Origin of the sequence: Paraburkholderia sp. BL17N1 (assembly GCF_003634175.1) — a bacterium.
GTDB lineage: Bacteria > Pseudomonadota > Gammaproteobacteria > Burkholderiales > Burkholderiaceae > Paraburkholderia.
In genome coordinates this window covers 171,200-228,870 of record NZ_RBIW01000001.1, presented here as the reverse complement: position 1 = coordinate 228,870, position 57,671 = coordinate 171,200, and the positions used below count along the sequence as shown (strand labels likewise).

The following is a 57,671-nucleotide window of genomic DNA, read 5'->3' as shown; positions in this document are numbered from 1 at the left end:
ACGTGAAGGCGGACGGCGTCTACATGGGGCAGATGGCTGTCACGGGCGGCACGATCACGCTGCCGCGCAATGCGACGTCCATCGAGGTTGGCCTGCACTACGACTCGCAGATCACTGCGCTGACGCCGAATGTATCGGGCGGCCTCGGCACGTCGCAGGGCAACCAGCAGCGTACCGGCGCCGTCATCCTCCGCGTGCTCGAGTCGATCCGCGCCGTCGTCAACGGCCAGCCGATCGCGTTTCGCCAGTTCGGCAGCGACGTGCTCGATCAGGCGCCCGAGCCATTCACCGGCGACAAGGATATTTCCGATTTCGGCTGGGACGACTCGTCCGAAATCACCATCGTTCAGGATCAGCCGTACAAGTGGCACGTGCTCGCGCTGATCCGTCAATTCACCGTCAACAACGGCTAGGCCATGATCCGACTCGCCACACACGACGACATGCCATCGCTTCTGCGCATGGCTCGCGCATTAGTCGCAGAGGGGCGCTTTGCGTCGTTCGGATTCGTCGAGCAGAAGGTGTTCACGCTTTTCACTGCGCTGATCGACGGTGCCGGCGCGATCTTCGTGAATGAGCGCAACGGCGAGCTCGTCGGAGCGATGGCGTGCGGCAAATCGCAGGATTGGTTCTCAGATCTTCCGCTGACATACGACTACGGCGTTTTCGTGTGGCCAGAGCACCGCGGCACTTTCGCCGGATTCTCGCTCATGCGCGCCTACGTGGAATGGGCGAACAGTCTCGGCCCGCGCGTGAACGTGAATATCGGTGTGACGTCAGGTATCGACGAGGAGCGCACGGTCGCGCTTTATAGATTGCTCGGCCTGAATCGGGTCGGCACGGCGCTTTCGAATCAGGGGTGACACATGGCATGGCTCGCACTCGTTGCGCAGGCTGGCGGGGCGGTGGTGAATGCACAGGGGGCGAAGCAGCAGGCGACTGCGCAGGCCCAGCAACTCACCATGCAGGCCAATCAGGACGATCAGACGGCCGATATGACTCAGTCGGCCGGGTATCAGGCCGCGCGCCGGATTCGCACGCAGGGCGCGTCAAACATTGGCGCGGCGAATGCATCGCTGGCCGCATCTGGCGTTGACGTCAGTCAAGGCACTGCGAACGACATTCGCGAGCGGATCACGCAGAACACCGAACAGGACGCGCTTAACACCATCCTCAACGCCGATTCTCGCGCATCGAACCAGCGAACGCAGGCGTTCTATGAACGGCAGGGCGCGGCCGACGCCGTCAAGGCTGGTCAGATGGGTGTCGCCAGGTCGGCGCTCGGTGCGCTCGGCGGGGCCAGCAAGGCAAGCGGCTGGAAGACGGCAGCGGGCTCTGGCAGTAGCAGCGCAGATACCTCCTTCAATAACCCTTCTGACTACGGTTAAAACATGGCGCGTATCCCACTCGGCAATCAGGGCGACACGATCAGCCAACCCGCGCAGCAGGTGCAGACCAGTTCCGCAGACTTCGGCGGCCTGTCTGCGCAGGCGAAACAGGGCGTTGGCGCGCAGATTGAGCAGATCGGCGACACGCTTGCCCAGCAACAGGCAAAGGTCAACGACGATCTGCAGCGCACGGCGGCCGCAACCGCGTACCAGCAGCATGCGACCAACATGCAATTGGCGATGCACGACGCCGGCGCGAAGCTGCAAAGCGGTGAACTGGATCAGACTGGTTATCAGGCCGCGATTCAGGACGCGCAGAAGCAGTCGTACGACTCGACTATTGGTGCGCTGCCCGATAACCACTACAAGAACGTCGCGAATATCCAGTCGCAGGGTGTAACTCGCACGGTTCAACTCGGCACTCAGGAAGCGCTGACGAAGAACTCGCAGCAGCAGATTGCAGCGAATGCCAATTCTCTGCTCGACACGGCAGGCAAGAGCATTGCCGTTGCGCCGTCCACGATCGATTCGACGGTCGCGAGCACGAGATCAGCGTATCTCAGCGCCGCAGCCGCCGCCGGCATCCCGAAACCTACCGCGGACAAGGTGGCGCAGGACTGGGCAGACAGTCAGTATGCATCGCATGCTGAGTCCGCTGTGATCGCTGCTCGGGCGAATGGCGATCTCCCCGCGCTTCAGAAGCTGCAGACTGACCTGACGTCGCCGGATGGCTTCTACGCTGGCAAGCTCGACGCCAACGCGCGCAATCGCGTTCTCTCGACGGCTGTGTCGCAAAGTCTCGCGATGCAGAACCAGTCGGATGCTGCCGCGCAGGCGCGCGAGACGCAGGCCGCCGGTGCGTTCAATCAAGGCCTCGATTTGATGAATCAGGGCAAGCAGTTCAGCCCGGCATACATCAAGCAGCTCACCGACGCGACGACGAGCACGACGCTGGCCAACCAGACTCAGGAACTAATCGCCGGCGCGGCGAAGAATGCCGGATTCTCGACTCTGCCGATCCCGCAGATGCGCGCCGCGATTCAGGCTGATCAGCAGGCCGCCAATACGCCTGGCGTCGGCACTGATCCGGCGATCGCGGCGGCCGTGAAGCAGCGGCAGCAGATCTACACGGCGAGCGTCGAGGCGTATCAGAAAGACCCATGGAACGCCGCGCTCGACCGCGGCGTGATTCAGGCCATGCCGCAGATCGACACTTCGAGCATCCCGGCACTGACCGCGTCGCTCGCTGCGCGCGGCAAGGCGGCCGGCATCGTCGATCAGGCCGCTGGCCGTCAGGTTTCGTTGTTGACTCCGGATGAAGCGCAGAACGTGCTCAAGACCGTGACCGCGTTGCCTGTCGATGCGCAGGCCCAGATGCTGAACGGCATTGGCGGTGCATTCGGACAAGGTCCGCGCATCAACGATCTGGCGAAGCAGTGGGAAGAAAAGAACCCGGCCGTCGCGCTCGCGCTGAAAGCTGGCGCTGCTGGCGGCAACGGCCAGCCGCTGACAACGATCACCGGCCAGCCGGTCGGTGCGTTCATTCTCTCCGGCCAGCAGGCGATCACGGACAAGACGGTGAAGGTCGATGCTGCCGAAGGGACCGGTATGCACGCGAAGATCGCGACCGCGATCGATGGCGCGATGCCTCCCGATCAGGCCGCAGACGCCAAGGAAAGCGCCTATTACATCGCGATTGGCAGTGCCGCGCGCAATGGACGCACGATGCCGAACGACACGGACCTGCAGAACGGTATCGCTGCGGCTACCGGCGGTATCTCGACAACGGGCGGCACGCGCTACAACGGCAATCCGAATCGCGTCGCAATGCCGTATGGCTGGAAAGAAAGCGATTTTCAGTCGAGCGTCAAGAACGCCGACGCCAGCAACATCGAGAACATGGTCGGCGGCAAGCCGATCGACACGGTCTATGCCAACGGCAAGCCGATCCCGGTCAACGACTTCATGGCGAAATTCCCGAGCTATCAGCTTGTGCGCGTCGGCGTGCGCGGCACATACGCGGTTGCGACCGGCTCGAAGTTCGTTCAGGACTCGACTGGTGCTCCCGTAACAGTTCACCTTTCGCTGGGGCAGAAGGCAAAAGCACCGGCATCCGCGGCGGGCACGCAATCGCCTGACCAGATAAATAACCCGTTCTGAGGCCGATATGCCGATTGATGACCTCTACGCGGAATCGACGAGCCAATATCTGGCCGGCTCGAATCAGGTAAATGTGCCGGCGCCGCAGACTGCGCCGTCGACGTCGATCAGTTCGATTGCGCGCGCGGTGGGCCGCGGCTTCGGCCAAGGCGCGCTTCAGTTCGGCGGCGGCTTGTCCGACACGGTCGCCGGCGCGTCGCAGATCTTCGTCGATCCTGACACGCTCGCGCTCAACCCGAATGCGCAGGCCGATGCGGACAAGCAGATCAACGACGCAATCGCGAAGCAGCGAGCCGGTCATCTGTTCGAGTCGCAGATTGGAATATCTGCCTATGACCTTGCCGACACACTAAAGCCGGACCCGACGAACACGACCGCAACGGATCAGATCGTGCAGGGCGCCGTGGGCGGACTCACCCAACTGGTGCCGTCGACGCTTCTATTCGGCCCAGTCGGCGGCGCGGTTGCCGGTGGCGCATCGATCGGCATGGCGCGATCTGAAGACCTGAAGCGTCAAGGTGTCGATGTCGGCACGCGGACTGCAGTCGGCGCCGTCGAGGGTGCGCTGAGCGGCGTCGGGGCCGTGCTGCCGGTTGCGGGTTCAACTATCGCGCGAACGGCTGGCTTGGTGGCTGTCGGCGGTCCCGGCATGAATATCGCGCAGGGTGTCGCCGAGAAGGCCATTCTGCGCAACGCGAACTATGACCACCTGGCCGATCAGATTGACCCGCTCGACCCGACGAGCCTTGCTGCGTCGACGCTGGTCGCCGGCGTATTTGCTGGCGCGCACGCGGTCGGTACTGCACGCGCCGCTAAGGCCGGCGCTACGGCAGAAGCGTCCGCCGCCGCGCCCAAGGCCGCGCCTGTCGATGTGCCACTCACAGATTTGCCGGTCGATACCCGCAAGGCTTTGCGGTACAACGCGCCGCAACTCGACGCATACGCAACGCAGGCCGCGCAGGCTGCGGGCGTGCCGCCCGAAATGCTGCTGTTCATCAAGAACAAGGGCGAGCAGTCGAATAGCAATCAGGTGAGCCCGGCGGGCGCGAAAGGCGTCATGCAGTTCACCGACCCAACATTCGCCAAATTCGGCAAGGGCGATCCGACCGACCCGGTCAATTCGATTGATGCCGCAGCCGCCTATGCGAAGGATCTGCTGCAGCGTTACGACGGCGACGTGCGCGCGGCGATCACTGAATACAACGGCGGCGTGAAGCAGGCTGAAGCCGTGCACGCCGGCGGCGCGCCGACCGACCCGGAGACGATCAAGTATCTGCGCAAGTACGACCGGTTCGCGGCCACGCAGCAGATCAACAGCGTGAAATTCAATGCGACGCCCGATCAGGTCGATGCGGCGCTCGTGTCGCACGGTCAGAATATGGTTGACGACGCAAACATTTTGCCGGAAACGGACGTCGCAGGCATGGCCGCGCATCAGGATGCGTTCGAGCTGGCGGCGAACCAGATGAGCGGCGGATCGTTTCCCAGCGTCGCTGACGGTATCCCGGCAGATGCAACGAGCCGCGTAGCGTATCAGGCATTCGAGCGCGACATAGCGACGGCTGCCGCGCCAGCCCGCGCATCGGAAATCGGGGGCGTCGTATCTGTTTCGCCAGAAACCATGCCGGGACATGAAAATACCTTGGAGCCGGTATCGGCGGTTTTGCGTAGCGATAGCGGAACTCAGTTCGAAATGAATCGAGATTTCCGCGGTAAATACAAGATGTCCGTCGATGGCGAAGATGCTGGATCGGTCTCCTATGTCAGGTCGCCACTTGATGAGTGGCGCGTAACAGGAGTCGATGTCAAGCCAAAATTCAGACGTCAGGGAATTGCAAGCGCGGCGTACGATTTCTTGGAACAGCATGTCATTGGTGAGAAATTTGCGCGCACCGGATCTCAAAGCGAGGACGGCGCGGCCTTTCGATCTGGGCGCGCCGCAAAAGAGGAGTCGCGCCATCAGGCTGAGCAGTTGCGCACAGTCGCAGAGGCATCTCGCCTTGCGCCTGACTCTCAGCCTGGTCATGTGGGAGCAAGCGGACAAGGCGGTGAAACTTCGAAAGTGAGCCCGGTCGAGTCCAACGTGCGCGAAGCGGCGCAGCAGGCTCCCGATACGCCGGTTCATCTGGATTCATCCGACCCGGCCGTGGGCGAGCATAACGGCACGCTCGCGTCAGCGCTTGAGATTATCGACAACGAGCACGCCGCTACCGTGGACGATGCAAAGCTGTTCAGCGTCGCGGCCAACTGCTTCATTGCAACGGGGTTCTGAAATGCATGACAAATGCGCAAATGCAGTGCAGCAGGTACGCGAGGCCGCCGGTCGCAAGCCGCTGACCAAGGCCGAACTTGACCACATCGAAGATCGCGTGCGCGCGGGCATGCGCTCTGTTGCGAACAAAGACATCGACTCATGGCGCGGCATGTCCGTCAACGAACGCGTTGCCGCCGGGGCTGAATGGGCGTCGAAGCAACTGTTGCAGGAGGCAGAACTCGCCAAGCAGCGCAAGCTGCTGCAGGTGTCGAAGCAGCTTGAAACGCAAAACCGGATCGAGGACGCGCTATACGCTGAGCCCGAAAAGGCTCACTCAAAAAATGCACGTCAGAAGGTCGTAAAACACGACATCGAGCAGGCGTATGTCATGTCCGGCGCGATCAAGGCTGATTACATGCGCCAGACGATGGGCGCCATTGACGCGATGAAGGAAGGTCAGAATTTCCTTGCTCGAGCGTTCGACGTCGACAACCCCGCGATGGAGCGCGACATCATTCGCGAGATCTACAAGAAGGCCGACGGCTCGACAGGCAACGACGTCGCGAAAGCGGCAGCCGAGCAGATCAGCAAGACCAACGAGGCAATGCGCAAGCGCTTCAACGCGTCCGGCGGCAACGTCGGCGACGTGGGCTATGGATACGTGCCAATCCGTCACAGTCAGGCCAAGGTGCTAGGCAATGGCTCGGACGTGCAGCGGCGCGCGTGGGCTGACTTCGTATTGCCACTGCTCGACCGTTCGAAGTATCTGAACGAGAATGGCGACGTGATGACTGACAGCGAGGTGCGCCAGATGTTGACCGGCGAGGCGCGTGGGCCGTGGCAGGAAGCGAACATTGCCGCGAAGGGAAAAGACGTCAAGAAACGTGCGCCGGGCATCTGGGACGAAATCGCTGGGACGTCGCCGCGCGAGATCACGACCGTGCGCGGCGCGGTCGGCGCGCGCGCGAACGCCAACTCAGAGCATCGATTCCTGCACTTCGTCGACGCCGATGCGCACATGGATTACAACCGCGCCTATGGCGAAGGTTCACTGCTGAATGCACTGAACGACCACGTAACCGGCATGGCCAAGAATATCGCGCTCGTCGAGCGCTATGGCCCTAACCCGACGCGCAACATCATGGCGCAGATCGATCGCACATCGGAGCACGACGGCACACCGGTGCGCATCCTCGAAAAGGGGCCGACGTCGATCGGTGCCTATTGGGACTATGTCAACGGCAACACCAACACGCCGATCGATCCGACCCTCGCGAAGCGATTCCAGACTGTCCGGACGACAGTCGGCGCGATCAAGCTGCAGGGCACTCTGCTCGCCGCGCTAGGTGACGTTGGCACGATGTTCGTGACCGCGAACTATAACAAGGTGCCGTTCTTCCGCACGTTGGGCACCGCGGCGCGTCTGCTGGCGCCGGGCTCGAAGGATCTGCGGTCGTGGCTGTCGTCGCAAGGCCTGATCGCCGAAAACCTCGAGCATGGCATGACGCGATGGGGGCAAGACAATCTCGCTACGGACTGGGCGAAAAACCTGTCGGCGTCGACTATGAAGTTCGGCGGCGTGACTGGCTGGACGGATGCATTGCGCACCGGCTTCCAGGCCAACATGATGCGCGGCCTTGCCGAAATATCGAAAACGCCATGGGCAGAACTGACCGAATGGGATCGACGCGCGCTGACGCGCGGCGGCATCACGAACGGCGATTGGGATGTGGTCAACACGGCCGAGCCGAGCCAGTATGGCGGCAATCATTACCTGACACCAGATTCCATCTACGGAACCGGGCACGCTGACGCCTCGAACATCGCGCCGAAGCTGCTCGGCATGATCCGCGAAGAAGGCGAGTTCGCCGTGCTGAATCCGGACTTGACCACGAAGGTGATCGCGTCGGGTAACTCGGGAACGTGGAAGGGCGAGCTGCAGAAGACGTTCATGCAGTTCAAGAGCTTCCCGATTGCGATGATCACGCGGCACTGGGGTAGGTTGTCCGAAATGCGGCGATCCGGCGATTACAAGGTCGATGGCGCGCCGGCGCTTGCTAACCCGCTGGCATACGGTACTGCGCTGATCGTCAGCACGACGCTGATCGGCGCCATCACGACCGAGATCAAGAATCTGTTGGCCGGAAAAGATCCTGAGTCGGTAGGCGGCGACCTGAAACACGCCGCTTCGTTCTGGACGCGCGCATTCACGACCGGCGGCGGCGCGGGTTTCGCGGGCGACATGCTCAATGCTGCTCTCACTAGCAGCGACTATGGATCTCTGCTGTCGAGCCTGGTCGGCGGCCCGGTGCTATCGACGATATTCCAGCCGGTACACGCGCTGGCCGAGAATGCGGCCGACGCATCCGAGGGCAAAGACACGCATATTGGCGCCGATCTGGTGAAGGTGGCAAAGTCCAATCTCCCGTTGGTGAATTTGTGGTATTGGAAAACGGTCATGAACCGCCTGATCTGGGACAATCTCGCGGAGAATGTTTCGCCGGGCGTGACGCAACGGAACATCAACAAGTCGAACAGAGAGTTCGGCAACGATTACTGGTGGCAGCCTGGATCGACGTCGCCGCAGCGCGCGCCGAATCTCGCAACCGCAGTGGGGGCGCAATAATGCGACAGGATCAGATTGAACGTCTCAAGGATCTAGAGGAGAGCTTGATTGACGTCTACCTCGACGAAGCCGATCCAGCTAACTGGCCTGGGGTCGGGACTGCCGGTGAGCACATGACCAAAGAAGAGAGAGGAGACCGATACTGGTGCAAGAAGAATGCCGCTGCAACAGTCATGCTCGCCACCGAGACCCGCAAGTTGATCGCCAACGATAAGGCCGCGCTCGGTCGCGACCCGTACGGTGAGCCTGAAATGGATCGGCGGATCCAGGACGCAGAGAAGCGGGCGGCCGATCTGGTCAAAAAGGTTCAGGACGGCACGTCGCGAGCGGGCTTCCTGAAGCGTGCGACCGGTGGAGCGTAAGACATCTTTCCTCGCGTTCTATTTAATCTGGGCGGACCGCATGCGCTGGACCGTCCCGGATGTGCACATCATTGCGTGCCACTGGCTGGAGAGCCGCGGCGATCTCGCAGTGCTGCGCTGCTTCCGCGGCTTCGGTAAATCAACGATCCTCGCGGTCTACAACGCATGGCGTTACTACGAAGATCCGGCCTATCGGATACTTCACCAGTCCGAAGCCGACGGCACCGCCTACAAGACGAGCCGGGACACACAGAACGTCATCCGCCGGCACCCGCTGACGTCGGGGCTGCTGCCGCCCAATCAGGGAACGGTTGAGCAATGGTGGGTGATAGGCGCGACCGACCACCGGAACGCCAGCATGTACGCCAAGGGCATTCTGTCGAACGTGACGAGCGCTCGCGCGGACGAATGCCAGAACGATGACGTCGAGGTGCCGCGCAATATCCAGACGCCTGAGGCTCGCGAGAAGCTGCGCTATCGCCTGGGTGAGCAGACACACATTCTGGTGCCGGGCGGGCGCAAGCTATACATCGGGACGCCGCACACGCACGATTCGCTGTACGACGAAATGGAGAGGCTTGGCGCCGATTGCCTGACGATCCGCATGTTTGAGAGCGAGCACCGGATCGATAGCGCGACTGACGATCGTTATCAGCTACCGTTTCATCCAGAGTACGTGTTTTCCGGCATTGGCAAGCCCGCGCGACTTCTGACTGAAGGCGTCGATTACTTCGTCGAGGAAGGCAACCGCGTCTGGTTTGCGCATCCACCCGGCGCGTTGATCGACTTCTATGCAGGCTGCGCGTGGCCGGACCGGTTCTCGCGCGCCGAACTGGAGAAGCGGCGGCGCGAGACGCGCACGATCAACGAGTGGGACAGCCAGTACCAGCTTCATTCGAAGCCGGTCACGGAGTCGCGCCTGGACCCGGAAAAGCTCCGGCCGTACGACGTGCAGCCCGTCGTCGAACGCGCGAACCGCGAAATGCGCATGATGCTCGGAGCGGCGCGCATCGTCAGCGCGCGCGCCTACTGGGACTGCGCGACCGGCAAAGCAGGTAGCGATGACTCAGCCGTGTCGCTGATCCTTGACGATGCCGCAGGCAATTATTACTGGCACGTCGCGCAAGCCATGCTTGGAGAGTACGCAGTATTCGCCGACAACAACGCAAGCATCGTCGGCGGCCAGGTGATGCAGATATGCGACCTGATCGAGCGATACTCGATTCCACAGATCTACGTTGAAACGAACGGTGTTGGCACGTTCGCGCCGCAGTTGCTGCGCAAGGCGATCAGCCAACGAAAACTAAATTGCGGCGTTCTCGAGCGTACGGCGACCGTCAACAAGAATGAAAAGATCCTCGGCGGACTCGAAGGCCCATTGCGCTCCGGGATTCTCTGGGCGCACGTCGACGTGCTCGACGGCCCGGTCTGGGACCAGATGAAGCAGTTCAACCCACTGATAAAGACGCAGCCAGACGACTTTATTGATTCTGGCGCGTCCGCGATCCTCGAAACCCCAGTGCGGATAGGCAAGTTGGTCGGGAATTCGACCGGCGACTCGTCGCACGATTGGCGTCCATCAACGGGCGTTCATGAGGTGACGCTCGAAATGTAGCGCCGTGACCGGCGGCGCTCCACACAGAGAGGCCGCCGCGTGACAGTCCCAGTCCAGATTCCGATCATTTCGTACCAGGGGAATGGCGTAACGACGCTCTTTTCCTTTCCGTTTACCATCATCGAAAGCGCGGACCTGAAGACGTTGCTCAATGGAGATCTTCAGGCGATCGGTTCTCAGATCTCATTGAACGGTATCGGCGCACCGGGCGGCGGTTCTGTGGCCTTCGCGGCTCCGCCGGCTCTCGGCAGCAAGATCATCATCTATCGCGACGTCTCGATCGAGCGCGACACTGACTATCAGGACAACGGCGATCTGCTGGCCGCCACGGTCAACGCAGACTTCGACAGAATCTGGATGGCGCTGCAAGACATGAGCAGCGCCGGCGCGCGCGCGATTCAATATCCAGTCACGGAATACACGCTTGATGGGACATTGCCGCCGGCGGCCGATCGTGCCGGGATGCTGCTCGGATTTGACGCTAGTGGTTATCAGGAAATGGTGCCGCCGTCCGCGTCGATCGGCGCCGGCGACATGCGCTTCGAAAAAGGCTCGGACGGAAACCCGGGATTCAAGGCTGGGACCGACTTCACGCCGGACGTATCGACCTCCCTCACGCTGTCGCGCGCGCCGATCAACGCGGCAAATTGCTGGGTGTATTGGGACGCGTCGCCGCAACTCGACTTTTCGCTGAGCGGCACAACTCTGACGTTTCCTACGCCGATCCCGACCGGGATTTCGCGTGTATATGTGCGCACCGGTACGACGCTATCGATTGGCAAGCCTGCGCAGAATAGCGTCGGCGACGATGAACTGATCTGGGGCGCGAGCCTTCGCAGGACCGTTCCCACGATTGCCAAACTGCGGGCTAACACCGACCCGCGTTTCCAGTCCTTTTCCGTCAACGGCTACTACGCCGCATTCGACGGACCCGGCGGCGACTACGATGTAGATCCCTCAGACACGACAAGCCTGGACAATGGCGGGTCGATCATCGTCGACGCACTAGGCCGGCGTGTCAAACTGAAGGGGCCGCCTGATTGGTACGTCGAGCAGTTCGGCGCTAAGGGCGACGGAGCGACTGACGATACGGCTGCGATCCAGGCTGCAATAAATGCGCTTCCCGCGCGTGGCGGTTATGTCCGGTTCATGGGCAAGCAGTATGCTGTCAGCAACACTATCCACGTCGGCGACGGCAACGGCGGCACGGTCAAGTCGACGAAGAACGGCATCAAGCTGATCGGACAGGGCGCTGGCTTCGGCGGTGCATCGCCACCGCCCACCAACATCCAGTTGCTCGCCAAGGCGCCGACTGGCACGCCTTATGTGGACGTGTTGATCAATTTCGCTGGTGCGATCACGAACAGCTACCTGCAGGACATGACCGTCTACTGCAATCTGCAGGCAAACGTGGCCGTGAAGTACACGGCCGCGTGCGGCATCCAGATGCGCAATGTGGTTATGTCGCAATACGTAGCGATCGGCCTGTGGCTGCAGGGCGGCGATGCGCCGACCGGCAACTACAACATCAACAATGAATTCCACAATATCCTCGGCGCGTCTACGCACGACGGTCACCGGGCCTTCTTCGTCGATGGAAACTACGCCGCGATCAACGATACGTGGCTCACCTCGTTCTACAACTGCCGCTTCGACACCACGAGCGCATCCGGCTCGTACTCAGGCTATTTCCGGTTCTCGGATTCGATGTCGTTCCATCGCTGTCACTTCGTCGGCGATTACCCGGCAGTGGGCGGCTCGAAAGGGATCATGTTCGACGCGGTTGGCAACAACCAGTATCCAGGTGGTCACGTTTTCCACGATTGCTCGATCATCAGCACGGACGTGAACGAGAACGACACCGACAAGATCGGGATCATGAGCTTCATCAACTACGGCGTCGATGATCACGAAACGCTGCCGGCTCATACGAGCCTGAAGGGCTTCACGATTCATGGCACGCCGTTCAACGGGTGGGGGACCTGAGCATGGATGCCCAGCATAAGGCCCGATGGCTCGACACGAACATCAACGTGCAATCGCTGTTCTTCGCCCTGGTCGCCGCTGTCGGTGGAGCGGTGGTCATGTGGTACACGCTCGTCGGCCGCGTATCCACGCTCGAGGAGCACGACAAGCAGCAGGAACTGCACTTCACGCAGATTGAGCGGTCGCTCGATCAGCAGCGCACGGACGTGAAAGAGCAGCTTCGCGGCATCGGTCAGGACGTCAAGGACACGAATAACAAGATCGACGCTCTGACCCAGCAGTTAATCCTGAGCAGCGCCGGCAACCGGCCAGACACAAAGAGGTGGGCACGATGAAGATTACCCTCGCAGACAACTGGCGCCAGCTCCACAAGCGCGGCACCGTGATCGCAGCCGGCGCCTTCGCGGCTGTCACTGCGTTCGGCCCGTCGCTGATCGATGCGTGGAACGCGGTGCCTCCGGATCTGAAGTCCGCACTTCCGCAAGGCACCGCGCGCTACGTCTCGACGGCTGCATTCGTGCTCATGATCTTCGTGCGCTATACGGCAATCAGGCGTGATCCGAAGGGCGGCGACGATGGCCCGCATTGATGCGCAGGCGGCCGGCGGCGCGAATCGCGTGGCCTTCCTCGACATGATCGCGTTCAGCGAGATAGGTGCGCAACTGCTTGCGCTGAGCGATGACGGCTACAACGTTTTGGTCGGCAGCACGCCGGCCAAACCGCTGCTGTTCAAAGGTTATGCGGATCATCCGAACGTGCTGAACGCCGCGCTGCATTCGACGGCGGCCGGGCGCTACCAGATCCTGTATCGCTGGTGGCGCATCTATAAGGCGCAAATGTTCCTGCGCGACTTCTCGCCGATCTCGCAGGATCGGTATGCGCTCCAGCAACTAAAGGAGCATGGTGCGCTTCCCTATATCGACTCGGGCCGTTTTGAACTCGCCGTGTCGAAGTGCGCCAACGTGTGGGCCAGCCTTCCCGGCGCCGGATATGGCCAGCACGAAAACCAACTGGCGCATTTGCAGGCCGCTTATCAGGGCGCCGGCGGAGAGGTAACGACGTGATCGCAATCATCGCTTCAATCTGGCCGTATCTCCTGAGTGGCGCTGTTGCACTCGGCGGCATCGTCTTCGGCATGTTCCGCCACCAGCAGGCCAAGACTGCTACCGCGCAGGCCGATGCCGTCAAGGCGCAGGCAGGGCAGCAGGTGGCCGCGCAACAGGTCGCAGAGACGCAGGCCAACGCCGATGCGCAGAAGGCCGGCAGTGACGCTGCGGCGGCGCGCACCGACATCGACGACAAGGTCGCCGCTCAACCCGCCGACGAGGTGCGAAATGAACTTCAGGATTGGACTCGCAAGTAGTGCGCTTTTTGCCCTGGCCGCCTGCCAGACGTGCCCGACCGTGACAACGCCGCCCCCAGAGGTAATCACGAAGACGCGCGTTGTAGATACGGCATGCGACTGGGTGAAGCCGATCTATCTTGACAAGACCGACGTCCTGTCGGATGCGACCGCGAAAGCGATCCTCGCGCACGATCAGGCCGGCGCCAAAAACTGCAACTGGAAACCACTGAAGTAGGAGAGCGGCCGGTGCTGATCTCCGGCATTGGGGTCCCGCCATTGGCCCTACATTTTGCGTCTGGTAAGCCCATCGGCCCGGTCGACGCATCAGCCTGCGCATTCGCTCTAAATCGATTCTACAAGGAATTGCCATGAAAAGACTTCTCACCGCCGCGCTGCTCGCGCTCTCGTCGTCGGTCTTCGCCGCGACGCTCAATCCGATCCAGTTGCTGAACCCGGCCGGCTCGACCGCTGGGCAGGCGATCGTCTCGACCGGCGCAAGCACACCGCCCGCATGGTCGAAGGTCGCCGCAACCGCGCTCGCCGCGCAGGCCGCAAACACTGTAGTCGCGAACGTTACAGCTTCGAGCGCTTCGCCGACCGCTGTGGCTATGCCGAGCTGCAGCACGACGACGAGCGCGCTTCAGTACACGAGCGGGACCGGGTTCACCTGTCTCGCGACGAGTGCCAATACGGTCGGGTCAACATATACGGGCAACCTGACCTTCAACTACGTCGGCGCTACGAACACCAGGGGGCTGATCTGGACCAACACAGGCGTGAATCGTTGGTCGATGACAAATGACGGCACGGCGGAAAGCGGCTCCAACACCGGCAGCAACTTTGCTCTCAACTCGTTTAGCGATGCGGGTAGCTTCATCAACAGCCCCCTGGTAGTGAATCGGGCGAGCGGGGCGGTGAGTTTCTCTGGCCTCATTACGCCGAACTCAGCGATCGGCGTCAAGGGCACCGCGACCAACGACAGCGCTCAGGCGGGAAGCATTGGAGAGTTCGTATCTTCCGCTGTCGGCGCCACCGGTTTGACCGCTGGTACACCGGCCAATCTGACGTCGATCTCGCTGACAGCGGGGGATTGGGACGTGACTGGCAGTGCTCGATTTTCTCCGGCCGGGACGACGACGGTATCGACGATCTCCGTAGCTGTAAATACGACATCGGCAACTCTTGGCGGTCCCGGCACCACCACCACGCTAAACTCGTCTCTCACCACAGGTCAGCCGCAGATTCTGAATGCGCCTACTCTTCGATTGAGCATCGCGTCCACCACCACCATCTTCCTAGTCGTGAATTCTGGTTTTGCAGTGTCTACTCTGACCTCTGATGGCATCATCCGCGCGCGCCGGGTGCGCTAATCGGAAACACCGGGTAATCACTTTGTTACAATCGGCCCGGGTTCCTTACCGGGTCGCATCGTGTTCAAAATAATCAGAGAGGCGGCGAGGTCAAACCGTGCCGCAGTGGTCTACATGGCGTGCGTCTGCGCGCTGTTTTCCCTCCATCTGTTCACCGGCATGGCTGACAACGGCGACTTCAGCCGGACGTACGGCTTCCTGATCGCGAAGCCGCTCGGGTGGGCGGTTGACGTGCCGGCCGGCGACAGCCCGGATTGGCCGCGCCGGTTCTTCAGCATGTGGCGCGACCGCTGGATTCTGTATCCGGGTCTGTCGAACGTCACGCATCTGTTCTCGTTCTCGACCGAGAAAATCTGTTTCGCATTTCAGGTAGCCTTTTCCGCGATCGTGACCGGTACGCCGCACGTCTATTCGGTCATCGTCGGCTCGCTGCCGGGGCGCCTGGCCTATCTGGCAGGCTTCTTCTGGCTGTTCGTCCTGCTGCGTCGCCACGGCTCCGCGCGCCTTGCATGGGCCTATCTGATCTGCGTCACGCCGGTCATCCTGTGCGCGAACTTCGCCTCATTCCTGAATTCCTTCTATGAGGAACAGGTCGGCATCATCCTGTTTCCGGCGCTGGCCGGGCTGCTGTATCTGGTCGCGGTGACCCGGCGCATGCGATATGGCGCGGCGGCGTTCCTGCTGGTTTGGTTCATCGCGCTTTCGAAGACGGCCTATTTCCCGTTACCGATCGTGGCCGCACCGTTCATTTTCCCGGCGTTTCGCGGCAAGGTGGCGACTTGGAAACTCGGCGCTGCGGTGTTGGTTGCCGCGATGCTGGCATTCCTGCCGGCCAAGTTCGGCGAGTTCAAGGGCGTCAACCAGTTCCACACCCTGTATTACGGCGCGCTGAAGGTGATGAAGGATGACGGGGGTATCGATGTGGCTACCATTGGCGGCAAGCCTGTCCTGACCGACTGTGTTTTCGTGAGCGGCTTTACTGAGAAGGGGATTGAGTGCGTGGCGCGCGCGCACGCGACGTATATGGACACGGCTCGCCTTGTCGCCGCTCACCCGAAGATCGCGCTGCACATGATCGATTATGCATTCGAGCGCGGCAATACGGTTCTGATCGACAACATCGGTCTCAACATGGAATCCGGACCGGCGTTCTCGACGCTGCCGCCCTTCACGTTGTGGAACCGGATATACAGCCACCACGGCAATATCCTGTCGCTGTTGCTCGCTGCGGTATCGATGATCGCGCTCAGGAGGCTAGGGCCGTTGGCGCGGGTTGGCCTGTTCTTCGTCGCATGGGGCGCGGTTCAATACCTAATGGCACTTGGGGATGGCTTCCACGAGTTGCAGAAGCACCTGATCGGCGGTAACTACTCGGCGTCGCTCGCGCTGGTGTTGCTCACCGTGACGATGCTAGAAGCCGCCTGGAGGGGCGTGCGCAATCATTCGAAGGATGACGATAAAGCCGACGCCGAGCAGCGCAAAGAATACGCCGGTGCGAATTGATGGTTTCTTGGAAGTAGGTGTCATGGCAGGCGCCCCGTTTTTTGCGGGATTATAGCCGCGCTACGATGCCAGTTCAAAAACCTGCTCAGGACCGACCTTCAACGCCATTTGTCACAAACGCGTCACGTCGATTCGTGAAAGCCTTTACTGGCTGGTCCCCCTGACAGGAATCGAACCTGTATCTAGCGCTTAGGAGGCACTTGTTCTATCCATTGAACTACAGGGAGATGGATATCTGCAATGGGACGACTGAGCCCTTGCTGCTACTGGCTGCGGCCTCATCCCGTGGGCGTTTCCGGCCTTTTCTGCTTCTTCCTAAATGAAGCGCCGTGACAGCCCGCGAAGCCAGTTTACAGCAGTCTTTGCTACCGTTTCGCTACTGCGTGACCCTGTAGCCACGAAACGAGGCTTGGCATTGCAACAGTTCGGAACGAGGTAAAACATGGCTTCAGTCCTGCCAGTCGGCAGTTGTTGGCGTGCTCAAGTACGCCAGCGAGGGCAGAGTATAACAAAATGCGATTAAATCTAGAGACGCCGCAATAGCCCGGACGCGGCGAGCGAGGTCGAGACCGGTGCTCACGGAACAGGGCGGCCACTTCTTCAGATCTAGCCCCGACAAAGCCGTCCCACAAAGCAAACGGCCCAGCAGTCAACGCCTGCTGGGCCGCACGAACCTCCAACGCCTGCAACGAACCAAAACAGTAAAAAGGCGTGCCGGCAATCCGACAAATCCGCCTCAGAACTCCACGACGGCGAACTCAGCCTTGCCCACGTCGCACAGCGGGCATCGCCAGTCTTCGGGAATCGCGGCGAAGCGCGTGCCCGGTGCGATGCCTTCTTCGGGCAGGCCTTCTTCCTCGTTGTAGATCCAGCCGCAAATCAGACAGACCCAGCTCTTATATTCAGTCACTTCAATTACTTCGCTCACGACGCACTCTTCTCTAGTTCAATGCAAAACCCGCTCAGTCTGCCCCTTTTTTGGGCACGGCGGCGACCCGCAATATTACCGGAATTCGTCAATCCGGCAGAAAACTCCCGATGCGGCAACGCCACAGAGCGCCCGCGTCACGGCCGTACACGCTTGACGAACCCGGTCATACACAGCGTGTATGCTCTGATCCGCAGCTGATCTTTTGGACCGGCGCGCCGGCGCGCTTGACATGAACTGCGACGATCGGCCTCAGGCCACTCAGGCCACTCAGGACACTCAGGCCAATCGAGGCGCCGTCGTCGCCGGCATATCCCGCGCGTGACTCTCGTTTCCCAAAAAGGAGAAAAACGATGTTCAAGCACAAATGGTTGGTCGGTGCGGCATTGGCCGGATTGCTCGCGGTATCCGCCGCGGCGCAGGCCGCCAGCGTGTCGTTCGTGCAGCCGGCGGACGGCGCGACCGTCAGCAATCCCGTCCACGTGGTGTTCGGCGTCGACGGCATGAAGATCGCGCCGGCCGGCACGATGACGGAAGGCACGGGCCATCATCATCTGCTGGTGGACGGCAAGCCGCTGCCCAAGGGCGAGGTCATTCCCGCGAACGACAAGTCGCTGCACTTCGGCAAGGGCCAGACCGAAACCGATCTGACGTTGCCGCCGGGCGACCACACGCTGACGCTGCAGTTCGGCGACGGCGCCCATCGGTCGTACGGTCCGGAAATGAGCAAGACCATCACGGTGCATGTGAAGTAAGCCGCTGCACCGGACAGCCGGGCGCGTGCCGACGTGCTCCGGCTTCTGGACCCTGCGCACCGGGCTTGTTCGCGGTCCGCAAGCCGGCCATTCGATCTATCTCTTCCGGCATACGGGCACCCGCTCGCGCGCCCGGTACAATGGGCAGTTCCGACCCATCGCTGTCTTCTCCAATTCTCCATGTCGCTTTACACCATTACCGGGGCCCAACTGGCGTTCGGTCACGTCGCGTTGCTCGATCACGCGGATTTCTCTCTCGAAGCGGGCGAACGCGTCGGCCTGATCGGCCGCAACGGCGCGGGCAAGTCGTCGCTGCTGAAGATCGTCGCCGACCTGAGCAAACCTGACGACGGCCTCGTCACGCGTCAGCAGGGCCTGACTTCGGTCTACGTGCCGCAGGAGCCGGAGTTCGATACCGACGACACAGTGTTCGACGCGGTCGCCGCCGGCCTCACGCACGCCCGCGCGCTGCTGGACGAATACGACGCGGTCGCCAACCAGCTTGCCGACGAGCCGGAAGGCGCGGAGCACGATGCGCTCATGTCGCGCATGAACACGCTGCAATCGTCGCTTGATCATTCGGACGCCTGGAACTGGAGCACGCGCGTGGCAACCACGCTGCAACAGATCGGCCTGAACGGCGAGGCACGGGTGGGCTCGCTGTCGGGCGGCATGCAAAAGCGCGTGGCGCTGGCGCGCGCGCTGGTCGTACAGCCCGACGTGCTGCTGCTCGACGAGCCGACCAATCACCTCGACTTCGACGGCATCCGCTGGCTCGAGGACCTGCTGGTCTCGCTGCGCGCGGGCCTGCTCTTCATTACCCACGATCGCGCGTTTCTCGATCGCGTCGCCACGCGCATCGTCGAACTGGATCGCGGGCGTCTGCTCTCGTATCCGGGCAATTTCTCGGCATACCAAACGCGCAAGGCGCAACAGCTCGAAATCGAGCAAGTGGAAGCTGCCAAGTTCGACAAGCTGCTCGCGCAGGAAGAAGTGTGGATCCGCAAGGGCGTCGAGGCGCGCCGCACGCGCAGCGTCGGCCGGATCGCGCGGCTTGTGGAGATGCGCAACGAGCGCGCGGAACGCCGCAACGTGCTGGGCAACGTCAAGCTCGATGTCGGTGAGGGCGAGAAGTCCGGCAAGATCGTCGCCGAATTGACCGACGTGACCAAGCGCTACGGTGCGCGCACGGTGGTCGACAGCTTTACGGCCACGGTCATGCGCGGCGACAAGATCGGCTTTGTCGGTCCGAACGGCGCGGGCAAGACCACGCTGCTCAAGATGATCCTCGGCGAATTGGCGCCGGACGAAGGCACGGTACGCATCGGCACGAATCTGCAGGTCGCGTATTTCGACCAGATGCGCGCGCAGCTCGATCTGGAAAAGAGCCTCGCCGACACCATCAGCCCGGGCAGCGAGTGGGTCGAAGTCAACGGCCAGAAGAAGCACGTCATGAGTTATCTCGGCGACTTCCTGTTCGCGCCGGAACGCGCGCGTTCGCCGGTCAAGTCGCTGTCGGGCGGCGAGCGTAACCGTCTGCTGCTCGCGCGTCTGTTCGCGCGTCCGGCCAATGTGCTGGTGCTCGACGAACCGACCAACGACCTCGACATTCCCACGCTCGAACTGCTCGAAGAGCTGCTCACGGAATACGACGGCACGGTGCTGCTGGTCAGCCACGACCGCGCGTTTCTCGACAACGTCGCGACCTCGGTGATCGCGTCGGAAGGCGGCGGCAAGTGGCGCGAGTACGTCGGCGGCTTCACCGATTGGCAGATCCAGCGCGACCGTTCGCAGCAAATGGCGCTGGACGCACAGAAAGAAGCGGGCAAAGACACGGCCGTGGCCAAAGACATTTCCGCGGGCCGCAATGCGCCGCAACGCGCCGTGAAGCTGTCGTTCAAGGAGCAGCGCGAACTGGATGCGCTGCCGGAAAAAATCGCCGCGCTCGAAGCCGAGCAGAAAGCGATAGGCGCACAACTCGAAGACGGCTCCGTGTTCGCCAAAGACGCGCAGGAAGGCACGCGTTTGACAGAGCGCTATGCGGCGATCGACGAAGAACTGCTGGTCGCGCTCGAACGCTGGGACGAGCTGGAAAAGCGGCGCAAATGAGGTGCGGGGGGCGGCGCGGGATTGGACCGCGCCGCCACCGTCCCTTATCCAGACGGCCAATCCCGTGCAGTGTGAATTGCCGCGTGGATCGAAATCAGTAAAATACCCCGCGAACAGGCTTCCCCGGCGTTCGCACCAGCGTCGACGTTGCCCGCCCTGCTATATGCGGGACAGGCTTCGAGCCGCCGTCGAGCGCGCCAACGGGAAGCCATGCGACAAACAGTTTGCCCGCACGGCGGGCACCCCACCTAACCCCGTTGTTTCGTTTCGCTTTTTTTGAAAACTCAACGCATTGTCCACAGCTTTCTGAACAGGACCTGTGGACAACGATGAACCGACGCATCCGAGTCAACCATGTCTACGAAAAAGCCAAACGCCGCGTATAGCGAAGCGTCGATCAAGGTGTTGAAGGGCCTGGAGCCGGTCAAGCAACGGCCCGGGATGTATACCCGCACCGAGAATCCGCTGCACATCATTCAGGAAGTCATCGACAACGCATCGGACGAGGCCCTCGGCGGCCACGGCCGGCAAATCACCGTGACGCTGCACGCGGACCATTCGGTCTCCGTCGAAGACGACGGCCGCGGCATTCCGTTCGGTCTGCATCCGGAAGAAGGCGTGCCGGTCGTGGAAATCGTGTTCACGCGCCTGCACGCGGGCGGCAAGTTCGATAAAGCCGCCGGCGGCGCGTACACGTTCTCGGGCGGCTTGCACGGCGTCGGCGTGTCCGTCACCAACGCGCTGTCCACGCGCCTCGACGTCACCGTATGGCGCGACGGCAAGATCGCCGAATTGAGTTTCGCCAACGGCGACGTCGCCAAGGAACTCGAAGTGCGGCCCGCCACGAAGGGCGACAAGAAATCCGGCACACGCGTCACCGCGTGGGCCAATCCCAAGTACTTCGATTCGCCGAACCTGCCGCTCGGCGAACTGCAACGTCTGCTGCGCTCGAAGGCGGTGCTGTTGCCGGGCGTTGAAGTCACGCTGATCAACGAGAAAACCGGCGAACAGCAAACCTGGAAATACGAAGACGGTCTGCGCGGCTATCTGCTCGAAGGCATGAACGGCAGCGATCTGCTGATTCCGCTGTTCGAGGGCGAGCGTTATGCCGAAAACTCGCGCGCGAGCGAAGAGACGTTCGCCGAAGGCGAGGGCGCCGCATGGGTCGTCGCATGGAGCGAGGAAGGCACGCTCATGCGCGAGTCGTACGTGAACCTGATTCCCACGCCCGCGGGCGGCACGCACGAATCCGGCTTGCGCGACGGTCTGTATCAGGCGGTGAAGAGCTTCGTCGAACTGCATAACCTGCAGCCGAAGGGCGTCAAACTTTTGGCGGAAGACGTGTTCGCGCGCGTGTCGTTCGTGCTGTCGGCGAAAGTGCTCGATCCGCAATTCCAAGGGCAGATCAAGGAACGCCTGAACAGCCGCGACGCGGTCAAGCTGGTGTCGTCGTTCGCGCGGCCGGCGCTGGAATTGTGGCTGAATCAGCACGTCGAGCTCGGCAAGAAACTCGCCGACCTCGTCATCAAGCAGGCGCAGGCGCGCACGCGTGCCGGGCAGAAGGTCGAGAAGCGCAAGAGCTCGGGCGTCGCGGTGTTGCCGGGCAAGCTGACCGATTGCGAATCGACGGAAATCGGCCGCAACGAACTGTTCCTCGTCGAAGGTGACTCGGCGGGCGGATCTGCGAAGATGGGCCGCGACAAGGAATACCAGGCCATTCTGCCGCTGCGCGGCAAGGTGCTGAACACGTGGGAAACCGAACGCGACCGGCTGTTCGCCAATAATGAGGTGCACGACATCTCGGTGGCGATCGGCGTCGATCCGCACAGCCCGGACGACAAGGTCGATCTGTCGAACCTGCGCTACGGCAAGATCTGCATTCTGTCGGACGCTGACGTCGACGGCTCGCACATTCAGGTTCTGCTGCTCACGCTGTTCTTCAAGCATTTCCCGCAACTGATCGAACGCGGACATGTGTGTGTGGCGCGCCCGCCGCTGTTCCGGGTCGACGCGCCCGCGCGCGGCAAGAAGCCGGCGCAGAAGCTGTATGCGCTCGACGAAGGCGAACTCGAAGCGATTCTCGACAAGCTGCGCAAGGACGGCGTGCGCGACACGCAGTGGTCGATCAGCCGCTTCAAGGGCCTCGGCGAAATGAGCGCGGAACAGTTGTGGGACACCACGATGAACCCCGACACGCGGCGCTTGAGCCCGGTGGCGCTCGGCGCACTCGACTACGATGCCACGGTCGCGCGCATGACGATGCTGATGGGCAAGGGCGAAGCGGCATCGCGCCGCAGCTGGCTGGAAGAAAAGGGCAACGAAGTGGAAGCGGATATCTGAGCGCGCGCTTTTGTGGGCACTGTTGCCCGCGCTCTGACTTCGCACGAAAACTTCACGCCAAACACGGATACGGAATCTAGATGGACGACGATAACACTCTCGACCTTTTCACCGAGCCGCCGCCCCCCGAAGGCGACTTTCTCACGCTCGGCAATTACGCGGAACGCGCGTATCTCGACTATGCGGTGAGCGTGGTCAAAGGCCGCGCGCTGCCGGATGTGTGCGACGGCCAGAAGCCGGTGCAGCGCCGCATCCTGTTCGCGATGAACGACATGGGGCTGTCTGACAACGCGAAGCCGGTCAAGTCGGCGCGCGTGGTCGGCGACGTGCTCGGTAAGTATCACCCGCACGGCGACCAGTCCGCGTACGACGCGCTGGTGCGTCTTGCGCAAGACTTCTCGATGCGCTATCCGCTGATCGACGGCCAGGGCAATTTCGGTTCGCGCGACGGCGACGGCGCGGCGGCCATGCGCTACACGGAAGCGCGCCTCACGCCGATCGCGAAACTGCTGCTCGATGAAATCAACCAGGGCACGGTCGATTTCATGCCCAACTACGACGGCTCTTCCGAGGAGCCGAGGCTGTTGCCCGCGCGCCTGCCGTTCGTGTTGCTGAACGGCGCATCGGGTATTGCGGTCGGGTTGGCCACGGAAATTCCGTCGCACAATCTGCGCGAAGTCGCGGCCGCGACGGTCGCGATGATTCGCAATCCGAAAATCGAACACGCGGAGTTGATGCAGCACATCGCCGGGCCGGATTTCCCGGGCGGCGCGCAAATCATTTCGAGCGACGCCGAGATTTCCGCCGCGTACGAAAGCGGCCGGGGCAGTTTGAAGGTGCGGGCGCGCTGGAAGATCGAGGAACTCGCGCGTGGTCAGTGGCAACTGGTGATCACCGAATTGCCGCCGAACACGGCCGCGCAGAAGGTGCTCGAAGAAATCGAAGAGCAGACCAACCCGAAGATCAAGCTCGGCAAGAAAGCGCTCACGCCCGAACAACTGCAAACCAAGCAGACCATGCTGGCGCTGCTCGATGCCGTGCGCGACGAATCGGGCCGCGACGCGCCGGTGCGTCTCGTGTTCGAGCCGAAGTCGAGCCGCATCGATCAAACCGATTTCGTCAACACGCTGCTTGCGCATACGAGCCTTGAATCGAATGCGTCGCTCAATATGGTCATGGTCGGCGGCGACGGCCGTCCGCGTCAGAAGGGCTTGAGCGAAATCCTGCACGAGTGGATCGCGTTCCGCTTCGCCACGGTGACGCGCCGCACGCGGCATCGTTTGAGCAAGGTCGACGACCGGATTCATATTCTCGAAGGCCGGATGATCGTCTTTTTGAATATCGATGAAGTCATCCGCATCATTCGCGAATCCGATGAACCGAAGGTCGCGTTAATGGCCGCGTTCGGTTTGTCCGATCGCCAAGCCGAGGACATCCTTGAAATCCGGCTGCGTCAGTTGGCGCGGCTTGAGAAGATCAAGATCGAGAAGGAACTCGCCGAACTGAAGGACGAGAAGGCCAAGCTCGAAGAATTGCTCGGCAGCGAATCGGCGATGAAGCGTCTGCTCATCAAGGAAATCGAAGGCGACGCCAAGCAGTACGGCGACGAGCGCCGCACGCTGATCCAGCAGGAAAAACGCGCGACGTTCGAAGCGCGCGTGGTCGACGAGCCGGTGACGGTCGTGGTGTCGCAGAAGGGTTGGGTGCGCGCGTTGAAGGGTCACGGACTCGACGTCGCGGGCTTCACGTTCAAGGCCGGCGACGGGCTCTATGCGGCGTTCCAGTGCCGCACGCCGGACACGCTGGTCGCGTGGGGCAGCAACGGCCGCGTCTATTCGGTCGCAGTGGCGATGCTGCCGGGTGGCCGCGGCGACGGTGTGCCGGTCACGTCGCTGATCGAGCTGGAGTCGGGCAGCCATCTGATGCATTACTACGCGGCGTCCGCGGATCAGGCGTTGCTGCTGGCGTCGAGCAACGGCTTCGGCTTCGTCGCGAAGGTCGGCGACATGGTGAGCCGCGTTAAGGCCGGCAAGTCGTTCATGACGATCGACGCCGGCGCCGTGCCGCTCGCGCCAATGCCGATGCTGCCGGACGCGACGCACATTGCGTGTCTCTCCTCTGGCGGACGTTTGCTGGTGTTCGGCCTCGACGAGATGAAGACGCTCTCGGGCGGCGGCCGCGGCGTCACGCTGATGGCGCTCGACGACAAGGAAACGCTGGTACAGGCGCTCTCTATCAACCACGCGGGCGTCGTGTTGATCGGCACGCGCCGCGGCGGCCGTGTCGATGAAGAGAAGGTGAGTGGCGCCGCGCTCGCGCCGCATATCGGCAAACGAGCGCGCAAGGGCCGCGCGCCTGAGAGCAAGATGAAGCTCGAAGGTATGCGTCCGGTGCTGGCCGCTTAACGAAGATTGACGTTGGAACATGGCAAGCGTCTGCTAGCATTCGAGACGCTTGTCGTGCGTAGTTCGTGCGTAGTGAGAGTACAAAACCGGGGAGCAGCATGGCCATTACGGTCGACATGCTGCGATAACAACTACAAAAACGGCGCGAAAGCCACGGGCGTCATGGAACTGCGTGCATTGCACGTGGTCGAATGCGCTCAATAGCCGCTTGCTCATAGCACTCGTTATAAGCGGCGTGGCGTCGTCGGGAGAGGAAAACAACATGAACAAGGCTATCGAACTCGCGCTCTTTCTCCATTTGCTCGCGGTTGCCGTGTGGGTAGGTGGGATGGTGTTCGCGCATTTCTGTCTGCGCCCGGCCATTGCCGATCTCTCGCCGCAATTACGCTTGCCGTTGTGGGAATCGGTGTTCGGCCGCTTCTTCAATTGGGTCGCGGCCTCGGTGCTGGTGATTCTCCTCACCGGCGGCTTCCTGCTCATGCAATTCGGCGGCGGCCATGCCACCTGGCCGCTGCATGCCATGGCCGGCCTCGGCATCGTGATGATGCTGATCTTCGGGCATATCCGCTTTGCCGTATTCCCGCGCATCCGCCGCGCGGTGCAGGCGCAAAAATGGCCGGATGGCGCACGCGCCGTCGGCACGATCCGCCGTCTGGTGCTGATCAATATCGTGCTCGGCGTGGTGACGATTGGCGTTGCGGTGCTGTCGCGCGGGTTTTAAGGCGTCTAGATCAGCGAGCCATACGCGAGCCACAGCCCGCACACCACCGCTACCGTCCCGTACACCAGGTACACCGGCACCTTCAGCTTGGCGAAGCACATGGCGGAGAACAGTGCGGTCAACAGATAGATCGGTTTGAACGGCACATGCGCGGCAATGCGTAGCACGGCCACCGCGAGAAATGCGGTGGTGACCGCGCGCAGAATCCGCATGCCATGCTCGAAGCGCGGATTGGCCTTCAACTGATGCAGATGCCGCTGCGCCAGCACGACGAGGCACCCCGACGGCACGAACAGCGCGAGCGTGGCAATCAGCGCGCCCACCCAGCCATCCACCAGATAGCCGAAGAACGGCACCACGTTCAACAGCGGTCCGGGCGAGAGCGGCGACAGCGAAAACGCCAGCGTGAAGTCGTTATCGGAGACGCCGATCGCCGGCGTGACGAACAGCGTCTTGAGCACCGGCAGCGCCGAGAAGCCGCCGCCGAACAACGTCATGCCGGCGCCCGCCAGCCGCGGCCACAATAGCGCCAGCTCATAGCGATGCGGCAACGGCATCGCGAACAACGCAAGGAAGATGGACAGAGCGCTCAGCATCTGCCAGTCGCCGCGTGCGAACGACACGACGACGCGCGCATTGCGCACCGGGCTCACGAACCAGCCGGTGCCGAAGGCCGCCCCGAGCATGACGACATAAGCGGCCGGACTGCGCGCATAGAACAGCGCGATGCATCCCAGCACCGCCGCGCCCCATTCGAGCTTGCCGCGCACGAGCGCACGCGTCTGTTTGTACCAGGTGATCGCGATCAGTGTGGCCAGCACGACGCTGAAGTGAGCGAGCAAGGTTTGCGAGGCGGCGGCGCGCACGAACGGCGTGCGGTAGAAGATCGCGAACAGCGTCATCAGCATGAAGAAGGGCAGGACGCCGGCAATGCCCGCGACCCAGGCGCCGGCGCGTCCGCGCAGCGCATGTCCGAGTTGCACGGCGACGTTGCAGCCCACCGGGCCGGGGACCATCCAGGCGAGCGCGATCAGATCGGAGAAGGCGATACGTGAGAGGCGTCCTTCGCGTTCGACATAATGGTTTTCAAGTTGCGCCATGAGCGCGAGGCCGCCCCATGACAACGCGGACAGGCCGAACACGACCCGGAACAGCGTCCATAGCGGTTCCCGTTCGCCTCGTCTGGCAGCATCGTGGCTCGTGATCGTCTGCATGGCGCCAAGAGCGCCCGGTACGCGGGCGCTAGTCCTTTGAGATCATCGTTGAGTGGTCCGACGCGGCCGGCGGGCGGCATCGCGCTGTGACGCGGTACAGCGAGAATGTAGCCGGTTTTGCGGCGCTGCGGGTGATGACCCGCGACGACGCGCAACGGGCGCCGCGCTCAGGTGTTGGTGCTGGATACGCTGCTGGTGCTATCGGCTTCGTGCGCGATGCGGCGGCCCGTCATGCCGCACACGCCGAAGCGGTCCAGCAGCGCCGCAATCGCGTCCACCGGCACGGGACGCGAGAACAGGAAGCCCTGCGCCTCGATATGACCGAGCGCGGCGAGCCACGCAATCTGCTCTTCGGTCTCCGTGCCTTCGACCACCACTGTGAGGCCGAGCGAACGCGCCAGATTGACGATCGCGGTGACCATCACGCAGACGCTGCGGTCGCCCGGAATTGCCTGGATGAACGAACGGTCCACCTTCAGCGTGTCCACCGAGAAGCGGTTCAGATAGGACAGCGACGAATAGCCGGTGCCGAAATCGTCGAGCGCGATGCGCACGCCGAGGCGCTTCAACGCGAAGATTTTCTCGGAGACCAGTTCGGGGTATTCCATCATCGCCGTTTCGGTGATTTCGAGTTCGAGGCGGCGCGCGGAGATGCCGCTCTCTTCAATGGCGTGCGAGATCGTTTCGTACAGGTCGCCGCGCCAGAATTGCACCGCCGAAATGTTCACCGCGAGCGACAGCGTGTCGTAGCCCTGTTGCTGCCACAGCGCGAGTTGCCGGCAGGCGGTCTCGATCACGAAGTCGCCGATCGGCACGATCAGGCCGGTCGATTCCGCAACCGGAATGAACTCGTTGGCCGGAATCAAACCGTGTTGCGGATGATTCCAGCGCACCAATGCCTCGAAGCCGGTAATGCAGCGGCGCGTCAGATCGATCTTCGGCTGATAGGCGAGGAACAGTTGCCCTTCGGCGAGCGCCACGCGCAATTGCTGTTCCCACTTCATCAAATGATCCGCGCGATGCGACAGCTGCGGCGAATAGAACTGATAGCAGTTCTTGCCCGCGTCTTTCGCGCTGTACATGGCGAGGTCGGCTTTTTTCAGCAGGTCGATCTCGCTTTCGTTGGCGACCGAGTAGAGCGCGATGCCGATGCTCGCATGCAGCACGAACGAACTGCCGCGCACGTCGAACGGCTTGGCGAACGCCTCGGCCGCGGCTTCGGCAAGCGCAACGGCACGCTTCTCGACGTCGTCGCCCTTGATCACGACGACGAACTCGTCGCCGCCGATGCGGCTCAGCGCGCCGCCTTCGCCAACCGCGGCGGCGAGCCGCGAGGCCGTCATTTGCAGCACGATGTCGCCGGCATTGTGGCCGAGCGTGTCGTTGACGGTCTTGAAGTTGTCGAGGTCGATAAAGAGAATCGCGAGGCGGCCGAGGTTGGTCTGCTGCGCCACGTCGTGACGCAGTGTCTGCAACGTCGCGTAGCGATTACGCAAGCCGGTGAGCAGATCGTATTCGACCAGATGCGTCATCTCGCGCTCGCGGCCGAGCAGCTTGCCGATCAGGCCGGTGGCCACGGCGAAGAAACTCAGCATGGCGAACGAGATGAAACCCGCCATCATCAGATAGACGTTGCGCGTGTGGTTGTAGTCGGCGAATTCCTCGGCTTGCGAGAGACCCACCAGCACGCCGAGCGGATAACCGTCGATATGCCGGTACGACACGATGCGCGTGACGTTGTCGATCGAATCGACGTAGGTGCCCGACACATGTTCCGAGTTCGGATACGAGCCGCTCGCCGAGAACACGCCGTTGGCGGTTTCAGTGCTGCCGGTGCGCCGCGCGAGCACGGTGCCGTTGTCCGAGATCACCGCGATCACACCTTCACGGCCGATCGCCGCGTTGTTGTAGAAGTCGGTGGTGAAGTAGCTGGGATCTTCCGAGACCACCACCACGCCCGCGAACGAGCCGTCCGGATGATTCAGACGCCGCGTCATCTGCAGGGTCCAGTGGCCGGACACACGGCCAAGTACGGGCTTGCTGATAAACAACTGGTCGTCGTTCTCGTGTTCGTGGACCTTGAAGTGTTCGCGGTCGGACAGGTCGATGCGCTTGGGGTTGAGTTCCGCCGTGTTGGCGATCAGCGTGCCGTGTTCGTCGATCAAGGACACCTGCACCAGCGTCTCGCTTTGCACGACGCCTTTTTCCACCGTGCTCGCCAGATCGAAATGATTCGGCGTTTTCTCGAACTCGAATTTGACGAAGCGGGTGATCTGATCGACCTGGTGAATCGCCTTGACCGTGTGCTGCTCCAGCGCCGCGGAGAGTATTGCAGCAGAGGCCATGGCCTCGCGATACGTGGCTTCTTTCTCGACCGACAGGCGCGCGAAGATCACGGTCCAAAGCAGGATCAGGACCAATACGCCGAGCGCGGGAATGGCGAGCAACGCACGCCGGCGCGACACTGCGGGGTCGCGGCGGGCTTTGGCATCGCGCTGGTCGGAGAAGCGGGATTGGCTCATCGGGCGGCCCGTGCCTGGGTGCCGGCCGGTTGCAAACGAGCGAGCGTCGACTGCGCTGAATTCATGGGTGGCTGCATGGTGACCAAGGTGCCGGAACTGCTGCGCAGAAGAAATAAGCGTGGCGCCGTGCCTGACCATCCGCAGGTCATCGGGTACGTCTTGATATTACTTAATGCCACTGGATTAAGGAAGAGGCCCGGCATCGGGTATACGAGGGCGCGGCCAGATGCCCGTTGCGACGAATTTGGCATCCTGTGCAACCGCTCTCGAGGCCGCCGCATCGCGGTCATATTCGGATATTTCATCGGGATTCGGCGGCGAGGCGCGCCAGCATTCAGGTGTGCCAGGCCTTTAACAGGCCTCTCCCGATGCGAGGTGCATTTAATAGTGCAAACGATGCGGCGTTTTGTGGTCAGGCGCGGCCAGGCGGGGCGAACCCTATGCCGCTTCCTGTTGCGTGCCCGGCGCATAAGCAAGGCAAGGGGCGTGCCGGTCAGGGCAGGCGAAACGTGCCGTCGACAATCGTCACCGACGAGCCGCCAATCCATGTCTTCCCGCGCGCGTCGTCGTAGTGCACCGAGACCTGGCCGGCCCGGCCAAGGGCGGTGCCTTGACGGGCTGAATAGTGCGTGCCCGGGCGCAACTGCTGGGCGCTCAGCAGGCCTGCAAGCGCGGCATTGGCGCTGCCTGTCACCGGGTCTTCCCCGACGCCGAAACCGCCACCGGCCATCAGGCAGCGCACCTCGAAGGTCGCCGGCCCGTTAGCCTCGTGCGGACCGTACACAGCGAGGCCGTGCGTACCCACCGAATGCGCAATGTCGGCGAGCGCGCCCGCATCGGGTGCTAACGCGAGGCATTCGCGCGCCGATTTGACGCGAACCACGAGCCACGGCGCACCATTGTCGACCGCGCAGGGCGGCGCGCTGAAATCGATTGCATTGCTACGTAAAGCCGTAGACAGTGCCGCGTAGCGATCCTCGGCAAGCGGCGTGACGCGCGCGGGCGGCGCGGCGAAGGCCCACGCGCCGTCCGATCCCGGCAGCGCCTCGAGTTCGACGAGTCCCACGCCGCATTGCTGCACGAGCTTGCCGGCCTGCTTCGGCTGATAACCGCTTTCGAGCAACGCGTGCGCGGTGCCGAGCGTCGGGTGACCCGCGAACGGCATTTCACCGCGCGTACTGAAGATGCGCACACGATAGTCGGCGGCCGGGTCGGTTGGCTTTACCAGGAACGTCGTTTCGGACAGATTGGTCCAGTGAGCGATGGCCTGCATCTGAGTCGTATCGAGTGCGTCGGCATCGAACACGACGGCAAGCGGATTGCCTTTGAACGGCACCGACGTGAACACGTCGACTTGTTTGAAACGGACAGTGTGGGCGGGCATCGGGCGCAGTCCAGCGAATCAAACGAATGGATAGGATTGGCGGATTCTATCCGTTGACGACGTAACGATCCACCTCTCACAAATGCAAAACGCGCCGCGGGTGGCTGACACCTCGCGACGCGTTGCTGTCTCGCTGCGCCGGACGGCCGGCGGCTCCGACGGCGTTACTGCGTTACCGCATTACTCGACTTCGGCGATCATCTCGATCTCGACGCACGCGCCGAGCGGAATCTGCGCGACGCCGAATGCCGAGCGCGCATGCTTGCCGCGTTCGCCGAACACGTCCGCGACCAGTTCGGACGCGCCGTTGGTGACCAGATGCTGTTCGGTGAATTCGAGCGTCGAGTTGACGAGACTCATCAGCTTGACGATGCGCGTGACGCGGTTCAGATCGCCGACATGTGCGTGCAGCGTGGCGAGCAGGTCGATGGCGATCGAGCGAGCGGCGGCCTTGCCTTCCTCGGTGGTGAGCGTGGCGCCGAGCTTGCCGGTCCACACCTTGCCGTCCTTCTTGGCGATATGTCCGGAGAGATACACCGTGTTGCCGCTTTGCGCGCTCATCACATACGCGGCAGCCGGCGCGCCGGCGGTCGGCAGTTCGATGCCCAGTTCCTTGAGCTTGTCGTACACATTCGTTTGAGCCATGGTGTGTCCTTGGTCAGTAGTGGAATTCGGTGGATGCGGGCCGGGCGAAAATCATGCAAGCGGCGCGCATGAAAAACGCCCTCAGCGCGCGGCGGCGTTCAGAGCTTCGCGCGGATCAGCGCGCCGAGACGCGACACGCCTTCGTCGATTTTTGCCGGCGGCACCGTCACGAACGACAGGCGCAGCGTGTTGTGCTGCGGTTCGTTCGCGAAGAACGGACCGCCCGGCACGAACGCGACGTTCTGCGCGACCGCTTCTTCCAGCAGCTTCATGCTGTCGATCTGCGCGGGCAGATTCACCCACACGAACATGCCGCCTTCCGGGCGATTCCAGCTCACGCCTTCCGGCATGTAGCGTTCGAGCGAAGCCAGCATCGCCGCGCATTGATCACGATACAGTTCGCGAATGGTCGGCACGTGCGTGTCGAGGAAGCCGTCCTTGATCACTTCGTACACGATGCGCTGCGTGAAGCTCGGCGTGTGCAGATCGGTCGCTTGCTTGGCTTGCACGAGTTTGAAAATCAACTCTTCGGGCGCGATGATGTAGCCGACCCGCAGGCCCGGCGCCAGCACCTTCGAGAACGAACCGAGATGGACGATGTGGTCCGGCGCCATCGACAGCATGGTGGGCAGCGGTTCGCCGGCGTAGTCGAGCGCGCCGTACGGATCGTCTTCGATCACCGGGAACGGCGCGGTCTTCGCGAACTCGGCGAGCGCGCGGCGGCGCTCGACCGGCAGACGGCGGCCCGTGGGATTCTGGAAATTGGGTTGCGCGTAGAGCAGGCGCGCGCCGGCGGTTAGCTCGGGCGTGAGGCCTTCGGGAACGAGGCCATGTTCGTCGGTCGGCACTTGCACGTAACGCGGCTCGTACATGGAGAACGATTGCAGCGCGCCGAGGTAGGTCGGCGTTTCGACCAGCACCGGGCTGCCCGGGCACACCAGCACCTTGCCGAGCAGGTCGAGCGCCTGCTGCGAGCCGGTCGTGATCAGCACCTGAGTCGGACGGATCTGCGCGCCGTTCACCGAGTAGCGCTTCGCGATCCATTCACGCAGCGGCAGGAAACCTTCGGTTGCGCTGTATTGCAGCGCCGCGGCGGGTTCGTCGCGCAAAATGCGGTCCGACGCGGCGCGCATGCGTTCGGCCGGAAAGGTAGCCGGCGAGGGCAGGCCGCCCGCGAACGAAATGACTTCGGGCCGCTCCGTGACCTTCAGAATCTCGCGAATCGCCGAGCTCGTGAGCTTGCGTGCGCGTTCGGACAACTGCCACGTGGGGGCTTTCAAGTCGCTTTGGTCCATGGTCTCCTCTGCTGGTACTGGAACCGGTCAAAACTTCGATTATCGCGCGAGTCGGCGACCCGCGCGCGCTGCTTATTTAAGGGTCCGTAGACCGTCGGGCGTTTCAAATTCGGCGATGAGCGCCGGCGCGCCTTCCGTGGGCTCCAGCGCGATCAGATGCGTCGCGCCGAGCCAGCGCAGTTGCGCCGCCACCGCATCGGCTTGCGGATGCAGGCCTTTCAAGGCTTGCAGCGAAATCCCGGTTTCCGGCAAGGACGTCGACGGATGCCTCGTCGTGTCCCACTGAATCAGCGAGGGCAGCACGCCGTCGCCGATGCCTTGCCAGGCGGGAAACGCGCCGTCGTCCGGCACGGTGAGGCCCCACGTGAAATCGCCGCGCGTCAGCGGCACGACTGGAGCAATGCGCTGCGGATACTGCGCTTGCCACGTCGGCAGGTGTTGCGGCCGCTCCACCCGGGCAACCCAATGCGACAGATACGGCCCGTTTTCGAGCCGCGCGTGTGTTGCCGGGTCGTCGAGCGCGAACAGTCGGGGGCGCGGCGCGCTGCCGTCGGTCGGCGCGTTGTCTTGGGACACGGCTTGCGGATCGATCGCGATCACTTCCAGATACACGCCGCCCCACAGGTTCAGCAGGCGGTTATGCGTGCGCATCAGCGGATGCGAGCCGCCGCCGGACGGGGCGACGCCGAGCGTATCGGCGACGTACTGCGTGCCTTCGTCGAGGGTGCGGGCGGAAATGACGAGGTGATCGACGCGGAGCGGATGAGCAGTCATGACGGAGCGGGGAAAACGGTTTTCTGCGGTAAACCGGGGCGGGCCGGGTGTCGCGGCAACGCTGCCGGGGCCGTTAGCATAACCGTTTGCCGGATCGGCGGGCCATGCGGATGGTGTTTGGCAGGGTTTTGCCGGAGAGCGTAGGCGGCGTCGTAAAACCCGCTGTGCCGCCATCCCATCCTTTACTTGTCTCAAATGTAGCGACGCCGACCGGCACAGTAACGGTACAATCAATTCGATACTGTTCGGTACAGTTGGAGCCCGTCATGTCCGTCCCGCTTGCCCAGATTCCCACCCCGCACGACACCGCGTCGCTCACGCTCGTCGAGCAACTCGTCCAGTGGGCGCGCCGCCGCATCGAGGAGCGCGTGTTCCGCCCCGGCATGCGCATGCCGTCGATCCGCAAGCTGGCGCTCGACAAGGGCGTGTCGCGCTTCACCGTGGTGGAGGCGTACGAACGGCTCGTGGCGCAGGGTTTTCTGGAGTCGCGGCGCGGCTCCGGGTTTTACGTGCGCGAGCGGCTGGGCGGCGCGGCCAGCGCTGCGGCCGAGATTCATCCGCACGCCGCGGCGCCGGCGCCGGCCACGATCGATGTGGTCTGGCTGCTGCGCAACATGCTGCACACCGGCGCGCGGCCGGAGCGCAGTCCTGGGCTGGGTTATCTGCCGGCGCGCTGGCTCGACGGCGACCTGATCACCAACGCGCTGCGCACGCTCGGCCGGCAGAGCGGGGCGCAGATGCTCGGCATCGGCACGCCGCAGGGTTTTCTGCCGCTGCGCCAGCAGTTGCAGACGCGGCTCGAGGAACTGGAGATCGGCGCGTCGCCGGATCAGATCGTGATGGTGTCCGGCATCACGCAGGCCATCGACCTGATCTCGCGCATTTACGTGAAGCCGGGCGATGCGGTGATCGTCGGCGATCCGGCGTGGTTTCAGATGTTCGGGCGTTTCGCGTCGCAGGGCGCGCGACTGGTGGGCATGCCATACACGCCGGACGGCCCGGATCTCGACGCGCTCGAGTCGCTGGTGCAAACCTGGCGGCCGAAAATGCTGGTGATCAATTCGGTGTTGCAGAACCCGACCGGCACGTCGCTCACGGCGGCCCAGGCGTTTCGCATTCTGCGCCTTGCCGAAGCGTACGATTTCATCGTCGTCGAGGATGATATTTACGGCGATCTGTGTCCGCCGAGCTATCCGGGCACGCGCCTCGCGAGTCTCGACCAGTTGAAACGCGTGATCTATCTCGGCAGCTTCTCGAAGACGCTCGCGCCGAATCTGCGCGTCGGTTTCATTGCCTGCGCGCCCGAAGTGGCGACCGCGGTCAGCGACCAGAAAATGCTGGTCGGCATGACGAGCCCGGAACTGAACGAGCGTGTGCTGTACAAGATTTTGACCGAAGGCCATTATCGGCGGCATGTCGAACGGCTACGCGTGCGGCTCGACGGCGTGCGCGAAAAGTCCGTGCGGATGCTGGAGAAGACCGGCCTGAAGCTGTTCCTGACGCCCATGGCCGGGATGTTTCTGTGGGCCGACACGGGCGTCGACGCCGACGCGCTGGCGGCCGCCGGTCACGAAGCCGGCTTTCTGCTGACGCCCGGCAGTCTGTTTTCCCCGCAACAGTCGTCGACCACCTGGATGCGCTTCAATATTTCCAACTGCGGCGATCCGGAACTGGCCACTTTTTTGTGCCGTTATCTCGACAGCGTGGCGCGGCGCGCCTCTTGAAACCGCGCCGGCTTGCCCCCAATTACGCGGACAATCCGGCGGGCCGCGCATCCAGCGGCCGACACATCGGCCTAGTGCCGGCCCAGCGGCCTGCAGACAGCAGGCCGACGGCAGGCCGAGGTCGCCGGCGAACCGCAACGCACGGCGCCACGCCCGACTTGAACCCCCATTCGCAACAGAGAGGAAGTCCGACCATGGCACAAGAAACCATGAGCTTTCAGGCAGAAGTGAAACAGCTTCTGCACCTGATGATCCATTCGCTGTACAGCAACAAGGAAATTTTCCTGCGCGAGCTGATTTCGAACGCCTCCGACGCGGCCGACAAGCTGCGCTTCGAAGCAATCGAAAACAGTGCGCTGTACGAAAACGATCCGAACCTGCGGATTCGCGTGTCGTACGACAAGGCCGCGCGCACCATCACGCTCGACGACAACGGCATCGGCATGAGCCGCGACGAGGCGATCGCCAACCTCGGCACGATCGCCCGCTCGGGCACCAAGGAATTCTTCGGCAAGCTCTCCGGCGACCAGCAGAAAGATGCGGCGCTGATCGGCCAGTTCGGCGTGGGCTTCTATTCGGGCTTCATCGTCGCGGACAAGATCACGGTCGAAACGCGCCGCGCCGGTTTGCCGGCCTCGGAAGGCGTGCGCTGGGAAAGCGCGGGCGAAGGCGATTTCGCGGTCGAGCAGATCGAGCGTGCTGCGCGCGGCACGACCATCACGCTGCATCTGCGTGCGGATGAAGATGAGCTGCTGTCGTCGCATCGTCTGAAATCGATCATCCAGAAGTACTCCGACCACGTTGCGCTGCCGATCCTGATGCAGAAGGAAGAGTGGGACGCGGAAAAGAGCGAGATGGTCACGAAGGACGAGGACGAGACCGTCAATCAGGCCAGCGCGCTGTGGACGCGCTCGAAGAACGAGATCACCGACGAGCAGTACAAGCAGTTCTATCAGCACCTCTCGCACGACCATCAGGATCCGCTCACGTGGACGCATAACCGCGTGGAAGGCCGCAGCGAGTACACGCAATTGCTGTACGTGCCGACCCACGCGCCGTTCGACATGTTCAATCGCGATTATCGCGGCGGCCTGAAGCTGTACGTGAAGCGTGTGTTCATCATGGACGACGCCGAGCAACTGCTGCCCGCGTATCTGCGCTTCGTAAAGGGCGTGGTCGATTCGGCGGATCTGCCGCTGAACGTGTCGCGCGAAATCCTGCAGGAAAGCCGCGACGTGAAGGCGATCCGCGAAGGCGTAACCAAGCGTTCGCTGTCCATGCTCGAAGAGCTGGCCAATTCGGATAACGAGGCCGACAAGGAAAAGTACGCCGGCTTCTGGAAGGAATTCGGCCAGGTGCTGAAGGAAGGCATCGGCGAAGACTTTGCCAACCGCGAGCGGATCGCGAAACTCGTGCGCTTCGCGTCGACGCATACGGAGACGCCGGAGCAGACCGTGTCGCTGGCCGACTACGTGGCGCGCATGAAGCCCGAGCAGACCAAGATTTACTATGTGACTGCCGACACCTGGCAGGCCGCGACCCACAGCCCGCACCTCGAAGTGTTCCGCAAGAAGGGCGTGGAAGTGCTGCTGCTGACCGATCGCGTGGACGAGTGGATTCTGTCGTTCCTGAACGAATTCGAAGGCAAGCCGCTGCAAAGCGTGGCGCGCGGCGATCTCGATCTGGGCGCGTTGAACGACGAAGAAAAACAGGCACAGGAAAAGGTCGGCGAAGAGTTCAAGCCGCTCGTCGAGAAGATGAAGGAAGCGCTGAAGGACAAGGCCAAGGACGTGCGTCTCACGTTCCGCCTGACCGATTCGCCGTCTTGCCTCGTTGCCGACGACGGTGAAATGAGCGGCTATCTGCAGCGCATGCTCAAGGCCGCGGGTCAGACGGCGCCGTCGTTCCATCCGATTCTCGAAGTGAATCCGGAGCACGCGCTGGTGAAGGGCCTGCACGCGGACAGCGCGAACTTCGACGACTGGTGCCATCTGCTGTTCGATCAGGCATTGCTCGCCGAAGGTGGCGCGCTGGACGATCCGGCGAGCTTCGTGAAGCGCACCAATGCGCTGCTGCTGGCGCGCGCGAATTGAGCGTGGGTCGAGTTTGATGCCGCGGCGTCGTTCTGACGCTTGAGGTTGAAAAATGCGCTGCTTCGGCAGCGCATTTTTTTTGCCCACGGCGTGTGACTGGACGTGAGTTGGCGAAGCGAGGTTGGCTCCGCCTCCGCCGCTTCAGGGCGAGCGTTCAACGCGCGGGCGCCGGCCCCTCGAGATGACGTACTTGCGAGAGCACGCTACCGGCCAATTCCTTGGCCTCGTGACATGAAGTGTGATCGGCCAATACTTTCGCAGCAAGACTGCCGATAGCCCTGCTGGTCTGTTTCGACGTGTGATGTTGAGCCAGCGCTGAGCCCGCCAGTTCTTTCTCCAGTTGCGCGACGCCCGCGCGCCGTAAAACGACCGCAGCGAGATGAGCAATGCTGTCGGATGTTTCCTTCGATTTTCCAGTATTCAAAGCTTGCTCCATGTTGTAGTTGATCGATCGGATCGACTTACGGCGTCTACTCATAGTCGACTTGAATTAATTATGGTTAACTAACTAAACACAATCAATGGAATTAAATCGAGATTGGTTTATGAGATGTAAAAGCGCGGTTTTGTCTTATGCTCGCGCGATTTTCGTTCGGAGACTTGAAGGGTTATTTCCAGTCTTTAAGCATTGAAAGCACCAAGTCCTATTTTTGTGATTACGCCTTCGCATGCCAACCACAACACACTGAAATCCCATGTCCGATTCCGCTCTGGCAGTCCCTCTCGATTCCGTTCATCTCCTGTGGTCTATCCTGCGCGAGCAAGGTTTCGATGCCGCCGCGCGGCACGCAGTCGAAATGGCCGTGGCAGGCTCGACGGCGCAGTTGCACGCCGACCTGTGCGCGAGCGCGGGGCGTTTCGAAGAGGCGTATCACAGCGCGTCGCAGGCGCAGGCGTGCGCTAACGGAGCGCGCCATGGGCGGGTCGCGTTGTTCGCCGACGCGCTCGGCTATGGCGCCGCCGCGCAGCGAAACAGCGAGCGAGCGGTGGCCGCGCAGCCGGTCGAGACGACGATCGACTGGGTCGCCTGGCTGATGTCCACCTGCGGCGCGCACTCGGCGGCCGCGCGAATCTTGCGTGCCTATGAGCGTCGCGCACAGCAGGACGCGCGCGCGCCGTGGTGGTTGTCGATCGCGTTGGCGGCGCTGCCGGAGACGAGCGCGCGGGACGAGCGTCGTGCGGCGTTGTTGCGGGCGTATGCGCTCGACCCCGCGATCGATCCGGCGTTGCCCTTGCAACTCGTGCTGGCGTTGCGCGAGATTCGCGATTGGCCGATGGTCGAGCGTATCTGCCGCGAATGTCTTGCGCGCAATCCCGCCGATGCGGAGATGGCGTGGCAGCTCAGTCACGCGCAATGGCAGTGCAACGACGCTGCGGCAGCGGAGACCACCATGCGCGCCGTGGACGCCGTCGCGCCCGGCAATGCGGACGTGCTGGCGGCCATCGGCATGTATCTGAACGAGCAGGCGCGCTACGAGGACAGCGAGGCGGCGCTGCGCGCGGCGCTCGCAATCGATCCGTCTGCGGTGCAGGCAGCGGTCGATCTTGCGGACCTGGAACTGCGGCGCGGCGATTGGTCGAGCGCGTGGCCGCGTTTCGAGGCGCGTCTTGCGCGCGAAGACCGCGAACAGAACAATGTCGTCAGCGTCATGACGCGCTTGTGCCCGCGTTGGCATGGCGAAGCGCTCGCCGGCAAGACCCTGGTCGTGCACAGCGAGCAGGGCAACGGCGACGACATCCAGATGGTGCGCTTCGTTCCGCAACTGGCGGCACGCGTGCGTGACGAAGGCGGACGGCTGGTGCTGGCCGTGCGTCGCGCGCTGCAACCGCTGTTCGCGCGTTGCTACGCGAATTGCGTGTCGATCGAAGAGGGCCCGCTCGGCGCACCGGATTACGCATTGCCGCTCATGAGCCTGCCGCTCGTGCTCGGTCTCGAACCGGAGCAGGTTCGCGGCGCGCCCTACCTGCAGGCCGATACAACGAAGGCGGCGGCCTGGCGCGAACGGATCAGCGCGCACGCACCCGACGCGACGTGGCACGTCGGTCTCGTCTGGTCGGGCAGCCCGACGCATCGGCGCGACGCCATGCGGTCGATTCCGCTTGCGGCGCTGACGCCGCTGCTGGCGCTTCCGGATGTCGTCTTCCATCCGCTCACGCCCGGACGTCACGCCGATGTGACGGCGCTCGCCGCGCAGGGATATCGCCTGTGCGATCTGACCGGCGATTACATAGACGGCTTCGACGACGTGGCGGCGCATCTCACCGCGCTGGACGCGCTGGTGACGATCGACAGCGCGCCCTTGCATCTCGGCGGCGCATTAGGGCATCGCGTGCTGGCGATGCTCGATCACGTCTCGCATTGGTCGTGGGGCAACGACGAGGCGCAGCCCTGGTATGACTCGGTCGAGTTGTTCCGGCAGCCGCAGCCTGCGCAATGGGCGCCGGTGGTCGAGCGGGCCGCCGCGCGTCTGAAGACGCTGATGGCGGCGAACCGGACGGCCCGAACGGCGCAATCCACGCCAGCTTGAGTCACACACGCAACTGATCCACGTCGATGTACGAACCCGATTTCTTTCTCCCCACCAGCGTCTCCAACGATATCGGTGCAATCACCGCGCACGCCGACGCCTGCTTCGCGGCAGGGCGTCATGACATGGCGATTGCCGACTACGAACGCGTTCTCGCGGCGCAGCCGCACAATGCGCACGCGCTCCATCGCCTTGGCCTCGCCTTGTTTCGCGTCGATCGGCTCGACCGTTCGCGCCTGTATTTCGATCAGGCATTGAACGTCGCACCTGAGCGCGCGGACATCTGGGAGCATCGCGGCTTGATCGCCGCGCTGGGCGGCGAGTTAATGGCGGCCGAAGCGTTCTACCATCGCGCGATGGCTTTGAGTGGCGGCACCGCGAGCCTGCATCGCAATCTGGGCGATTGCCTGAAGCTTTCGAAGCGTCTCGTCGAAGCACGCGGACATTATCTCGAAGCGCTTGAACTCGAACCGACCTTACATCATGCCGTTCGCTCGCTCGCGCGAATCAGTACCGAGCTGGAACGCTATCAGGACGCAGCGGACTACTGGCTGCGCGCGTGGTCGCTCGAGTCGACGCATCTGCCGGACGCGCTTGAAATGATCGCGGCGTTGTCGAAGGCGCAGCGCGGCGCGGGGATCGACAGCATGCTCGCTGACCTGCGCATTCGCTTCGCCTCAGATGCGTCCGCGTTGCAACAGTTGGCCTTTGCATTGAACGAGGCAGAGCGTTTCAGGGACGCGATCGGCGTCGCCAGTGCAGCGCTCGCGGTCGATCCTCTCAATGGCTGGCTGCACCACAACGCGTCGTATGCGTTCAACATGCTGGGCGACTTCCCGGCCATGCACGCGCATGCCGTCGAAGCCGCGCGGCGGCTGCCCGATCATCCGCTGATGCAATTCAACCTCGCAGCCGCGCAACTGCGCGCGGGCGACTACGAAAACGGCTGGAAGCAATATCGATGGCGTGAAGCCCTGCCGGAAAATCACGATCTGGTTCGCCCCGCTTACCCAGAATGGCAAGGCGAGCGGGTAACGGGCCGCCGCTTTCTGCTGGTCGGCGAGCAGGGGCTGGGCGATCAATTGCAGTTCTTGCGTATGGCCGACTGGTTGCATCGGCGCGGCGCACAGGTCGATGTCTGGGTCGAGGCTCCGCTCGGCGAAGTGGCGCGAAGCGCGGCCGGCGTGCGTGCCGCGTGGACGAGCGCGCCGCCCGGACCGTACGACTACTGGTGCCGCATGCTGAGCATGCCGGAGTCCATGAAGCTGGAGCTGCCGATGTTGCCGCTCGCGACGTCTTATCTGCGAGCGGAACCGGCGCAGGTGCAACGCTGGCTGGCCCGGCTCGACTCAATCGGTGCAGCCGATGCGCGCGATCCGCCCGGAAAACGCGTCGGCATTGTCTGGGCCGGCAATCCGGCGTACGAGCTCGACCGTTATCGGTCGATTCCGTTGCGCCAATGGCTGCCGGTTTTGCAGCAGACCGGCGTGCAATGGTTCGCGCTGCAAAAGGGCGAGACGCAGAACGACGCCGTGGCGTCGCGTGCGGATAGCAGCATGCACAGACTCGGGCCGGAAATCGGCACGTTTGCCGACACGCTGGCGATCGTGCAGTCGCTCGATCTGGTGATTACGGTGGACACGGCGGTTGCTCATCTGGCCGGCGCCTGCGGCACGCCTGTCTGGGTGCTGGTGCCCACGTTCACCGACTGGCGGTGGCTGACGGCGCGCGACGATAGTCCGTGGTATCCGTCCGCGCGACTGTTCAGGCAGCGCGAGTTGGGGCGTTGGGATACGGTGCTTGACGAGGTGGCGCAAGCATTGCGCGATTTTGTCGCTGACTGAAAACCGGGCGGTCTGACAGCGCCCGGTTTTTCAGTTGAAGATGGCCGCGAAATAGCTTCGCTTACTTCTTGCCCATCAAGGTATCCATCGTCTCGCCACGCACGACGATCTCGGTACGGCGGTTCAGCGCGCGGCCTTCCGGGGTATCGTTGGTCGCTACCGGGTTGTTGTACGCGTTGCCCTTCGTGCGAATGCGGTCCATTGCGATGCCGCGCGCCACGAGCGCATAACCCACCGCGGTCGCGCGCGCTTCGGACAGTTGCTGGTTGTATTCGAGCGTGCCGACATTGTCGGTGTAGCCCTCGACCACAATCGGTTTCTTGCTGCGCTTGAGCAGCACGGCCGAACGATCGACGACCGCGGCCGCGTCGCCGCGCACGTCGGATTTGTTGAAATCGAACAGGGCGGTTTCGGGCAGCTTGACCGCGACACCGCCGGCGACCGGCGCCACCTCGATACCGACAGCCTTGTTCAACGACGTCTCCGTGTCGCGGTTCAGTTGCGCCGCGCAGCCTGTCACCAGCAGGACCGAGATCGCGCATGCGGTTGTGCTCAGAATATTCTTCATCTTCGTGTCTTTTCCTTGGTTGTGCGTTCATGTGGCGCGCCGTTCGATTGCGGGCGGCCGGCTTTGCAAAGCACGGAGGTTTTATCGCGCGACGCAAGTCGGGGAGAATCGGAACTATCTGAAATCGACACGCCGGTGAGAGCGCTTCGCTACCTTTGTCGTAATGGATGAAATCTGCTGAAGGGCAAGGCCTGGGTGTTGGCGAATGGTCCGACAGCCGCGCCGTATAATCCGACACCATGTCCATCCGTTTCGATGCCGCAGACGCCCACTGGCGCGTCGCGCCCCTTCCCGGCTTCAGCGCCGCCCAGAAAGACTGGCTGACCCGTGGCGGTTCACTGACTGCGCATCTGCGTGCGCTCGGTACCGTCGCGGTACGCGTCACGCACGAAGGCGTCGCGCTGCCGTGGGCCGACGAGCGTGCCGCGCTCGGCCTCGTGTCGCGTGCGCCGGTCTGGGTTCGGGAAGTCGCGCTGTCGGTCGACGGCATACCGTTTGTCGCCGCGCATAGCGTTGCGCCGCTCGCCGCCAGCGCCGGTGTTTGGCAGGCCATGCGGCGTCTGCGCACGCGGCCGCTGGCTGAGTTGCTGTATAGCGATAGCAGCGTGGCGCGTTCGTCGCTGGTGAGCCGCAGGTTGACCGCGCGGCATCCGCTTTATCGTCTGGCCGCGCGTGAAATTGAAGGGTTGCCGCCGCACGCGTTGGTCGCGCGCCGCTCGGTATTCGAGCGCCATGGCGCGCCGTTGATGGTCACCGAATGCATGTTGCCCGCGTTATGGACGCATCTGGCGACCTTGTCCGGCGCGAGCCGATCGGACGGGTGGCTCGCGCATCCGCGGGTGCGCGAACACGGCCGTCCGCTCGAGCACACCGCATCGCGCGCGCATCCCGCGATGCGCGCGTCCGACGAAGGGAGCCGCTGATGCTGCGCGGTTTTCCTCCGGTCGCCGCCGCGGATACGCATACGCTGATTCTCGGCAGTTTTCCCGGCGAGGCGTCGCTCGCCGCGACGCAGTACTACGCGCATCCTCGTAACCAGTTCTGGCGCCTGCTCGGTGCCGTGCTCGACGAGCCGCTCACCGAACTCACTTACGAGGAGCGTTTGCGCCGCCTGCTCGCGCACGGCATCGGCGTGTGGGACGTGCTCGCCGCCTGCACGCGCGAAGGCAGTCTCGACGCCGCGATCCGCAACGCCAGTCCGAATGATTTCGCTTCGTTGCGCGCGCACGCGCCGAAGCTCGCCAAAGTCTGCTTCAACGGCAAGACGGCGGGCCGCTTTGCGCCGGTGATCGCCGAGGCGGGCTATGCCACCCTCGTATTGCCTTCGTCGAGTCCGGCGAATGCTATGCTCTCGTTCGACCAGAAATTGCGTCTTTGGCGCGACATCCTTACATGACGAAATTGATCAGGCGCGCTTCGGCTGAAGCGCGTGCCTTCCGCAACCGCGACGCTGACGCCGCCGGTGGAAAACAGAAAACGCAGAAACCGCAGAAATCGCAGAACGCCGCGCGCAACAAAACGCGCGTTTCGCACGACGACGATCTGCACGACGCGCCGCAAATCGAAGCGCCGCGCAAACCGCGATTCGCGCCGGTGACGTTCTCCGAAGAGGGCGGCGTGCGCTTTCTGCATTTCGGCACGGAGTGGGTGCAAGGCGCGATGCGTCTGCGTAAGCCGGATCACATCGAACTCGAATACGCGCAGCAGATGATGGCCTGGCTGCTGTTTATCGAAACGCCCAAGCGCATCGTCCAGCTCGGTCTGGGCGCCGCGGCGCTGACCAAGTTCGCGCATCGCTTCCTGAAACGCGCGAAGGTCGAGGCGGTGGAGGTGAACCCGGCGGTCGTCGTGGCCGCGCGCACGATGTTCGAGCTGCCGCACGACGACGCCCGTCTGACCGTGCACGAAGCCGACGCATGGGATTTCGTCAACGACCGCGCCAACCACGGCACGATCGGCGCGTTGCAGATCGATGTCTACGACGCAACGGCGCGCGGTCCGGTGCTCGACAGCGTCGGCTTCTATCGCGCGGTGCGTGCGTGCCTGACCGACGCGGGCGTGGTGACGGTGAACCTGTTCGGCGATCACCCGAGCTTCGTGCGCAACATGAAGCGTCTGAACGAAGCCTTCGACGGCCGCGTGGTCGCGCTGCCGGAAGTGCACGACGGCAACCGCATCGCGATCGCGTTTTCGGGCCCGGCGCTCGAGGTGCCGTTCGCGGCGCTGCAGGCGCGCGCCAGGCTGATCGAAGCGGAACTCGGCCTGCCTGCGCGCAAATGGATCAAGGGCCTGCAGGAATCGACCGGGCAAAACGGCGCCGCGTTCTCGATCTGATTGCAACGACCCATGCGCTCGGGCCGCGCAAGCCGGTCCGATCCAAAGCAGTGCATGGGCCAAGTGTCGCAGCCGGTGCGCCGCGCGCCGTTGCGTCCACGCGACGTTCGCGGCCCTCATCCATCGCGCATTGAACGGCCGGTCCTCTTCCTCGCGATGCGGGCCGGCCTGTCAGACCCAAGCGGCACGGCTTGATGCGCCTCGCCGCAGCGCTTTCACTCCTCTTGCAGAAACACCTTCGCGCCGACCTCGAAAGCGCGATCGTGCTGGGGTCGCCCCTGCTTGACCGCGCTCTCGCCGCTCCTATACTCTTTCGAAGCTTTCGGGGCACCCGTGGGCATTCGCGGGGCCACCCCTCGCAGCGGGATCCACCACCCGTCAAACACGGGCCAACATTTCAATAATAGGGAAGAGGAGACGTCATGGCTCACGACGCCGACGCGAACAAAGCCAGCAAGCACTGGCTCTGGTTGCTGCTGTTGCCCTGGATCGCGATGATCTGGGTGCCGTCATATAACAAGGTCGAACCGGTGCTGTTCGACTTTCCGTTCTTCTACTGGTATCAGCTCCTGTGGGTGCTGATCAGCGCAATCATCACGGCGCTCGTGTACTTCAAGACCAAGACGCGCTCCAGCGGCCGTCCGCAGGGGGGCGCACGATAATGAACGCCATCGCAACTTTCGTCTTCGTTCTGTTTTTCATCGGCGTCACGATTCTCGGCTTTATCGCGGCCCACTGGCGGCGCGGCGATCTGGCGCATCTGGAAGAGTGGGGCCTCGGCGGCCGGCGCTTCGGCACCATCGTTACGTGGTTCCTGCTGGGCGGCGACCTGTACACCGCGTACACCTTCATCGCCGTGCCGGCGCTGGTGTTCGGTGCGGGCGCAACGGGTTTCTTCGCGCTGCCTTACACGATCCTGATCTATCCGTTCGCGTTCGTGGTGTTCCCGAAACTGTGGAGCATCGCCAAACGTCAGGGCTATGTGACGTCGGCGGACTTCGTGTCGGCGCGTTATGGCAGCCGCATGCTCGCTCTGGCGATCGCCGTGACCGGCATCGTCGCGACCATGCCGTATATCGCGTTGCAACTGGTCGGTATCGAAGTGGTGATCGGCGCGCTCGGTTTCGACACCAAGGGCTTTGTCGGCGATCTGCCGCTGATCATCGCGTTTGCGATCCTGGCGGCCTACACGTATACCTCGGGTCTACGCGCGCCGGCCATGATCGCGGTGGTCAAGGACGTGCTGATCTACATCACGATCTTCGCCGCGATCATCGTGATTCCGCCGCAACTGGGCGGCTTCGGTCATATCTTCAGCGTGGTGCCGCCGGCCAAGCTGCTGCTGAAGGCGCCGGACGTCTCGAGTCTGAACGGTTACAGCGCGTACGCGACGCTCGCGGTGGGTTCGGCGCTCGCGCTGTTCCTGTACCCGCACTCAATCACGGCGGTGCTGTCGTCGAAGTCGGGTAACACGATCCGCCGCAATATGGCGATGCTGCCGGCTTACTCGCTGGTGCTCGGCCTGCTCGCGCTGCTCGGCTTCATGGCGTTGGCTTCGGGCGTGAAGGACATGCCTGAGTTCGCGCCTTACTTCAAGGCGTTCGGTCCGAACTTCGCGGTGCCGGCGCTGTTCCTGCATTACTTCCCGTCGTGGTTCGTGGGCGTGGCGTTCGCGGCGATCGGCATCGGCGCGCTGGTGCCGGCGGCGATCATGTCGATTGCGGCGGCGAACCTGTACACGCGCAACATCCACAAGGAGTTCGTCAACCGCAACATGACGCATGAGCAGGAGACCAATGTCGCGAAGCTGGTCTCGCTGATCGTCAAGGTCGGCGCGGTGGCGTTCATTCTCGGCCTGCCGCTCACGTACGCGATCCAGTTGCAACTGCTCGGCGGTATCTGGATCATCCAGACGTTGCCGGCCATCGTGCTCGGTCTGTACACGCGCGTGCTCGACTATCGGGGCTTGCTGGCGGGCTGGGCGGTCGGTATCGCAACCGGCACGTGGATGGCGATTTCGCTGAAGCTGGCCGGCTCGATCTTCACGATCCACCTGTTCGGCATGGCGATTCCGGGCTACGCCGCGGTGTGGTCGCTGATCGTGAATCTGGTGGTGTCGGTGGTGGTGAGCCTGCTGGTGCGCGCGGTCGGCATGCAGCGCGCCGAAGACCGTACCCGTCCGGAAGACTATCTGGACGTGGTCGAAAGCTGATCGAGGCATGCTTCATGTCGTACCGCTCTACGCGGGCGGCAGCCTGAAAACAGCAACGCCCGCACACGAAAGTGTGCGGGCGTTTGTCTTGATGAGGCACTCCAGGGCAGGATAGCGGAACCCTCCTTCACCGTATCGAGCGCGCCGCCATGGCTTCTGCCGATTCCCACACTGTGATTCCACGCCGCTCGGCGCTCAGCCGGATGGTTCGCGCGGTTACGTCGCCTTACTACCGCTATCGCCACGCCAAGGTGCTGCACAGTCTGCGTGTCGGGCTGGCCATGCTGGTGTCGATTCTGGCGACCACCGGCATCGACATTCCGCACGGCATCTGGTCGTCGGTCACCTTGCTGGTGGTGATCGGCGGCTTGCAGCATCACGGCAACATCCGCAAGAAGGCGGCGGAGCGGGCGGCGGGCACGCTGCTCGGGGCGTCGATCGGGCTCGCGCTGATCGTGTTGCAGAACCTGACCGACTCGCCGCCGCTCACTTATGTGCTGATGTCGATCGTCGCGGGCATCTGCGCGTGGTTTGCGATCGGCTCGTCGGGCTATATCGGGCTGTTGACGGCGATCACCATGTGCATCGTCGCGGGTCACGGCGACAACCAGATCGACGTCGGCCTGTGGCGTACGGCGAATGTGCTGATCGGCATTGTGATTGCGCTGGCGTTTTCGTTTGCGCTGCCGCTGCATGCCACCTATTCGTGGCGCTATGGGCTCGCGACCAATCTGCGCGAATGCGCGCGAATCTACACGCGGCTGCTGGAGGGCGAGACCATCAACGAGGAAGAGCAGGTCAAGCGCTTTCTGGCGATCAACAAGCGGCTCGTGCAATTGCGTTCGCTGATGCCTTCGGTGGCGAAGGAAATCGAGGTGCCGCAGTCGAAGCTCGAAGAGATTCAGCGGCTGCACCGCTCGGTGCTCAGTTCGCTGGAGTTGCTCGCCACCGGTCCGCTGATGCACGCCGACGCCACGGCGCGCGCCGCGTACGCCGAGCAATGCGGCGCCGAGGTGCGCACCGTGCGCGCGATTCTGCTGGGGATGGCGCGCGGCCTGCGTTTTGGCCGGGCGACGCACTTCGGCATTCCGTCCGCGTCGGCGCTCGCGCAGACGCACGGCGACGCGGCGCTGAGGCTGCCGCCCGAATTTCAGGGGCCGTACTGGCTTGGACAACGGCTTGCCGAACAGGTGGACCGCCTGCGCGAGCGGTTGCTGGAAACCGAGCCGAACTGGAACATCGAACGCCGTGCGCGGCCATTACTGAAGGTTTGAGCCGGTCGGCGCCCAATCCCAGGGGCGCCGTGGTCGCCTGACCGAACCGAGCGCGGCAACCGCAGCAATCACTGCCAGCGCACGCGCTCATTGTCGTGTACAGCGCCGTGGCTCAACCTTCTGGCACTGTCACCATCCACATGAGACCGAAGCGGTCGACCACCATGCCGAAGCCTTTGCTCCAGAAGGTAGGCTGAAACGGGAGCGTTACCTGACCGCCGTCGGCGAGCGCGTTGAAGAACTGTTCGGCGGACTTGGCGTCGTCGGCGGTTAGCGAGAGGCTGAAGCCGTTCATGGTGGCGGCGGGATCGCAATGACCGTCGGAGGCCATCCAGTCGGTCGAGCCCATGCGCACATTGGCGTGCATGATCTTTTCTTCGAGACCTGGGCGCGGCTGGTTTTGCGGATCGGGCGGCGCGTCCTTGTAGCGCATCTTGAGGGTCACCTGAGCGCCGAGCTTCGCGCAATAGTAGTCGAGCGCTTCCTCGCACCGTCCATTAAAAAATACGTAAGGCTGAACTACCATGATCGTCTCCCAAGGGTAAGCGACTATCTCCCGACAAAGAACAACGGAAGGGCCAATGGATATATGAAGTACCGCGACGGCGCGCGCAGCGCCGCCGGAAGAATGAGCGCCTTGTCACTGACGCGGAGTGTGCGAGGACACAGATTCCAGATGCGCCACTACCGCAACTGCGCGAGGGGCCCACTTATGAGCTGGCGGTGTGAAGCGGCTTTCTTTGCCTACTTTCTTTGCCGCGGCAAAGAAAGTAGGTGCCGCCCCGCACAGCAATGCTCTCAACTTAAGCTCCGCTGCATCAAGCAAGTTTGTACGCGAGATGGAAGTGGGGCTTGGCTTTTCGGGGTGGTCTTGGATAGGAGCGTGACGGCTGTATCCGGCATCGGGTCTGGCGGATCAGTTCCAGCACACCGGCGAGGCCGTCCAGGCAGCGCTGGATGCGCAGAAGACACGCGCCGAGGATGGGCTTGAGTGCGCCCAGTGCATACACCCGGTTAGGACGGCTGGCATGTCTGTCGTCGTGCGGCGCATCGAGATCGCTGAGCAGGGTGAACAGGTTGTCGGCGAGGATTTTTGCGCCGAAGTCCTGCTGTAACGCCAGGTAATCGAGGCCTGTGACGGCTTCCAGCCGCAGCCGGTGCTTGAGTCGTTTGAACGCTTCCTCGACCCGCCAGCGCTGATGATAGAGCGCGCCGAACGATGCCGCCGGATAACGCCCGCCATCGAGCAGCGAGGTCATCAGCACCCGCACGCGACCGCCCGGCGTGACGTCGCGGATCAGGCGCACAGTGGTGGGCGTACGCGCCAGTTCATAGTCGCGGGCATCCAGTTCGCTGGGCGCGTCCAGTGTCACCACACGCTCGGCTTTACCGCTGCGGGCAAAGGCGCTGACGCATTTCCAGTTACGCGCATCGACGCGCATGCAGAACGGGATTTCGCGCTGTGCGAGTGCGGCCACCATCGCGTTGCCGATATAGCCGCGATCGAGCAGCAGCAGGTCGGTATGCGGTTGCAGCACATCGAGGGCTTCGAACAGCATCTGCCGCTCGCCGCCGTCGGCGGGATGAAGTGCAGCGTGCAGGGTCAGTTCGGAACCCGGCAGGAATAGCGCAAACGCGTAGTGATCGGCGCGCAGTTCATGGCCGCGACGCGTGCCCACACGCAGGCGGCTGCCATCAGCGGCGACCAGCCTCAGGCCGTGCCAGCGCATCGAATCGATATGGGGTTGGGCCAGCGAGATCAGGCGGGCGCGGGCCAGCTCGAACAGTTCGGCAGACACGCCCCGTCGCGCCTTGCTGAAGGCCTGTGCGCTGACAGCGCGGGTGCGCCCGCCGCGGCTTCCCAGTGCGCCGAATAGCGCGTCAAGTTCGGCCTGCACACTGGCGCACATGCCCGACATCATCAGCGCGGCCATGCGCGGCAAGGTCAGTGTGCGATTGCGGGTAAAGGCGGTGGGAGAACGACGCACGCGATCGGCGAGCGCCGGATCGAACAGGAATTCGGAGAACTCAGCCAGAAGCCTTGAGGACGCTGGTATTTGAGTTCATATCGTTGATTTATCAGTGAGTTATGCGATGAAGTTTACAGGGCTAACGCCCTGTATACAAGCCCTTCGAGGCTTAAGTTGAGAGCATTGCCCCGCACAGGGGCGACGCTAATAGACCACCATAAAGCGCCCATGCAGAGGATTTTAGACGCCGACGAACGCCCAATTGTGACTAAATGTCGTAACCCCAGCGGCGCCCCCACCGCGCATCAAATGCAACAGCAAACCGACGCCGCAGGCGAGTAAACGACACACGGCCCTGAACCGTAAAGTCCAGGGCCGCGTACACGCAGCGCCGACAAAAAGCAGCGCAACCGAACCTTACCGCAATGCTTCGATCAACTTCTCCAACTTAACCGCATCAGCGGCAAACGCCCGAATCCCTTCCGCGAGCTTCTCAGTCGCCATAGCCTCATCATTGACGAGAAACCGGAACGACGCTTCATCAACCGGCACGCGTTCAATATCCGCATCTTTAGCGCTATCCGGCGACAGCTTCCGCTCCACCTTCTCCGTGCTCTCCTGCAGCTTCTGCAGCAAATCCGGACTGATAGTCAGCAGATCGCACCCAGCCAGTTCGAGAATCTGCCCCGGCGTGCGAAAACTCGCGCCCATCACCTCGGTCTTGTAGCCGAACTTCTTGTAGTACGCGTAAATGCGGCGCACCGATTTGACGCCGGGGTCATTGGCGCCGCCGTCTTTCGCTTCGTCCCACGCGCTGCCGGCGTTCTTCTTGTACCAGTCGTAAATCCGCCCGACGAACGGCGAGATCAACTGCGCGCCAGCCTCAGCACAGGCCGCCGCCTGAGCGAGCGAGAACAGCAGCGTCATGTTGCAGTGAATGCCTTCCTTCTGCAGCACTTCCGCCGCGCGGACACCTTCCCACGTGGAAGCCAGCTTGATCAGCACGCGTTCGCGGCCGATACCGTGCTCCTTGTACAGCGAGATCAGTTCGCGGCCCTTGGCGATCGACGCTTCGGTGTCGAACGAGAGGCGCGCGTCCACTTCCGTCGACACGCGGCCCGGAATGATCTTGAGAATTTCGGTGCCGAAGGCGATCAGCAACTGGTCGATGATCGCGCCGACCGGCTTCGACGCGTGAGCCTTCACGGTCTTTTCGAGCAGCGGCTTATAGTCGTCTTTCTGCACCGCTTTCAGAATCAGCGACGGATTGGTGGTCGCGTCCTGCGGCTTGTACTGGGCAAGCTGCTGGAAGTCGCCGGTATCGGCCACGACGGTGGTGTATTGCTTGAGTTGATCGAGTGCGGTTGTCATGTTCGAGCCTTCAAGGCGCGTGCGCGCCGTGGTTCAGGAGAAATGAGGTTGCCACCGGTCTGAAACGCAAACCAGTTCCGGCGGCCGCGGGTCACGCTGCAGCGCCGCCCGTCATCGTGCCGTGGAATTTTGACGGAAAGCACTGCCGGATGCTTCTATTCTATGGCGGATCGGCTAATGCAGTGTTGACACTTGCCCATGGCGATCCGTTCACATCGATTTCACGCGGCATTTTCCGCCCATCGATCCAGCGCTGACCGATTCTGCCGAGCGGATTTTACCGACTGATTATTGCCAACCGATTTTGCCGGCGACAGGCGACAGGCAACAGGCGGCTGGACGTCGAGCCGTCGCCTCGCGCAGCGGACGCATCAAGCGCGCAGGGCGTTCAACACCCGCTCCGCGGCAGCGCGGCTGTCGCCCGCCGCCAGATCACCAGGCCGCCGCCTCGCGCCGCAGGCGCATCAAGCGCGCCGCGCATTCAACACGACTTGCGTCAGCACACCCGCCACCAGGCCCCAGAAAGCCGAACCGATGGACAGCAAAGTCAGCCCCGACGCCGTCACCATGAACGTGACCAGCGCCGCCTCGCGCTGCTTCAGGTCCTGCATCGCGTTGGCGAGCCCGCTCATGATCGAGCCGAACAACGCCAGCGCCGCGACGGACACCACCAGCGCCTTTGGCAAGGCCGCGAACAGCGCGGCGATGGTCGCACCGAAAACCCCGGCGATCAGGTAGAAGATGCCGCACCACACCGCCGCCATATAGCGCTTGTTGCGGTTTTCGTGCGCTTCGGGGCCGGTGCAGATCGCCGCGGTGATCGCCGCAAGATTGATGCCGTGCGAACCGAACGGCGCGAGCAGCAACGAGGCGATGCCGGTGGTCGAAATCAGCGGCGCCGAGGGCGTGGTGTAGCCGTCCGCGCGCAGCACGGCGATGCCCGGCACGTTCTGCGATGCCATCGCCACGACGAACAGCGGAATTCCGATGCTGACGCCTGCCGCTACCGAAAACGCCGGCATCGTGAACACCGGATGCGCCAGCGCGACGTGAAAGCGGCTGAAGTCGAGCAGCCCGAGCCCGCCGGCAGCCGCGGTGCCGACGATCAGCGTCGTGACGATCGCGTAGCGCGGCGCGAGCCGTTTGACGATCAGATAGGTGAAAAACATCGTCAGCACGAGCGCGGTCTGGAATTGCGCGGCGCGGAAAATCTCGATGCCGATCTCGAACAGGATGCCCGCCAGCAAAGCCGAGGCGATGCCCGCCGGAATCTTCTTCATCAGCGTGTCGAACCAGCCGGTCAGGCCGACCAACGTGAGCAGCAGCGCGCAAACGATAAACGCGCCGATCGCTTCCGCATACGCCACATGCGGCAGCGAGGACACCAGCAGCGCCGCGCCGGGCGTCGACCAGGCGATCACGATCGGTGCGCGAAAGCGCAGCGACAGGCCGATCGTGCAGACGGCCATGCCGATCGACAAGGCCCAGATCCACGACGAAATCTGCGCGTCGGATAGATGCGCGGCCTGGCCGGCCTGGAACATCAGCACGAGCGAACTGGTGTAGCCGGTCATCATCGCGACAAAACCGGCGACGATGGCGGACAGCGACGTGTCGGCGAAAGGATTGAGGCGCCCGGGCGGCGCGGCGGCGGGGGACAAATGGGGCGTGCTAGACGGACTCATGCAGATGCTTTCTTATCGAAGATGGTAAGGCGAAGATAGAACGCGACCCGGCTATTTGCTCAGCATGCGCATGGCGGCCTCGAGGCCGGCGAGCGTGAGCGGGTACATGCGATGGCCGAGCACTTCGCGGATCGCGCTGACCGACTGCCGGTACGCCCACAAGCCTTCCGGTTCGGGATTGAGCCACGCGTGATGCGGGAAATGATCGGCGAGCCGGCGCAGCCAGACCGCGCCGGCTTCGGCGTTGTTGTACTCCACCGAGCCGCCCGGCTGCAGCACTTCGTACGGGCTCATGGTCGCGTCGCCGACGAAGATCAGCTTGTAGTCCGAGGTGAATTTGTGCAGCACGTCCCACGTCGGCATGCGCTCGGCGTGACGGCGGCGGTTGTTTTTCCACAGAAAGTCGTACACGCAGTTGTGGAAATAGTAGAACTCCAGGTGCTTGAACTCGGCTTTGGCGGCGGAGAACAGCTCCTCGGTGCGCTTGATGTGATCGTCCATCGAGCCGCCCACGTCCAGCAGCATCAGTACTTTCACCTTGTTGTGCCGCTCGGGCACCATCTTCAGATCGAGCCAGCCGGCGTTCGCGGCCGTGCTGCGGATCGTGTCGGGCAGATCGAGCTCTTCGGCGGCGCCTTCGCGAGCGAAGCGGCGCAGGCGGCGCAGCGCGATCTTGATGTTGCGCGTGCCGATTTCGACCTGGTCGTCGTAATCGCGATAGGCGCGCGCTTCCCAGACCTTGACGGCGGTGCGGTTGCCCGCCGCGTCGCCGCCGATGCGCACGCCCTCCGGGTTGTAGCCGCCATTGCCGAACGGCGACGTGCCGCCCGTGCCGATCCACTTGCTGCCGCCTTCGTGGCGCTCCTTCTGCTCGTCGAACAGTTCCTTCAGGCGCTCCATGAGCTTGTCGAGGCCACCCATCGCCTCGATCTGCGCTTTTTCTTCCGGCGACAGGTCGCGTTGCAGCTTCTTTTTCAGCCAGTCGAGCGGGATGTCGAAGGCGAGTTCCGAAGCTTGCGCGACGCCTTTGAAATACGCGCCGAACGCCTGGTCGAACTTGTCGAAGTACTGCTCGTCCTTGACCAGCGTGATGCGCGCGAGATAGTAGAACTCGTCGAGCGACGGCGCGATCACGTTGGCCTTGAGCGCCTCGAGCAGCGTCAGGTATTCCTTCACCGACACCGGCAGTTTGGCGGCGCGCAGCGAGTAGAAGAAGTCGATCAGCATGCTGGGTCCTCTGCGGCGGCGGGTGGTCGGGGCGGCGCGCTTTTCAGTGGCGGCCTCGCGACCATCCGGCTCCTGGTCACGATCTATACGCGCTCATTGAACGTTCAGTGAGCGCTCAATCAGCGCTCGATCAACGGTTATTGCGGTTCATGAAGATCAGCCGCTCGAACAGGCTCACGTCCTGCTCGTTTTTCAGCAGCGCGCCATGCAGCGGCGGAATGATCTGCTTCTGGTCGGACGAGCGCAGCGCTTCCGGCGGAATGTCTTCGGCGAGCAGCAGCTTGAGCCAGTCGAGCAGTTCCGAGGTGGACGGCTTCTTCTTCAATCCGGCGACGTTGCGCAATTCGAAAAAGCTCTGCATGGCGGCCGCGAGCAGTTCCTTCTTGATGCCGGGGTAGTGCACCTCGACGATCTGCTGCATGGTGACCGGATCGGGGAACTTGATGTAGTGGAAGAAGCAGCGGCGGAGGAACGCGTCCGGCAGTTCCTTCTCGTTGTTCGACGTGATGATCACGAGCGGGCGCTGTTTCGCGCGGATCAGCTCGTGCGTTTCGTACACGTAGAACTCCATGCGGTCGAGTTCACGCAGCAAATCGTTCGGAAATTCGATGTCGGCCTTGTCGATCTCGTCGATCAGCAGCACGGTTTGCTCGTCCGACTCGAACGCCTGCCACAGCACGCCCTTGACGATGTAGTTGCGGATGTCCTTGACGCGCTCGTCGCCGAGTTGCGAATCGCGCAGGCGCGACACCGCGTCGTATTCGTACAGACCTTGCTGCGCCTTGGTGGTGGACTTGATGTGCCATTGCAGCAGCGGCATGCCGAGCGCGGCGGCGACTTCTTCGGCGAGCATGGTTTTGCCCGTGCCGGGCTCGCCCTTGATCAGCAGCGGGCGCTTGAGCGTCATCGCGGCGTTGACCGCGAGCTTGAGGTCGTCGGTGGCGACGTACTGCGATGAGCCTTCGAAACGCATGGCGAGCTGCTCTTTTTTGGGAAAAAACCCAGTATAAGTCAGAAGGCCTGTTGGCCTGAAACCGCCTCGCGTAAGGTGTCTTCCGCGGTGCCGTGGCGTAAAAGAGTGCGCACGCGGCGTCCGCGAGCAGGCCGAATGCTCGCCCGGCGCGCCCGGTGGGCGGGCGAGCCGGGCGAGAGCGGGCTGGGCGGGGCGTCGGTTGCCGTGCTGGCCGCGGTATCGAACGGGTGCGCACCAGCGTGAGCAGCCCATATGCGACGGTGGCCGCCATGCCCCGCGGATCGGCTGCGGCGAAGCAAAGCGGCGCTAGCCGTGGCTTTGCGGCGGCTGGACGCGCCGCCGCCCCGCGCGGTGGACGTTCGGCGCGGCGTCGCGGTACAATTAGCCCGATTTTTTTGGCCTGCGTGGCTACCCTATAAGAATAACGGCGCGGGCCGTTGCCTTCTGGTCGCCCGTTTCCCCTCAAGCCAGGTTACATGCTATGAACAAATTCGTTGGCAAAAACGTCGTGATCGCAGCGCTGTCGGTGCTCGCGGGCTATACGGCCAGTGCGCAGGCAGCGGATGTCGTCGGCAACGCGAAGGCGGGCCAGGGCAAGGTCGCGATGTGTATTGGCTGCCACGGCATCCCTGAATACCGCACGGCTTACCCTGAGGTCTACCGCGTGCCAATGCTCGGCGGGCAGAACCAGGCGTACCTCGAGAACGCCCTGCATGGCTACAAGAAGGGCGACCGCCATTTCGAAACCATGCGCGCCATTACCGCGTCGCTGTCGGATCAGGACATCGCCGACATCGCGGCCTACTACGCAGCGCAAAATTCCTCTTCGAAGAGCAATCCCGACAAGTGACCGGCTGCGGCTCGTCCATCCAGTCACTCGGCTAATAAATTCGCGGGATAGGAGAATTCATGAATAAGCCCCAACAGGCACTCCACACGGTGTTCAAGGCTGCATGCGCGTCGGCGGCAGTGATCGGTCTGGTTGCAGCGAACCTCGCGCACGCGGCCGACGCAGGCAACGGCAAGGTGCTGTCCGACAGCCACAACTGCGCGGCGTGCCACGGCGTGAACCTGAACAAGCCGGTGAGCCCGGAATATCCGAAGCTCGCGGGTCAGCATTCCGACTATGTGTACTTTGCGCTGCGTCAGTATCAGATGGGCAACGGCAACCCGCATTTCGGTCGCAACAACCCGATCATGCAGGCGCAAGTGCAAAGCCTGTCGCAAAGCGATATGAAAGACATCGCGGCTTATGTCGAATCGCTGAACGGCGATCTGGTGCAGAAGAAGTAAACGCGTCGCACCATCTTCGCGCTGCTTTCGAATTGAACGACACCCCGCTTCGGCGGGGTGTTGTGCTTTTGGAGCCGCGGTCTTTGCCCGCTCGCCCTTGTACGCGCGACGCCGGCCTCAATCGCGCGTGGCGCGCCGCTCGATGCGCTGCAGATACGCGTCCGTGTCCGGCGGCGTGCCGGTGCGCTGTGCTTCCCAGATGGTTTCGCCGAGGCAGTCCATGATCGCGTGCTGCGCTTCGTGGGTCGAGCCGAGGCGTGCGGCAAGCCGTTCATGCGCCGCGCGAATGCCGGGCGGCTGGTCGATCGAGAGCTGTTCGGTGATCGCCAGATGCATCGACAGATGCAGAAACGGGTTGGTCTGGCCGCGTTCGGGCGAGTAGTCCTGCGCCTGGGCGGCGTCGCCGTCGGTCAGGTCGGCATGGTATTCGGGGTGTTCGACGATCCAGTCGGCGGCGATGGCCTCCAGCGGCGTCAGAATTTCGCCTTTGCGCTGCTTGCGCCAGGTGTCGGTGAAGAAAAGACGGACTTCGTCGCGGCTGGGATTGAACATCGTGAGACCGGTGCGTTGAGTGGGCGTGGGACGTGAGCCTGTGAAGCGTCAACTCGTGAAGCGGACGAGCCGACGAGGCAGGGCGTCATTTTACGCCGGGGCGGCGCGGGCTGCTGGCGGCGCTCCGGCGCTGAGCGAGGCGCCGGTTGCGCCTACAGATCCGGCGGGGGCGTTTTCGGCCGGAACTCGCACAGCGGCTCGATCACGCAATGCCAGCATTCAGGCCGGCGCGCCTTGCACACATAGCGGCCGTGCAGGATCAGCCAGTGGTGCGCGTCCTGCTTGAACTCGGCGGGCGTGAATTTCTCCAGCGCCACTTCGA

Annotated in this window: 50 protein-coding genes and 1 tRNA gene (2 of these 51 running past the window's edge); 33 read left to right on the top strand and 18 right to left on the bottom strand. The window is 63.0% G+C overall.

Annotated elements, in window-relative coordinates; all coding sequences use genetic code 11:
- The 16 genes from B0G82_RS01045 to B0G82_RS00975 all read left to right on the top strand — a co-directional run.
- Positions 1-413, top strand: the 3' end of a protein-coding gene (locus B0G82_RS01045) for a hypothetical protein (RefSeq protein WP_121306397.1). Its footprint begins 1,069 nt before the window's first position; only the last 413 of its 1,482 coding nucleotides appear in the window; the start codon falls outside the window, past its left edge; it ends in the stop codon at positions 411-413.
- A gap of 3 nt (positions 414-416) precedes the next feature.
- Complete coding sequence (locus B0G82_RS01040) at positions 417-863, top strand: GNAT family N-acetyltransferase (RefSeq protein WP_121306396.1); 447 nt, start codon at positions 417-419, stop codon at positions 861-863.
- Between the two features lie 3 nt (positions 864-866).
- Entirely contained in the window at positions 867-1,388 is a 522-nt protein-coding gene (locus tag B0G82_RS01035; protein ID WP_121306395.1) for a hypothetical protein, read from the top strand.
- Between the two features lie 3 nt (positions 1,389-1,391).
- A complete protein-coding gene (locus tag B0G82_RS01030; protein ID WP_121306394.1) occupies positions 1,392-3,548 on the top strand; it encodes a hypothetical protein in 2,157 nt (718 codons plus the stop codon).
- Between the two features lie 7 nt (positions 3,549-3,555).
- A complete protein-coding gene (locus B0G82_RS01025) occupies positions 3,556-5,820 on the top strand; it encodes a transglycosylase SLT domain-containing protein (RefSeq protein ID WP_121306393.1) in 2,265 nt (754 codons plus the stop codon).
- 1 nt (position 5,821) lies between these two features.
- A complete protein-coding gene (locus B0G82_RS01020) occupies positions 5,822-8,428 on the top strand; it encodes a hypothetical protein (RefSeq protein ID WP_121306392.1) in 2,607 nt (868 codons plus the stop codon).
- Positions 8,429-8,472: 44 nt separating this feature from the next.
- A complete protein-coding gene (locus tag B0G82_RS01015; RefSeq protein WP_206751605.1) occupies positions 8,473-8,790 on the top strand; it encodes a hypothetical protein in 318 nt (105 codons plus the stop codon).
- Positions 8,771-10,405: a phage terminase large subunit gene (gene terL / locus B0G82_RS01010; protein WP_347236533.1), complete on the top strand. Its 1,635-nt coding sequence runs from the start codon at positions 8,771-8,773 to the stop codon at positions 10,403-10,405. Before B0G82_RS01015 ends, terL begins: the two co-directional genes overlap by 20 nt.
- 39 nt (positions 10,406-10,444) lie before the next feature.
- The gene (locus tag B0G82_RS01005) at positions 10,445-12,391 is read left to right on the top strand and encodes a glycosyl hydrolase family 28-related protein (protein ID WP_121306389.1); all 1,947 of its coding nucleotides are present in this window, start codon (positions 10,445-10,447) and stop codon (positions 12,389-12,391) included.
- A gap of 2 nt (positions 12,392-12,393) precedes the next feature.
- A complete protein-coding gene (locus tag B0G82_RS01000) occupies positions 12,394-12,726 on the top strand; it encodes a hypothetical protein (protein ID WP_121306388.1) in 333 nt (110 codons plus the stop codon).
- The gene (locus tag B0G82_RS00995; protein ID WP_121306387.1) at positions 12,723-12,980 is read left to right on the top strand and encodes a hypothetical protein; all 258 of its coding nucleotides are present in this window, start codon (positions 12,723-12,725) and stop codon (positions 12,978-12,980) included. The genes B0G82_RS01000 and B0G82_RS00995 overlap by 4 nt, the downstream gene beginning before the upstream one ends.
- On the top strand, positions 12,967-13,455 hold the full coding sequence (locus tag B0G82_RS00990) for a glycoside hydrolase family 104 protein (protein WP_121306386.1): 489 nt from the start codon (positions 12,967-12,969) through the stop codon (positions 13,453-13,455). Before B0G82_RS00995 ends, B0G82_RS00990 begins: the two co-directional genes overlap by 14 nt.
- Positions 13,452-13,754 (top strand): hypothetical protein, encoded by a 303-nt coding sequence (locus B0G82_RS00985; RefSeq protein WP_121306385.1) that lies wholly within the window; start codon positions 13,452-13,454, stop codon positions 13,752-13,754. Before B0G82_RS00990 ends, B0G82_RS00985 begins: the two co-directional genes overlap by 4 nt.
- 40 nt (positions 13,755-13,794) lie before the next feature.
- On the top strand, positions 13,795-13,971 hold the full coding sequence (locus B0G82_RS39945; RefSeq protein WP_199730044.1) for a hypothetical protein: 177 nt from the start codon (positions 13,795-13,797) through the stop codon (positions 13,969-13,971).
- Positions 13,972-14,104: 133 nt separating this feature from the next.
- The gene (locus B0G82_RS00980; protein ID WP_121306384.1) at positions 14,105-15,106 is read left to right on the top strand and encodes a hypothetical protein; all 1,002 of its coding nucleotides are present in this window, start codon (positions 14,105-14,107) and stop codon (positions 15,104-15,106) included.
- A gap of 114 nt (positions 15,107-15,220) precedes the next feature.
- Positions 15,221-16,609 carry a hypothetical protein gene (locus B0G82_RS00975; protein WP_121306383.1) on the top strand — a complete coding sequence of 463 codons (1,389 nt, stop codon included), beginning with the start codon at positions 15,221-15,223 and terminating at the stop codon, positions 16,607-16,609.
- Positions 16,610-16,761: 152 nt separating this feature from the next.
- Here the strand turns inward: B0G82_RS00975 and B0G82_RS00970 are convergent.
- Together B0G82_RS00970 and B0G82_RS00965 are read right to left on the bottom strand one after the other, a co-directional pair.
- A tRNA-Arg gene (locus B0G82_RS00970) sits at positions 16,762-16,836 on the bottom strand.
- Between the two features lie 509 nt (positions 16,837-17,345).
- Positions 17,346-17,537 carry a rubredoxin gene (locus B0G82_RS00965; protein WP_007175738.1) on the bottom strand — a complete coding sequence of 64 codons (192 nt, stop codon included), beginning with the start codon at positions 17,535-17,537 and terminating at the stop codon, positions 17,346-17,348.
- A 353-nt stretch (positions 17,538-17,890) separates the two neighbouring features.
- On the opposite strand from B0G82_RS00965, the gene B0G82_RS00960 reads away from it, so the two are divergent.
- From B0G82_RS00960 to B0G82_RS00940, 5 genes are all read left to right on the top strand, one after another.
- Positions 17,891-18,292: a DUF4399 domain-containing protein gene (locus B0G82_RS00960; RefSeq protein ID WP_121306382.1), complete on the top strand. Its 402-nt coding sequence runs from the start codon at positions 17,891-17,893 to the stop codon at positions 18,290-18,292.
- Between the two features lie 180 nt (positions 18,293-18,472).
- Positions 18,473-20,401 (top strand): ATP-binding cassette domain-containing protein, encoded by a 1,929-nt coding sequence (locus B0G82_RS00955; protein WP_121306381.1) that lies wholly within the window; start codon positions 18,473-18,475, stop codon positions 20,399-20,401.
- 354 nt (positions 20,402-20,755) lie between these two features.
- Positions 20,756-22,741, top strand: coding sequence for a DNA topoisomerase IV subunit B (locus tag B0G82_RS00950; RefSeq protein WP_116142530.1), 1,986 nt, complete (start codon positions 20,756-20,758; stop codon positions 22,739-22,741).
- Positions 22,742-22,821: 80 nt separating this feature from the next.
- Positions 22,822-25,146, top strand: coding sequence for a DNA topoisomerase IV subunit A (parC, locus tag B0G82_RS00945; RefSeq protein WP_121306380.1), 2,325 nt, complete (start codon positions 22,822-22,824; stop codon positions 25,144-25,146).
- A gap of 262 nt (positions 25,147-25,408) precedes the next feature.
- On the top strand, positions 25,409-25,867 hold the full coding sequence (locus B0G82_RS00940) for a CopD family protein (RefSeq protein ID WP_012432243.1): 459 nt from the start codon (positions 25,409-25,411) through the stop codon (positions 25,865-25,867).
- A 5-nt stretch (positions 25,868-25,872) separates the two neighbouring features.
- Here the strand turns inward: B0G82_RS00940 and B0G82_RS00935 are convergent, their stop codons facing one another.
- The 6 genes from B0G82_RS00935 to B0G82_RS00910 all read right to left on the bottom strand — a co-directional run bounded on the left by B0G82_RS00935 (position 25,873) and on the right by B0G82_RS00910 (position 33,701).
- Positions 25,873-27,081 (bottom strand): chromate transporter, encoded by a 1,209-nt coding sequence (locus tag B0G82_RS00935; protein ID WP_121306379.1) that lies wholly within the window; start codon positions 27,079-27,081, stop codon positions 25,873-25,875.
- A gap of 167 nt (positions 27,082-27,248) precedes the next feature.
- Entirely contained in the window at positions 27,249-29,603 is a 2,355-nt protein-coding gene (locus B0G82_RS00930) for an EAL domain-containing protein (protein WP_106280181.1), read from the bottom strand.
- Between the two features lie 493 nt (positions 29,604-30,096).
- Positions 30,097-30,987, bottom strand: a complete 891-nt coding sequence (locus B0G82_RS00925) for a PhzF family phenazine biosynthesis protein (protein ID WP_121306378.1) — start codon at positions 30,985-30,987, stop codon at positions 30,097-30,099.
- Positions 30,988-31,167: 180 nt separating this feature from the next.
- Positions 31,168-31,632: a RidA family protein gene (locus B0G82_RS00920; protein WP_012432248.1), complete on the bottom strand. Its 465-nt coding sequence runs from the start codon at positions 31,630-31,632 to the stop codon at positions 31,168-31,170.
- Positions 31,633-31,730: 98 nt separating this feature from the next.
- A complete protein-coding gene (locus B0G82_RS00915) occupies positions 31,731-32,927 on the bottom strand; it encodes a PLP-dependent aminotransferase family protein (RefSeq protein ID WP_116142526.1) in 1,197 nt (398 codons plus the stop codon).
- A gap of 72 nt (positions 32,928-32,999) precedes the next feature.
- Positions 33,000-33,701, bottom strand: coding sequence for a VOC family protein (locus tag B0G82_RS00910; RefSeq protein WP_121306377.1), 702 nt, complete (start codon positions 33,699-33,701; stop codon positions 33,000-33,002).
- Positions 33,702-33,967: 266 nt separating this feature from the next.
- On the opposite strand from B0G82_RS00910, the gene B0G82_RS00905 reads away from it, so the two are divergent.
- Both B0G82_RS00905 and htpG read left to right on the top strand, forming a co-directional pair.
- Positions 33,968-35,425: a PLP-dependent aminotransferase family protein gene (locus tag B0G82_RS00905; protein WP_121306376.1), complete on the top strand. Its 1,458-nt coding sequence runs from the start codon at positions 33,968-33,970 to the stop codon at positions 35,423-35,425.
- 194 nt (positions 35,426-35,619) lie between these two features.
- The gene (gene htpG, locus B0G82_RS00900) at positions 35,620-37,518 is read left to right on the top strand and encodes a molecular chaperone HtpG (protein ID WP_116142523.1); all 1,899 of its coding nucleotides are present in this window, start codon (positions 35,620-35,622) and stop codon (positions 37,516-37,518) included.
- Between the two features lie 154 nt (positions 37,519-37,672).
- Here htpG and B0G82_RS00895 read toward each other — a convergent pair whose 3' ends face one another.
- Positions 37,673-37,954, bottom strand: a complete 282-nt coding sequence (locus B0G82_RS00895) for a hypothetical protein (RefSeq protein ID WP_116119356.1) — start codon at positions 37,952-37,954, stop codon at positions 37,673-37,675.
- A 259-nt stretch (positions 37,955-38,213) separates the two neighbouring features.
- Between B0G82_RS00895 and B0G82_RS00890 the strand changes: the two genes are divergently transcribed.
- Positions 38,214-40,046: a hypothetical protein gene (locus tag B0G82_RS00890; RefSeq protein ID WP_121306375.1), complete on the top strand. Its 1,833-nt coding sequence runs from the start codon at positions 38,214-38,216 to the stop codon at positions 40,044-40,046.
- Between the two features lie 26 nt (positions 40,047-40,072).
- Positions 40,073-41,890, top strand: coding sequence for a tetratricopeptide repeat protein (locus tag B0G82_RS00885; RefSeq protein WP_121306374.1), 1,818 nt, complete (start codon positions 40,073-40,075; stop codon positions 41,888-41,890).
- A gap of 61 nt (positions 41,891-41,951) precedes the next feature.
- Here the strand turns inward: B0G82_RS00885 and B0G82_RS00880 are convergent, their stop codons facing one another.
- Positions 41,952-42,458, bottom strand: coding sequence for an OmpA family protein (locus tag B0G82_RS00880; RefSeq protein ID WP_121306373.1), 507 nt, complete (start codon positions 42,456-42,458; stop codon positions 41,952-41,954).
- A 239-nt stretch (positions 42,459-42,697) separates the two neighbouring features.
- Between B0G82_RS00880 and B0G82_RS00875 the strand changes: the two genes are divergently transcribed.
- The 6 genes from B0G82_RS00875 to B0G82_RS00850 all read left to right on the top strand — a co-directional run bounded on the left by B0G82_RS00875 (position 42,698) and on the right by B0G82_RS00850 (position 48,278).
- On the top strand, positions 42,698-43,381 hold the full coding sequence (locus B0G82_RS00875) for a chorismate lyase (protein WP_121306372.1): 684 nt from the start codon (positions 42,698-42,700) through the stop codon (positions 43,379-43,381).
- Positions 43,381-43,854: a DNA-deoxyinosine glycosylase gene (locus tag B0G82_RS00870; RefSeq protein ID WP_121306371.1), complete on the top strand. Its 474-nt coding sequence runs from the start codon at positions 43,381-43,383 to the stop codon at positions 43,852-43,854. Before B0G82_RS00875 ends, B0G82_RS00870 begins: the two co-directional genes overlap by 1 nt.
- Positions 43,851-44,792 carry a spermidine synthase gene (locus B0G82_RS00865; RefSeq protein WP_121306370.1) on the top strand — a complete coding sequence of 314 codons (942 nt, stop codon included), beginning with the start codon at positions 43,851-43,853 and terminating at the stop codon, positions 44,790-44,792. Before B0G82_RS00870 ends, B0G82_RS00865 begins: the two co-directional genes overlap by 4 nt.
- Before the next feature lie 422 nt (positions 44,793-45,214).
- Positions 45,215-45,454 (top strand): DUF3311 domain-containing protein, encoded by a 240-nt coding sequence (locus B0G82_RS00860; protein ID WP_106280205.1) that lies wholly within the window; start codon positions 45,215-45,217, stop codon positions 45,452-45,454.
- Positions 45,454-47,004: a sodium:solute symporter family protein gene (locus B0G82_RS00855; protein ID WP_121306369.1), complete on the top strand. Its 1,551-nt coding sequence runs from the start codon at positions 45,454-45,456 to the stop codon at positions 47,002-47,004. The genes B0G82_RS00860 and B0G82_RS00855 overlap by 1 nt, the downstream gene beginning before the upstream one ends.
- A 149-nt stretch (positions 47,005-47,153) precedes the next feature.
- On the top strand, positions 47,154-48,278 hold the full coding sequence (locus B0G82_RS00850; protein ID WP_199730043.1) for an FUSC family protein: 1,125 nt from the start codon (positions 47,154-47,156) through the stop codon (positions 48,276-48,278).
- Positions 48,279-48,390: 112 nt separating this feature from the next.
- On the opposite strand, the gene B0G82_RS00845 is transcribed toward B0G82_RS00850, so the two are convergent.
- From B0G82_RS00845 to B0G82_RS00815, 6 genes are all read right to left on the bottom strand, one after another.
- Positions 48,391-48,804 carry a VOC family protein gene (locus tag B0G82_RS00845; protein WP_121306367.1) on the bottom strand — a complete coding sequence of 138 codons (414 nt, stop codon included), beginning with the start codon at positions 48,802-48,804 and terminating at the stop codon, positions 48,391-48,393.
- A gap of 292 nt (positions 48,805-49,096) precedes the next feature.
- Entirely contained in the window at positions 49,097-50,293 is a 1,197-nt protein-coding gene (locus B0G82_RS00835) for an IS4 family transposase (protein WP_121306366.1), read from the bottom strand.
- Between the two features lie 372 nt (positions 50,294-50,665).
- On the bottom strand, positions 50,666-51,619 hold the full coding sequence (gene tal, locus B0G82_RS00830; RefSeq protein ID WP_116142513.1) for a transaldolase: 954 nt from the start codon (positions 51,617-51,619) through the stop codon (positions 50,666-50,668).
- Positions 51,620-52,083: 464 nt separating this feature from the next.
- Entirely contained in the window at positions 52,084-53,304 is a 1,221-nt protein-coding gene (locus tag B0G82_RS00825; protein WP_116142512.1) for a benzoate/H(+) symporter BenE family transporter, read from the bottom strand.
- A gap of 51 nt (positions 53,305-53,355) precedes the next feature.
- Positions 53,356-54,531 carry a VWA domain-containing protein gene (locus B0G82_RS00820; RefSeq protein ID WP_106280213.1) on the bottom strand — a complete coding sequence of 392 codons (1,176 nt, stop codon included), beginning with the start codon at positions 54,529-54,531 and terminating at the stop codon, positions 53,356-53,358.
- A 130-nt stretch (positions 54,532-54,661) separates the two neighbouring features.
- A complete protein-coding gene (locus B0G82_RS00815) occupies positions 54,662-55,504 on the bottom strand; it encodes a MoxR family ATPase (protein WP_012432267.1) in 843 nt (280 codons plus the stop codon).
- Between the two features lie 481 nt (positions 55,505-55,985).
- Here B0G82_RS00815 and B0G82_RS00810 point away from each other — a divergent pair, with 481 nt between their 5' ends.
- Together B0G82_RS00810 and B0G82_RS00805 are read left to right on the top strand one after the other, a co-directional pair.
- The gene (locus tag B0G82_RS00810; RefSeq protein ID WP_106280215.1) at positions 55,986-56,354 is read left to right on the top strand and encodes a c-type cytochrome; all 369 of its coding nucleotides are present in this window, start codon (positions 55,986-55,988) and stop codon (positions 56,352-56,354) included.
- A 59-nt stretch (positions 56,355-56,413) separates the two neighbouring features.
- A complete protein-coding gene (locus B0G82_RS00805) occupies positions 56,414-56,797 on the top strand; it encodes a c-type cytochrome (protein WP_106280217.1) in 384 nt (127 codons plus the stop codon).
- A gap of 117 nt (positions 56,798-56,914) precedes the next feature.
- On the opposite strand, the gene B0G82_RS00800 is transcribed toward B0G82_RS00805, so the two are convergent.
- Positions 56,915-57,349 (bottom strand): DUF1841 family protein, encoded by a 435-nt coding sequence (locus B0G82_RS00800; RefSeq protein ID WP_012432270.1) that lies wholly within the window; start codon positions 57,347-57,349, stop codon positions 56,915-56,917.
- A gap of 152 nt (positions 57,350-57,501) precedes the next feature.
- Positions 57,502-57,671: the 3' end of an endonuclease III gene (nth, locus tag B0G82_RS00795; RefSeq protein WP_121306365.1), read on the bottom strand. 475 nt of this gene lie beyond the right edge of the window; the window shows 170 of its 645 coding nt (coding positions 476-645); its start codon lies off the right edge, out of view; it ends in the stop codon at positions 57,502-57,504.

What these genes read in the sequence shown, in the direction of transcription:
- B0G82_RS00885 (WP_121306374.1), top strand. Translation starts at nt 40,073, where the DNA reads ATGTACGAACCCGATTTCTTTCTCCCCACCAGCGTCTCCAACGATATC.
- B0G82_RS00930 (WP_106280181.1), bottom strand. Translation starts at nt 29,603, where the DNA reads ATGAGCCAATCCCGCTTCTCCGACCAGCGCGATGCCAAAGCCCGCCGC.
- B0G82_RS00955 (WP_121306381.1), top strand. Translation starts at nt 18,473, where the DNA reads ATGTCGCTTTACACCATTACCGGGGCCCAACTGGCGTTCGGTCACGTC.
- B0G82_RS00890 (WP_121306375.1), top strand. Translation starts at nt 38,214, where the DNA reads ATGTCCGATTCCGCTCTGGCAGTCCCTCTCGATTCCGTTCATCTCCTG.
- B0G82_RS00980 (WP_121306384.1), top strand. Translation starts at nt 14,105, where the DNA reads ATGAAAAGACTTCTCACCGCCGCGCTGCTCGCGCTCTCGTCGTCGGTC.
- B0G82_RS00810 (WP_106280215.1), top strand. Translation starts at nt 55,986, where the DNA reads ATGAACAAATTCGTTGGCAAAAACGTCGTGATCGCAGCGCTGTCGGTG.
- B0G82_RS00895 (WP_116119356.1), bottom strand. Translation starts at nt 37,954, where the DNA reads ATGGAGCAAGCTTTGAATACTGGAAAATCGAAGGAAACATCCGACAGC.
- B0G82_RS00915 (WP_116142526.1), bottom strand. Translation starts at nt 32,927, where the DNA reads ATGGACCAAAGCGACTTGAAAGCCCCCACGTGGCAGTTGTCCGAACGC.
- B0G82_RS01025 (WP_121306393.1), top strand. Translation starts at nt 3,556, where the DNA reads ATGCCGATTGATGACCTCTACGCGGAATCGACGAGCCAATATCTGGCC.
- B0G82_RS00825 (WP_116142512.1), bottom strand. Translation starts at nt 53,304, where the DNA reads ATGAGTCCGTCTAGCACGCCCCATTTGTCCCCCGCCGCCGCGCCGCCC.
- parC (WP_121306380.1), top strand. Translation starts at nt 22,822, where the DNA reads ATGGACGACGATAACACTCTCGACCTTTTCACCGAGCCGCCGCCCCCC.
- B0G82_RS00875 (WP_121306372.1), top strand. Translation starts at nt 42,698, where the DNA reads ATGTCCATCCGTTTCGATGCCGCAGACGCCCACTGGCGCGTCGCGCCC.
- B0G82_RS00905 (WP_121306376.1), top strand. Translation starts at nt 33,968, where the DNA reads ATGTCCGTCCCGCTTGCCCAGATTCCCACCCCGCACGACACCGCGTCG.
- B0G82_RS00860 (WP_106280205.1), top strand. Translation starts at nt 45,215, where the DNA reads ATGGCTCACGACGCCGACGCGAACAAAGCCAGCAAGCACTGGCTCTGG.
- B0G82_RS00925 (WP_121306378.1), bottom strand. Translation starts at nt 30,987, where the DNA reads ATGCCCGCCCACACTGTCCGTTTCAAACAAGTCGACGTGTTCACGTCG.
- B0G82_RS00815 (WP_012432267.1), bottom strand. Translation starts at nt 55,504, where the DNA reads ATGCGTTTCGAAGGCTCATCGCAGTACGTCGCCACCGACGACCTCAAG.
- htpG (WP_116142523.1), top strand. Translation starts at nt 35,620, where the DNA reads ATGGCACAAGAAACCATGAGCTTTCAGGCAGAAGTGAAACAGCTTCTG.
- B0G82_RS00870 (WP_121306371.1), top strand. Translation starts at nt 43,381, where the DNA reads ATGCTGCGCGGTTTTCCTCCGGTCGCCGCCGCGGATACGCATACGCTG.
- B0G82_RS01000 (WP_121306388.1), top strand. Translation starts at nt 12,394, where the DNA reads ATGGATGCCCAGCATAAGGCCCGATGGCTCGACACGAACATCAACGTG.
- B0G82_RS00910 (WP_121306377.1), bottom strand. Translation starts at nt 33,701, where the DNA reads ATGACTGCTCATCCGCTCCGCGTCGATCACCTCGTCATTTCCGCCCGC.
- B0G82_RS00920 (WP_012432248.1), bottom strand. Translation starts at nt 31,632, where the DNA reads ATGGCTCAAACGAATGTGTACGACAAGCTCAAGGAACTGGGCATCGAA.
- B0G82_RS00960 (WP_121306382.1), top strand. Translation starts at nt 17,891, where the DNA reads ATGTTCAAGCACAAATGGTTGGTCGGTGCGGCATTGGCCGGATTGCTC.
- B0G82_RS00975 (WP_121306383.1), top strand. Translation starts at nt 15,221, where the DNA reads ATGGCGTGCGTCTGCGCGCTGTTTTCCCTCCATCTGTTCACCGGCATG.
- B0G82_RS00940 (WP_012432243.1), top strand. Translation starts at nt 25,409, where the DNA reads ATGAACAAGGCTATCGAACTCGCGCTCTTTCTCCATTTGCTCGCGGTT.
- B0G82_RS00880 (WP_121306373.1), bottom strand. Translation starts at nt 42,458, where the DNA reads ATGAAGAATATTCTGAGCACAACCGCATGCGCGATCTCGGTCCTGCTG.
- B0G82_RS01035 (WP_121306395.1), top strand. Translation starts at nt 867, where the DNA reads ATGGCATGGCTCGCACTCGTTGCGCAGGCTGGCGGGGCGGTGGTGAAT.
- B0G82_RS00995 (WP_121306387.1), top strand. Translation starts at nt 12,723, where the DNA reads ATGAAGATTACCCTCGCAGACAACTGGCGCCAGCTCCACAAGCGCGGC.
- B0G82_RS00820 (WP_106280213.1), bottom strand. Translation starts at nt 54,531, where the DNA reads ATGCTGATCGACTTCTTCTACTCGCTGCGCGCCGCCAAACTGCCGGTG.
- B0G82_RS01020 (WP_121306392.1), top strand. Translation starts at nt 5,822, where the DNA reads ATGCATGACAAATGCGCAAATGCAGTGCAGCAGGTACGCGAGGCCGCC.
- B0G82_RS00855 (WP_121306369.1), top strand. Translation starts at nt 45,454, where the DNA reads ATGAACGCCATCGCAACTTTCGTCTTCGTTCTGTTTTTCATCGGCGTC.
- B0G82_RS00990 (WP_121306386.1), top strand. Translation starts at nt 12,967, where the DNA reads ATGGCCCGCATTGATGCGCAGGCGGCCGGCGGCGCGAATCGCGTGGCC.
- tal (WP_116142513.1), bottom strand. Translation starts at nt 51,619, where the DNA reads ATGACAACCGCACTCGATCAACTCAAGCAATACACCACCGTCGTGGCC.
- B0G82_RS00950 (WP_116142530.1), top strand. Translation starts at nt 20,756, where the DNA reads ATGTCTACGAAAAAGCCAAACGCCGCGTATAGCGAAGCGTCGATCAAG.
- B0G82_RS00935 (WP_121306379.1), bottom strand. Translation starts at nt 27,081, where the DNA reads ATGCAGACGATCACGAGCCACGATGCTGCCAGACGAGGCGAACGGGAA.
- B0G82_RS01030 (WP_121306394.1), top strand. Translation starts at nt 1,392, where the DNA reads ATGGCGCGTATCCCACTCGGCAATCAGGGCGACACGATCAGCCAACCC.
- B0G82_RS00845 (WP_121306367.1), bottom strand. Translation starts at nt 48,804, where the DNA reads ATGGTAGTTCAGCCTTACGTATTTTTTAATGGACGGTGCGAGGAAGCG.
- B0G82_RS00865 (WP_121306370.1), top strand. Translation starts at nt 43,851, where the DNA reads ATGACGAAATTGATCAGGCGCGCTTCGGCTGAAGCGCGTGCCTTCCGC.
- B0G82_RS00805 (WP_106280217.1), top strand. Translation starts at nt 56,414, where the DNA reads ATGAATAAGCCCCAACAGGCACTCCACACGGTGTTCAAGGCTGCATGC.
- B0G82_RS00800 (WP_012432270.1), bottom strand. Translation starts at nt 57,349, where the DNA reads ATGTTCAATCCCAGCCGCGACGAAGTCCGTCTTTTCTTCACCGACACC.
- B0G82_RS01040 (WP_121306396.1), top strand. Translation starts at nt 417, where the DNA reads ATGATCCGACTCGCCACACACGACGACATGCCATCGCTTCTGCGCATG.
- B0G82_RS00850 (WP_199730043.1), top strand. Translation starts at nt 47,154, where the DNA reads ATGGCTTCTGCCGATTCCCACACTGTGATTCCACGCCGCTCGGCGCTC.